This is a genomic window from Rhizobium sophorae, assembly GCF_013087515.1.
GTDB classification, from domain to species: Bacteria; Pseudomonadota; Alphaproteobacteria; order Rhizobiales; family Rhizobiaceae; genus Rhizobium; species Rhizobium sophorae.
The window spans coordinates 1-50,469 of the sequence record NZ_JABFCN010000020.1; the positions used below are offsets into that span (position 1 = coordinate 1).

A 50,469-nucleotide genomic window follows, 5' to 3' on the forward strand; every position below is an offset into this window, starting at 1 on the left:
CCGCGGAGGCGGAATCGGATCTACGTTCGGTAATCCGCTATACACGTGCGCAATGGGGTGCTGCCCAGGTACGCCGCTACGTCTCGGGTTTGGAGCGAGGTATCGCAAACCTTGCCGAGGGCAAAGGTCCTTTCAAGGATATGAGCGCGCTTTATCCGGAGTTACGAATGGCGCGATGCCAACACCACTACGTCTTTTGTCTGCCTCGAGAGGATGCGCCCGCCCTCATCGTGGCGATTCTTCATGAACGAATGGATCTCATGAAGCGTTTGGTTGATCGTCTGAACGAATGATGTTTGGACGGAGGCGAGATTACCTGAGCGCAAGACCGACAAATCGTTGTTATCGCGTGGTCAAAAAGGGGGGTCGCCAGTTCTGATCCCTTCAAGAGCAAACCGAGATGCTTTCTGCGCCGGAAAGTGATGTGGGTCGCGCGAGGTTATGCGGCTTGGCCCTTCAACCGCACAACATCCTTCGATGGTGGGAGCCCGAACTGCCGCGCATATTCCCGGCTGAACTGATTGGGGCTTTCATATCCGACGCCGAAGGCCACGGATGTCGCGTTTCCTTCTCCGGCCATGAGGAGCGTCCGGGCGTGCAGCAGGCGGACCTGCTTCTGAAACTGAATTGGGCTAAGCGCTGTCACCGCCTTGAAATGGCGATGGAAGGCCGAAACGCTCAACGCCGCCATTTCCGCGAGCGCTTCGACCCGGAGTGGTTTTGCGAAGTTTTCTCGTATCCACTGGATCGCCACACCGATCCGCGACAGCGCCGCGTCGGGAGCGGCGATGTCGCGCAGCATCCAGCCCAGCGGCCCCTGCAACACGCGAAACAAAATCTCCCGCTCATAGGCGGGTGCAAGCACCGCGATCTCGTCCGGCCTCGCCATCAGACGTAGCATGCGAACCCAGGCATCGAGAAACTCCTCGTTGACCGGGGCGATCGAGAAGCCGGAGCCGAACAGCTTGCTGCAGACCGGAACGGGCAGGTCGCTGATCAGTGCCGCGACCGTCGGCGGGTCCAGCGTCAGGCTGACGGCGAGATATGGCTCTCCTGCGGGAGAGGGATGCACCGCACCGACCGCCGGCAGATCGACCGACATGACGAAGTAGGTGGCCGGATCGTACGCGAATGTCCGATCGCCGACAGTCATCGTCTTCGCCCCGGTCAGGATCAGGTTGATCATCGGCTCGTAGACGGCAGAAAGCCTGTGTTCCGGGATCTCGCCCTGCACCATGGCGACGCGCGGGATGCCCGTGTCTGTCCGACGGTTTTCCGCCGAAGACGCCAGAGCGCGCAATTCCTGAAGTTGCTTTTTCATGACGGCGACCCTGACAGGCTGGAGAGATCTCCGCAAGCGGGAAGCAGAAATAGGCAAGTTTCTGAGAGGAATGGGTGAGCGCCGCGTGTGATGCCGGCCTAGCGTCAGATCATGCAAGACACGGAAGGAATGGCCCATGAAGATCGTCATCATCACCGGCAGCAGCCGCGGCCTCGGCGCAAGCGCCGCCATCGAATGCGCCCGCAAAGGCATGGGCGTCATCGTCACCTACAACAGCAGTCCCGACAAGGCCGAAGGAGTGGTGAAAGAGATCACCCAGGGCGGTGGGAAGGCCGTGCCGCTGAAGCTTGACGTAGGCGACACCGGTTCGTTCGTTGCATTCCGCGATGCCGTTGCGGCGCAACTACAGTCCGTCTTCGGCCGTCGCGACTTTGACTATCTCGTCAACAACGCCGGATACGGACTGTTCAATACGATCGCCACCGTGACCGAAAACCAGTTCGATGGATTGTTCAACGTCCACCTCAAAGGCCCGTTCTTCCTCACCCAGACCCAGCTGCCGCTGATCGCGGACAATGGCCAGATCATCAACATCACCAGCGCCACCACGCGCGTGGCGACATCAGGGGTCGCTCCTTACGCTGCCTTCAAGGGTGGTCTCGAAGTGCTGACCCGCTACATGGCCAAGGAGTTCGGCGAGCGCGGCATCCGGGCGAACTCGATCGCACCCGGCGCAATCCGCACGGAACTGGGCGGCGGGCTGAGCGACGACTTCGAGGCGATGCTTGCCGGACAAACGGCACTTGGCCGTGTCGGCGAACCGGAGGAGATCGGTGGCGTCGTTGTCAGTCTGCTGTCCAACGAGAACCGCTGGATCAACGCCCAGAACATCGAAGTCGCGGGCGGCTACATCATCTGAACAAGGAGAGCGCCATGCTCGATCACGTCTTCATATCCGTCAGCGACATCGGCCGATCGGTCGCCTTCTACGAAGAGGCGCTTGCCCCGATCGGGATCGTTCACGCGCATGACTACGACGGAAAAGATGGCCCTCCCGGTCATCCTGACCTGAAGGGGTTCGGCGCAAACGGCCGGGTGTTCTTCTGGCTTCGGGAGGGGATTGTCGAAGGTCGCGCGGCTGATGTTGGCTTTGTCGCGAACGACGCCTCCCAGGTCGATGCCGCGTTCGCCGCGGCGATGGCTGTGGGCGCCTCGCAAATCCATCCGCCTGGTCCGCAGCTTCACTACGACCCTCGCTACTACGCCGCGCAGGTGCGCGACCCCGACGGCTACAGCCTCGAATTCGTCTACAAGGAATGGCAGCACTGACATGACCAAACTGATGATCTACGGCGCGACCGGCTACACCGGCCGCATGGCGGCCGAGCACGCAATTGCGGCTGGAACGCCGATTGTCCTTGGCGGACGCAGCGAAGCGACCCTGGCGAAGCTCGCCTCGAAACTCGGAGTGGAGTATCGCGCGTTCGGTCTCGACGACGACGCGGCGATCGGCACGGGCCTCGCCGGCATCTCCGTTCTGCTGAACTGCGCGGGTCCGTTCATGCGCACTGCTGATGCGCTGATGAAGGCGTCGATCCGCAATGGCGTGCACTATCTCGACACTGCCGCAGAACTCGACAGCTACCGCTTGGCCGAAGCGCTCGGTGACGAGGCCAAGGCAGCGGGAGTCATGCTGATGCCGGGCGGAGGTGGCAGCGTCGCCATGCTCGGCAGCCTTGCCGGCCACGGTGTCGAGCGTGTCTCGAAGCCCCGCAAGATCAGAATCGTGCTGCATGTCGCCGGCGGTCTGTCACGCGGATCGGCGATCAGCGCTACGGAGAACCTGACGGTAGAGACCTTGAAGCGGGTGCATGGCGCATTGACCCCGGCGGAGGCTGACGTTCAGGCGTTCGACTTCGGCAGAGGCGCCGTCGATTGCTTCCGGGTGACGCTTCCCGACCTGATCACGATTTGGCGGGCAACCGGCGTTCCCGACATCGAGACTTTCGTGCATGTGACCGGCGACGGGTTCCCGCAAGGCGACCTCTCGTTGCTGCCGGACGGGCCGAGCGAGGAAGAACGGCTGACGAACCGCTACCAGGCGCTGGTCGAGGTCACGGACGCGCAGGGGCAGATCGTCCGATCACTTCTCGATACGGTCAACGGCTACACCTTCACAGCCATGGCCGCGGTCGAGGCCGGGCGCCGTATTCTGGCAGGTGAAGCGTGCCCCGGCTTCCAGACCCCGGCTGGCCTGTTCGGAAACGGTTTTGCGAAAACCATCGCCGACACCACGATCATCGATCTCTGAGGACGTCGCCATGCAGAAGATCGTTGAAACCTTCATCCGCGCCGCTAATGCCTTCGACGTCGATGGTGCGCTGTCCCTGTTCTCTTCGGATGCCGTCATCGATGACGTTTCGGTGGGCGACGCCTTCGTCGGCCGGGATGGTGTTCGCGATTACCTCGAACGGTTCTTCGTTGGCTACCACACGAAGAGCGAGCTGTTGTCGCTTGATAGACTCGACGACTTCAACGCCGCCATCCGCCTCGATTTCAAGGGCGATTTCGGCCACGAGATCGGCGTCCTCAAGATCACCGTCAACGCACAAGGCTTGATCGAACGCATCGACGCCGACCTCGAATAGCATCCTTACCACCAACCCATCGATCACGCCCATCGGCGCCCCCGGCGCAGATGCCGGGAAGGCTTGCACTTCGTGAGCCTCCAGCATGACAAGGAGAACCTTCATGACCACAACACCATCGTTCGCACAGGCCGCCGCAGACCGTCTCGCCGTCGTCGAAGCCCTCTATCGCTTCACCGCCGGGATCGATCTTCGCGATAGCAACTTGCTCGCATCGTCGCTGGCGGAAAACGCGGTCTCCGACTTCCGGCCGGCCGCGGCGAAGGCAGGATTCGATTATCCGGTCATTGAGGGCAGGGATGTCATCGTGTCCGCCCTGACGGCATCGCTCGCTACGTTGGACACGACGCATTCCGTTAGCAATCCGCGAGTGGCTATCGATGGCGACACCGCTCGCATGGACGTCCTCGTTGAAGCCCAGCACGTGCCGCGCAGCGATCCATCGCGTCACTATCTGATGAAGAACCGCTACGACGTCAAACTGGTAAGAAACGGCGACGCCTGGGTCATCACGCACAACACCGTCGACAATGTATGGCGCTCAGGCGATCCCGCCGTCCTCTCCGTCGTATAAACGACGTAGGCAAAAGCCTTGGATGGCGGCGGGACAACCTTCCCGCCGCCTTTGCTGTTCTGACCTGTGCCTGACCGCCGTCGGCGAAGATTTCGGCTCCGTTGGCAAAGCTTGAATCGTCAGGAGCGAGGAACAGCCCCCTTGGCGATTTCCTACCGGGTCGCTGGTTCGATTCCTTTCAAGGCGTAGGCACAGACTTCGGCGTCGCCGAACGACGTGTGCGGTGTCCTAATTTCCAGTTTGATGCTCACTGAACGGCCGGAGGTCATCCTGCCGCCCAAGGGCTATCTCGAAAAGCTCCGGGCAACAGCCACCAAACATGGCATCCTTTTGATTTTGACGAAGTCATCGCCGGCTTTGGCCGTCTTGGCATGCCGTTCGGGACGGATTATTTCGGCGTCGTGCCGGATCCCGCCACCACTGCCAAGGGCAGGGCTTCAGAACGCGATCGAGTTTTTTCACGGCAATACCTATTCCGGCCATCCCGTCGCCGGTGCCGCCGGTCTCTCGACCGCAGCGACGACACCTCGAAGTGAAAAGCACAAATCTCGTTGTACGATCGAGATCAACCCAGCGCTCTGTCAGCCAGGACAAATGGGATGCCTCTTGAGCAGGTCTCAACCCGTGATGAGACCCCGTATGCTTGCGCGATGACGTCCGGCGTAATCACGTTGGCTGCCGGACCGCTGGCGATGATCTCGCCGCGATCGAGGACCGCAAGCTGATCGCATGTCCGGATCGCCAGATTGATGTCGTGAATCGCAATCACTCCCACGGCGCCGGTCTGCTCGAGCATGCGTCGTACCGCCGAAATAACCGAAAGTTGCCAGCGAAGGTCGAGGGCACTCGTTGGTTCATCGAGCAGAAGCAGTTTTGGCCTGCGGACGAGCACCTGTGCCAGGCCGACCATCTGGCGCTGCCCGCCGGACAAATGGCTCATGCGCTCTAGAGCGAGATGCCCTATTCCGAGATCGTCGAACGTGCTTTCGATTGCGTCCTCGACAGCGTCCGTCTGGAAATTGGGCTGGACAGCTCTGCATGCCGCCATGACTGCCTCGTAAGCAACAAGGGAGGTCGTTCCCGGCAAGGATTGCGGCAGATAGCCGACGAGGGTCGCACGTTTCGCGTGAGACAAGAGATTTAGATCTTCATCATCCAATCTGATTCGGCCCGAGCTCCGGCCCTGTCCAGCGATTGCCCGTAACAGAGTTGATTTGCCGGAGGCATTTGGACCGAGCAACCCCAGTAACGTGCCCGGCGGGACAGCGGGAAGAGACAGATCGCGGATGACTTGCCGCTTGGAATATCCCGCCGAGAGATGGCGGACGATAAGACCACTCATATGCGCCGGTCCCTGGTCATCAGCAGCGAGAGAAACAGTGGGACGCCGACGATCGACGTTACAATACCAACAGGGATGATCAAGCCAGGTATGATCGTCTTTGAAGCGACTGACGCCAAGGAAAGAATGAGAGCGCCCGCCAACGCCGCGCCCGGAAGGAAAAAGCGATGATCCTCGCCGAGAAGCAGCCGGGCGATGTGCGGCCCGACCAATCCGACGAAGCCAATTGTGCCGACAAACGAGACCGCAACAGCCGCAAGAAGGCTGGCGCGCAACATGACGTTTCGTCTGAGCCGGTTGGTATCGATACCCAGGCTTTCAGCCTGTGCATCACCGGCCCGAAGCGCAGTCAGCTTCCACACATTGCGCAGCGAGATCGGAAAGGCGATGACGAGTACGGCCGCAACAATTGCAATCTTTGGCCAGGTCGAGCGGGAGAAGCTGCCCATGCCCCAGAAAACGATCTGCTGCAGCGTGTCCGCATCGGCCACGAACTGCAACAGGGCGACGATGGAGTTGATAGCAAACACCAGCGCTATCCCGAACAGCACGACGCTATCGGCGCCGTTGGTACGGGTCTGCGCCAGAACATGAATGAGCATCGCTGCCATTGCCGCGCAGGCAAACGCGCTTGCCGGCATGATGACTTCCTGTGGAAGACCCGTTGACGGGAGACCGAATACCAGGACAAGCGAAGCGCCAAGCGTCGCTGCAGCTGAAACGCCCAGAGTGAAGGGGCTGGCAAGGGCGTTGTTCAGCACGGTTTGCATTTCTGCGCCTGCCAGTCCCAGGGACGCTCCGACCAGCACGGCCATGACGGCATAGGGCAGACGCACGTTGAGTAGAATATAACGGACTGGACCCGGCAGGCTGTCCGGGTCCAACAGACCATTGAGAATGGCAATCGGGGATAAGGCGGCGGGGCCGGTAAAAACGTCGAACGTGAAAGCGACAACAAGAAATAGCGAAAGCAGGCCGAGGATTGCTACACGGACACGCAAGAAAGCCGCGTAACGACGTGCCAAAGTGCCTTCAGATCGAACTGCGGGTTCGGAGTAGTTCGCGCTGGGGCTTTCCATGTCATCTAGTTCCACGGGATTGTCGCAGCGAGTTCCATGGCGCGAGCACTGTGGCGAGAGACAATGCCGAACGGCGTGGTATCGGGATGAAGCTCTCCGGCCTCCCGGATCAGGTCGTTTGGCGGAGCGTTTGGCGATACGGGATATTCATAACTTTTGTCAGCATAAATCCGCTGCCCTTTTTCGCCGGCCAGAAATTCAAGGAATGCAACGGCGAGCTCCGGATGGCGAGCGTGACGAGCGACCGCGGATCCAGTGATATTGACGGGGGTGCGGCCGTTGGCAAATGTCGGGATGAAAGCTCTAAGGCTTTTCATCCACTCTTGCTGCTCTGGTCCGCCCAGTCCGGAGCGCATCTCTCCGTAGTAGTATGAATTTGCGATCCCAATCTCGGCGCTCTTGTCTGCGATCGCGCATGCAACGTTCCGGTCGCCACCCATTCTGAGGGGGCGATTGGCAGCAATTCCCTTCATCCAGTCCTCGGTTGCGCCATCGCCGTGTTCCGCTAGATAGGCTGCGATCAGCGCCGTGTTGAACATGTGATCGGCCGAACGGATGATCAGGCGGTCCTTCCATTCGCCTGCTGCAAGATCGCCGTAAGTATAGGTGCTCTTGTCCAAGGCTTTCGCTGCGAAGATCAATCGAGCGCGCATTGACTGGGCGAACCAGAGCCCCTGCGGATCGCGTAAGTGCTCTGGTACCAGCCGTTCAAGACAGTCCGATCTGACAGGTTGTACGAGGCTGAGCCGCGCCAACGTCATCAGCCGACGGAAATCCAGGGTGACAACGACATCGGCAAGGCAGTCCGTGCCTTCCGCCAGCATGCGCGGATGCGCATCCGACTTGATGTCTGTGATGTCCACCGCGACGCCGGTTTCCTCCGCGAAACCATCCGCAATAAGCTGCGTAAACTCCCGGTGCCGGGTGGAATAAATGTGCAGTCTGGAAGCTGATGTCACGGTAATGCTTTCACAAAATTACGTCTCGGGGGTAAGCGCGACGCTGTATACTCCATCCTGCGGCAATAACGGATACCGCTTGCGGAAGCCGCTCAGTGTTCGCTCTGCATCGAATTCGCCCTTCAGGCCGGGATTGAGCCAGCCCGCCAAAGCTTCCAGCGCGACGAGGTGCAACGGCGTCTCGTTGAGGCCATGCCACAGGGCGTACACGCGTTTGTTGCGGACCGCCGACATCTGGGCAAGCCCTTGGTCCGACACGATCCGTGCCAAGCTCTCCCGGGCGCGGCTTTCGTCGACATTCGCGCCTATAACGATGCCGCCGGCACCCTCGCCACGAAGCCCGCCCGTCGCTATATAGACGTCGGGTTGACGGGTCAAAATATATTCGAGGCTGAGCGGCCCGACCGCCTTTTTCAACACATCCCCAGCGATGCTGTGACCGCCGACCATCTCCGCCAGATCCGCGAAACTGCCTTTTCCAATGCTGGCGCAGCACGGCATCACGCCGGCGTGGCTGTGGAAGAGAACATTCACCGGGTTCACCGGTTTGCCAGCAAAAGGTGACACGATGCGCTTCAAGGTGTCCTGATAGAATGAGATCGTCTCATCTCCCCTCGACTGCTGGCCAAGGAGTTGGCTCAAGATCCGCAGGCTGGGCACGGTGTCGTTCAGCGGGTCCTGCGCGAAATCAATCACGGCTACAGTCAGCCCCGAACCTGTCAAGGTATCGATAAAAGCGGTACTCCCATCGGTGTTGACAGGCCCGGCTGCAAACCGGCTGATCAGCACCAGATCAGGCTGAAGCATCAGAAGGTTTTCGATTGCATAATCGCTGCCTACTCGGGCACCGATGACGGGGAGAGACTTTAACGCCGGGAAACGATCAATCCACGCTTTGGCCTCGTTTGGAAAGGTGCTGTTCAGATCATCAGCCCAGCCCACCAGCAAGCTTAGCGGGTCCGGATGCACCATGCTGATCATGCTCAGAAAACGCCCTTGACCAAGCACGACCCTGCGTGCCGGCCGCGCCAAGTAAACCTCACGGCCGAGCAGGTCACGAACAACGACCGGCGTCTGCGCCCTTACAAGGCTAGGCATAGTGAGCGCAAGACCGGTCCCCAGCAGCAGTAAGGCGTGGCGGGTGTTGAGCGACGATCTATCCAGGCCGGCGACAGCGAAGCCCTTGCCGGCATCACCGGCACGCGCTGCCTCAACGCCAGCGCTCAGGCGTTGCACAGGAAGTCCGCGAACCGGCGCAGCGGTCGGCCAATGCTGCACGTGAGATCAAAGCGCTGATCACCGCGTCCAAGCAGCAGGCCGGAGAGGGTGTTCAGCTGGTTGGAGAGACCGGTAAAGCGCTTGAGACGATCGTTACGGAAGTGCAGGAGATCAACTTGCACGTTGCCGCAGTCGTCGATGCCGCGCAGGAGCAATCGGCTGGGCTGCAGCAGATCAACACAGCCGTCAGCCAGATGGGCCAGGGTACGCAGAAGAATGCTGCCATGGTCGAAGAGACGACGGCGGCAAGTAACACGCTGGCCAGCGAAGTGACATTGCTCAATCAATTACTATCGCAGTTCAAGCTCGACCAGGCCAAACGTCCACGTCCCGCATCAATACGTCCAGCCCAATGGACGGACACTCCGGCGGCCTCTCCCGTTCGTGCTCTAGGACGGCGGATTGCCTCGGCGTTTCCAGGGAGCGCCGCTCGCGACACGTCCAAGGATGATTGGCAGGGGTTTGAGGACAACGTGACATTGCCGATGCACCCGATGAGATTGGTGGGGCAGGGAGGCGGGAGAGCATCCGCGGCGCTGGTGACTTTGCTTGTCTTCTGAGCCAACCAGCATCACACCCGTTACCTTTGAGGGCGCACCGAAGGAAAACCTAAGGACAATCTTCCTCTGACAAGTTCGAGTTGACGGACGGACTGCGCTCCAGACTTGATAAGATCGGCATGCCCTGCCTACAGCTTCCTTACTGGCACCATAGGACCACGGCACCGGAGCCGCTTAGTGAGATGATTTGGATTTTAGTTTCCCATGCCAAAGCTGATGCGCCGCATCGGCTTTACGACTTTGAAACCCTGCCGCTCTCATCTATGAGGTATCGACATCGACTTTTTGCTCATTACATTTGATAGCGCCGCGATCGCAGGCTGAGCTGGGAGGAGACACGAATTACGTCGGTTTTTTCGCGATGAAAAGAATGCACGCCTGATGGGCGGAGCCTTTTCTTCTCCTATGGCGCCGACGAGCGTAGATCAACCCTGCGATCATAAAACCGATAATAGTGTCACCACGAACAAACGCGATATCATCCAATGAACCAACAACGGCCTAGAGCGACGCTAAGCACGCTCGCGTACATCTCGGTATTTCCGTCACTACGGTCAGCCGGGCATTGCAGAGCAGCCATGATGGGCTGGGGCGGTCGATCCGCGTATAACAAGCTCGCCGGACAGGCGCTTGACGATAGGTGGCTTACCCGGCGCACAGGAGCCCTCTTCGACCATCTGGACAACGACCCGGACCATTTCATCGACCGGTTGGCGGAAGGTGGTGAGGTCATAGTGAGGCCAGCCGGCAATGGCGATATCGTCAAAGCCTGCAACGGCAATATCTTCGGGAACACGACGCCCGGCCTGTTCTTTCAGCGCGTCGATGCCGCCGATGGCAAGAATGTCGTTCGCGAAGAAGATCGCATCGGTCTTCGGCGCGTTCTCGACCACCTTCATCGCCGCTCGGCGACCAGCATGATAACTATATTCGCTGCCTTCGATCTGTGTCGAAAGAACCATGCCGAGTTCGGCAACACGGGTGATGAAGGCGTTCCGGCGTTCGCTGTTGGTGCTCGTATGGCTGAGACCGGCGACATAGGCGACGTGACGGCGTCCGAGCGCATGGAAATGATCGGCAACAGCCCGTGCGCCCTGGGCATTGTCGCAGGCCACGCAGCTCAGATCGACATCTTCGATGATCCTGTTGATCAGGATCGCCGCCCGGCCTTCCGTCGCCCAGAGGAGTGTCTGGGCGGAGAGGATCGTCGCCGAGATGACGATGACAGCGTCTACGTTGTAGCGGCGCAACGCCGAAAGCTGATCCTCGAGATTGGAGCCTCTGGCGATGTTGAAGAGTAGGCTCTGTTGCCCGATCTCCTGCAGTGCGCGTGAAAGCTTTTCGATGAGCGCCGGATAAAAGGGGTTCTGCATATCGGAGACGACGATGCCGATGATATTCGTCCTGCTCTTTGAAAGCATGCTGGCGATGGCATTCGGGTGGTAATCCATTTCGGCCGCGTGCTGCAGAATTTTTTCCCGCAGATCCGCGGCGATGCTGGCGCCTGGCGTGAAGGCGCGCGAAACGGCGGACTGACTGACGCCGATCATGCGAGCAAGCTCGCGCGCCGTGATAGGCTTGCGTTTCATACCGTCATCCGGCGATCCAGCCTGCGCAGTGTCATCTCTCCTGACCGCTTTCCTTCCGAGACCGTAAGTTGTCCGTTCTGATATTTCAACGGACCACGTCTCACCCATGATGTTGCATGCGCATTCATCTTTTTCAATGATTCAATCTAATGGTGAGGATGTGTAAAAAGCGGGGAAATGACGGACAAAAGTGCAAGAAAGTCTGTGAGATAGCGTGAATTTGAAGGCACCTTCCGCGCAGCCGTCAGTTTGATGTTAGTGATTCGCTTCACAAAGAGATATTTAAATTTTCTGTTGCATACGGATGCAAAATGCGTAATCTCCTCTCGAACGGCCCCGAGGAACGTATCTGTCCGCGGCTGTTGGGAGGATATCGCGAGGATAGATGTTGCGCGGAGGCGTGGCTCCGATCCCTTTCGCATGTCCTTCGCAAGGCGCGGCGTTAAAGCCGCCGGTAGTTGGCGCTCAGCCCGCTGCTGCATGCAAGAAGACAAGGAGTGAATGTGTCCAAGCCGACCGTCATAAAATCCGTGGAAGCTTTTCAAGTCAGCTGGGAAGCAAACGATGCGCCGGGACGGCGCACGGCGTTCATTCGTGTGGTGACCGAAGACGGCATCGTCGGCCACGGCGAGGCTTCACCAATGATGGGCGGCGAGCACTCCCTGGGTGTGATCAGAGATTTCGCCCCATCGCTAATCGGCTCCGATGCGCTCGATCATTCAATCCTCTACGACCGGCTTCTGCACAAATACGTCAAGCTCGGTCCGGAAGGTGCTGTAACCGGCGCACTCGCCGCGCTCGACATTGCTCTTTGGGACATCAAGGGTAAGTATTTCAACCTGCCGATCTACAAGCTGCTTGGCGGCGCGTGGCGAACCGAAATTCCTTTTTACGCCTCGATCGGAAACAATTTTGGCCGAACCGTCGAGGAGACTGTGCGGGTTGTCGAGGCGCGGCTAAAGGCCGAGACGCCGGCGGCCATCAAAATCCGCTGGGATGGGGATCGCACCCGTCAAGACTATGATATCCCCGGCGATATCGCCAAAGCACGGGCCGTGCGCGAGCTCGTCGGCGACGATTTCCCGCTCGCGTTCGACGCCAACAACCAATATTCGGTTGGCGGCGCGATCCGTGTCGGACGAGCGCTGGAAGACTTGGGCTATATCTGGTTCGAAGAGCCGGTACAGCATTACAATGTCCGGGCCATGGGTGAGGTGGCGCAACGACTGGATATCACCGTTTCGGCCGCCGAACAGTGCTACACAACCCAGGCTGTTGTCGACATGATCAATGCCGGCGTGCGCATGGTGCAGCCTGATATCATCAAGATGGGCGGCATCACCGGCCTCATGCAATGCGCCGCGATCTGCTCCGCGCACGGTGTCGAGCTGGTGCCGCACCAGACGCAGCCGACCATCGGCCATGCCGCCAACCTGCATGTGCTTGCGACCATCATGCATATGACGAAGCCGGCTGAATTTGCCGATCCGTCAACGCGTATGCATGTCGCCTTCGCCAATCCGCCGAAACCGTCAAACGGCAAGTTCACGGTGCCGTCCGGCCCCGGTCTCGGCCTTTCCGTCATCGATGCTGAACTTGACAGACGGCGCGTGTAACGCCGACCCCCGGGAGGAAAAGGAAATGAACCTGAAGAGACGCCAGTTTCTTGAAGTTGCGGTGGCTTCCACTGCGCTAACGATGATCGGCATTAAGGGCGCGCGCGCTGCCAGCGATCCCAGTGTAATCCGCATCGGCATCGCCGCCGGCGGACCGCGCACCAGCGACCCGAACCTGACGACCCAGGGCGGCGACAACTGGGCGACGGAGCAGATGTACGAGCAGCTCGTTCGTCCCGCTGACGGCACTTTCGCGACGGCTCCCGACCAGTACCTGCCGACGCTCGCCACCGAATGGAAGATGTCTCCGGACGCCAAGAGCTGGACTTTCAAGCTGCGCGAAGGCGTGCAGTTTCACAAGGGTTACGGCGAGATGACCGCCGATGATGTGGTCTTCTCGTACAAGCGGGCGATCGCCGGCGGCACCAACATGGCGATCCTTAGCAATATCGCCGACGTCGTCGCTGACGGCCCCTATAGTGTGACGGTCTCGCTGAAGACGGCCGATGTGAACTTGCTCGGCACGACCATCTTCTCCAACAACACCTCGATCGTTTCCAAGAAGGCCGTCGATGCGATTGGCGCTGAAAAATTCCAGACCGATGCCGTCGGCACCGGACCCTACGAGATGACACGTTTCGATCCCCAATGGGGGACCGCGATGAAGCGCCACGAAGCCTATTGGGGAGACAAGGCAAAGACGCCAAATGTCGAATGCGTCTATATGGCGGACACGACGTCGCGCACGCTTGCGCTTCTGTCCGGTGACGTCGACATGATCGAGGCTGTACGCGCGCCGGGGTGGGTGGATTCCATGTTGCAGCGTGATCCGACCCTGATCATCGACATGACATCGCCGGGCTCCTTCAACACGCTGCATGTCAACCTGAACCGCAAGCCTTTCGATAATCTGAAGGTGCGCCAGGCGCTGATGTATGCGATCGACCGGCATGCGATCGCCGACGCGCTGAAGCCGATGGGCGGTTTTACAGCCGGACTGCAGCCCGATTTCTTCCCGGCCGGGTTCAAGACCGAAGACCTGCCACCGGAACTGCAATACAAGCCGGATCCGGAGAAGGCGAAGGCGCTTTTGGCGGAGGCGGGATTCCCGGATGGTTTCGACTTCGACAGCAATTGCAGCCAGCGCGAGGATTATTCCTCGATCATGCTGATCGTGCAGGAGCAACTGCGCGCCGTGGGCATGCGGATGAACCTGAAGATCGGCGACCATACGGCCTATCACGCAGACAACAAGATGGACAAGAATACGCTTGCCCTGCATTCGTCGAGCTATCCCCCGATCCCGACGCAGCTCTATTTCCAGCAGCTTTCGGTGAAGTCCGAAGTGAAATCTGATAGTTCCGGTGGCCTGAACTACAGCCATTACGGTGTAGCGATACCCGGCATCGACGACATCCTGGACAAGGCGCTGCAGTCGACCGACTTCAACACCTATGTGGACAATTGCAAGAAGATCGAGCTTCAGGTCCTGCGCGACCTGCCGCTGATCGGCTTGGCGAGCCTGTCCTTCACGGTGGCGCGCAACGCTCGTCTCGACCTCGGCTACAAGGTGCAGAGCGGCTATGCACGCTGGCGGTTCCATCGTGCCGCGAAGACGGCGTAACGGCGATGAAATCGTTGTGGCAGCACGGAAAACGGCTGGCGGTTGGCTTTATCCGCCCTTTGAGTTTGCGGGCTGCCGCATCAATTTTTGCACAAGTGAAGTTCCAGTTTCACAAGAATAACTGCCTTGCCAAAACTTGACCAAGGGTAGGTGGTAGCGCTACCATATTTGGGCAATGTCCAGCCGTTCCGGATATTGGGAGCACGCTGGAATAGGCAAGGCGGCTCGATAAGGGAGGATCGAAGCATGGCGATTAGCAGACGCAGATTCATTGGAAATTCCGCCGCCGCGATGGTCGGCGCAGGCCTGATGACGACGCTGGGCACAAAGGCCTTCGCGCAAAGCCAGGATACGCTAAGGCTCGCTTTTGCCGCCCGCGGCGTGAGGACGATCGACCCGGCGAAATCGATCCAGGGCGCCGACGAATGGGCAATCATCCATATTCACGACCTGCTGGTGGAGCTGCCGCTCGGCCATTTCCCTGAAAACATCAGCGAGGTTCAGCCGAGCCTTGCCGAAAGCTGGACCATGTCCCCCGATGCAAAGGTTTGGACCTTCCAGCTTCGCAAGGGCGTCCAGTTCCACAAGGGCTATGGTGAGATGACCGCCGACGACGTGAAGTTCACGTTTGACCGGCTACGCGATAGCAAGGAGATCAGCGCCAACCGCGTCCTTTTCGACAACATCGCCGATGTGAAGACAGACGGGCCGTATAAGGTAACCTTCACGCTATCGCAGCCGGATCCGCTATTCCCGATCGGGCCGCTCAGCCACTATTCGGCCAGCGTCATTTCGGCCAAGGCTTACAAGGAAAAGGGCAAGGAAGCGATCGAGAAGGATCCGATCGGCACGGGGCCTTACCAGCTCGAAAGCGTCGAGAGCGACCCGTCTCAGGGCGTCAAGCTCAAGGCCAATGCGGATTATTTTGGCGGCGCGCCGAACATCCCGAACATGCAGGTCATGTATATCGCCGATACGACGGCGCGCACACTGGCCTTGCTTTCGGATGACGTCCACATGATCGAGGGCGTGCGCTCTCCGGGCTGGGTTCCCTCCATGCAGCAGCGCAATTCCGCGCTTCTCTTCGACGTCGCATCGCCTGGAAGCTTCTTCACCATCCAGATGAACCTGCAGGTAAAGCCCTTCGACGATATCCGTGTCCGCCATGCCGTCGCCTATCTCATCAACCGCGACGAAATCGCCGCTGCGATGTCGCCGGTCAGCCAGCGGACTTACGGCATCAATCCGCCCTCCTATCTGGGCGGCTTTACGAAGGACAGCATCCCCGAAGAAGTTCGCTACGACTACAATCCGGAGAAGGCCAAGCAGCTTCTCGGCGAAGCGGGCTTCCCGAACGGCTTCAGCTTCACGGCCGACACCTCTCAGCGCGAGGACTATTCCTCGGTGATGCTGATCATTCAGCAGCAGCTTCGCGCCGGCGGCATCGACATGAAGCTGAACATCAAGGACCACACGGCCTTTCATGCCGACCAGGGCAAGGGCACCAATACCATTTACCAGCGTTCGGCGGCCTATCCGCCGGTTCCGACTCAGGCGATCATCGAACAGCTGTCGGCCAATGCCGAGGTCAAGTCGGATGGATCAGGGGGCCCGAACTTCAGTCATTACGGCGTCGCGATCCCTGGCATTGACGATCTTCTCGGCAAAGCCATGGACGAGCCCGATCTCGGTAAGCGCATCAAGCTGGTGCAGGAGATCGAGGTGAAGTTCCTCAGCGACATGCCGCTGCTGCCGATCTCGGACAACGGCTATCTGGTCGTTCGTTCGCCTTCGGTCGATCTCGGCTACGAGCTGAAGTCGGGTTATGCGCATTGGCGCCTTACCAAGGCAAAGTTCGTTTGAGACGCGACTAGCGGTCATCCGCGCCTTTCATCCGCCGCTCTGAAAGATCCCCGGGGCTGTTTGTTCCGGGGGAGGGTGGTCGTGTCACTCCCGCTCGCGGCGGGGGCGAGGCTTTGCCCGAGGGTCAAGCCGGCTCGAATTGAACGGAGGCGCCAGGCCTCCATCAGGTCTAATCGCAAAGGATTTGCAGGCAATGACTTATGCATCGGTCACCATCGCCCTCCCGACAGGAGCATCAGATTCTGTCCGCTGGGCCGCCTCGGAATTGAGGGCGGTCCTGAAACGCCGCGGCGTTTCTTCGACCGAAGGCCGCGCGACCAACGGGGGCACGCTGGTCGAGGTGGTTAGGGGAAATGGTAGGCCGTCGCTGAAGTCGCCGGTCGAATTGCCGGAGAAGGAAGAGTCCTTTTCGCTCTATCGCGAGGGCGCGCATGTTGTCGCCTGGGGCCGCGATGATCGTGGTCTCGTCTTCGCTCTGACGGAGCTCGCCGACCGGGCCCGCTATGCGCAAGGCGAGGACGTTTTCGAGGGAACCTTTCCACTGGTTGAAAAGCCCTCGGCGGGCATCCGCAGCATGGCACGTCTCTTTTGCAGCGAGGAGGAGGACAAGGCCTGGTTCTACGACAAGCAGCAATGGCGCGACTATCTCACCATGCTCGCTTCGAACCGCTTCAACCGCTTCTCGCTGACGCTCGGCATGGGATACAACTACCCCTATCACAATCCGTGGATCACAGACGTCTACTTCTACTTCCCCTATCCCTTCCTCATGAAGGTGCCGGGCTTCGAGGTCGAGATCGTCGAGCTTTCCGAAGAGGAGCGCGACACCAATCTGGAGATGCTGAAGTTCATCGCCCGCGAGGCGGCGAAGCGCGGACTGGAATTCCAGCTCGCGCTATGGACCCAGCGGTATGACTTCGACGATGTGCCACGCGCCAACTACACCGTGGCGGGCGTGACCGACGCCAATCTGGCACCGTATTGCCGGGCGGCGCTGACGCAGCTGCTGACTGAGGTTCCGGAGATCACCGGTCTGACTTTCCGCGTCCATGTGGAAGGCGGCATTGCAGAAGGCGACTATGGCTTCTGGAAGGAAGCTTTTGCGGGTGTTGCCGCCGCCGGGCGGCCGATCGAGATCGACATGCACGGCAAGGGCCTCGACCACACGATGCTGCAGATTGCCCGCGAAACGGGCATGCCTTTCGCCGCTTCGCCCAAATATCTGGCCGAGCATATGGGGCTGCCCTATCACCAGTCCGCTATCCGCGACCGCGAATATCCGCCGGAAGTGGCGCGTAGCGAGCGCGAGAAGCTGAGCGAAGGTTCCCGCAAGTTCCTGCGCTACAGCTACGGCGACCTCCTGACCAAGGACAAGGACTACAAGGTCATCTACCGCATCTGGGCCGGCACGCAGCGCGTGCTCCTCTGGGGCGATCCCGATCTTGCCGCGGGTTACGGTCGCAGCTCGATGTTCGCCGGCTCCGATGGCGTGGAGTGGTGCGAGCCGCAAAGTTTCAAAGGCCGTATGGGCACCGGTATCCCCGGCGGCCGTTTCAATTACCAGAAACAAGGCATGGCGACGCGCTATGACTGGCAGAAATACGACTACCAGTACCGCGTCTGGGGCCGCCTGCTTTATTATCCGGAAGCCCCGCGCGATAGCTGGATGCGCTACCTCGCGCATGAATGCGGCGATGCGGCCGAATATTGCGAAAAGGGCCTGTCTTTTGCCGGCAAGGTGCTGCCGCTCGTCAGCCTCACCCACGGCCCCTCGGTCTCGAACAATCACTACTGGCCGGAGGTCTATACCAACCTGCCGCTGATCGAGGGTACGGGGCAGCGCGCTTATGGCTTCGACATGGACGGACCGGTTCGTTTCGGCAATGCGCCGACCTTCGATTCCGCCCTCTTCGTGACGGCGCGCGAATATGCGGAATTGCTCCTGGCCGGCAAGGCGTCGCACCGCTATACGCCGCTCGACATCGCCGACTGGCTGGAAGAGCTTGCAGAAGGCTGCGACCAGGCCGTGCTCGACGCCAAGAAGACGGCCAGCTTCGCGACCCCGGCCGTGCAGCGCATCGTTGTCGATGTCGAAATCTGCGGCGGCCTTGCGCGCTTCTTTGCCGAAAAGTTCCGGGCTGCCTGCTGGGCGGAACTCTTCGTCGCCACCAAGGTCTCATCGCTGGTGGAGCCGCTTCTCGATCACGCGCGCCGCTCCGTCATGGCCTGGGAACGGGTCGCCGACATCTCGCGCGATTTGTACCAGGACGATTTGACCTATGGGCCCCAATCCTGGCTACGCGGCTCGTGGCACATGCGTCTGCCGCAGATCCAGGCCGAGCTTCTCGATCTTGAATCGCTGCGCGGCGGCGGAAAGTATGAATCCGTCAAAGCCGACGAGACGGTTCAAGCGGCGATCGATGCCATCAAGGCACGTCGAGCCGTCGTCGCGGGCAGTCTGGAAGTCGAGGCGGCCGCATCCTTCAATGCCGGCGCCGGGTTCGATGTCCGCGTCAGCGGCGAAATGGACGATGAGCCGGTCCTGCACTATCGCCACGTCAACCAGGCCGAACGGTGGCAATCGACGAAGATGTCGCGAACCGGCGAAGGTTACGCGGCCTCAATTTCCGGCGACTACACCCAGTCCGTGTTCCACCTGCAATATTTTGTCAGCTCGAAGAAGAACGGACAGGCCGTGCTGACGCCTGGTCTCGATGGCAAGCTGGCCAACGAGCCATACTACACGGTCCTGCAAAGCTGAGGTTCGCGGCCAGGTGGCCGCGCCTTCACCTCTCCACGTCTACAGCCTGAAGCAGCAGACGTGGAGAAAACGAAATGACGCCGCCGATCGCGGCGGAAACGGAGGAGAGCTCTACATGGCCCGATACCTGTTGCTCAGGCTGGCTGATGCCATCCCGACGATACTGTTGGTGCTGACCCTGGTCTTCATTGCCATGCGCATCCTGCCGGGCGACCCGGCGATTGCGGCGCTCGGCGACATGGCGACGGCCGACCAGCTGGCTCTGTTCCGCGAAAAGATGGGCCTCAACGTGCCCCTCTGGCACCAATATATCAACTTCGTCATCGGGGTCTTCACGCTCGATCTTGGCAAGTCGCTGATGACGGGCCAGAGCGTCCTCGGCCTGATCGCCTACAATCTGCCCTATACGATCGAGCTTACAATCGTCGCCATGGTGATGGGTCTTGCCGTCGGCGTTCCCTTCGGCGTCTATGCCGCGACGAACCGCAACAAGACGCCGGACTCGGCCATGCGTGCCTTCTCGCTGGTCGGCTATGCCATACCGGACTTCTATCTCGGCGCGCTGCTTTTGATCGTCTTCTCGCTCAATCTCGGCTGGTTCCCGATCAACGGCGGCGGCACGGGTTTCGTCGATCGGATGCACCATGTCTTCCTGCCGGCACTCACGCTCGCCTTTGTCAAAGCCGCCTTCATGGGCCGCCTGACACGAACATCGCTGCTCGAGGTGCTCGGTCGCGACTACGTGCGTACCGCCCGTGCCAAGGGTGCACGCGAGACGCGCGTGATCTATCGCCACGGTTTGCGCAATGCCTTGCTGCCGCTGACGACAGGCATGGGACTGAGCATGCTGGCGACGCTCTCCGGCTCGGTTGCCATCGAATTGGTCTTCAACCGCCCAGGCATCGGCAAGCTTCTCATCAGCGCCATCGCCGAGCGCGACTATGCCGTGATCCAAGGCGGCGTGGTGGTCTTCGCCATGCTCGTGGTGCTGGTCAACCTGCTGATGGACCTCCTCTACATCGTTGTCGATCCGCGAATTCGGGTGAAGTGATGACTACGACATTTGAACCAACTCCCCCTGTCATTGCAGATGATCATCGTCTGGCGGATGCTATAAAATGGATTCTCTACGGCCGAATCTCCACAAGCTTTGCTCTTGTCATCGTTGTCTGCTTTATCTTCGTGGCGGTCTTTGCGCCGTGGCTGGCGCCCTACGACCCGCTGGCCCAAAGCATCCTCGCGATCAACAAGACGCCGTCCATGCAGCATTGGCTCGGCACCGACCAGTTCGGCCGCGACGTACTCTCTCGCATGATCTACGGTTCGCGAAATTCGCTGATCTTCGGCATCACCTCGCCGATCCTGGCGGCGATTTTTGGCACGATTCTCGGCGTCGTCGCGGGCTATTTCGGCGGTATTACAGACCGCATCATCTCGCGCGTCATCGACCTGCTTCTTGCCTTTCCGGAATTGCTGCTCGCAATCATCATCGCGGCCGTGCTCGGCGGCGGCTTCTGGAACATCATCACCGTTATCACCGTCGCCTTCATTCCGGGTTTTGCGCGCGTGGCACGCGCATCGACGCTCGCTGTCAAGCAGGAGCCCTATGTCGAGGCCGCGATCGCCGTCGGCGTGCGTACGCCGGTCATCATCTTCCGTCACATCATCCCAAATATTGCCGCGCCGATCGTCGTGCTGATGACGCTCTGGGTTGCCTCTGCCATCCGCCTCGAAGCCTCGCTTAGCTTTCTCGGCATCGGCACACAGCCCCCGAACCCGAGCTGGGGCAATATCATCCGTGATGGCCTCAACAACCTGTTCGGCTCCTCCTGGCCGGTCATCGGTGCGGGCATCGCCATCACCTGCGTCGTGCTAGCCTTCAACCTGCTGGGCGATGCCGTGCGGGACGTACTGGACCCGGAGACCGCCCAATGACTGCACCCTTGCTGAAAATCCAAAACCTGACGGTCGATTTCGGTCCCCCGGCCAACCCCATTCGCGTTGTCAACGGCGTCAGCCTGGAGGTCGAGGCTGGTGGCGCGGTCGGCATCGTCGGCGAATCCGGGTCGGGCAAGTCGGTCACCTCGCTTGCCATCATGCGCCTGCTGCCGGAGATCTGCCGGATTTCCGCCGGCAGCGTGGAGTTCAACGGCACCAATCTCCTGACGCTGCCTGCGCGCAGCATGCCGCAGATCCGCGGCCGCGACATCGCCATGATCTTCCAGGAGCCGATGAGCTCGCTCAATCCGGTCATGACGATCGGCGACCAGATTGGCGAAGCGATCAAGCTCCACGAAAACATGAGCCGGGAGCAGCGCCGCGCCCGCGTGATCGAGCTCCTGAAACTCGTCGGCATACCCGATGCGGAAGGTCGCCTCGGTGCCTATCCGCACCAGTTTTCAGGCGGCATGCGCCAACGGGTGATGATCGCCATGGCAATCGCGTGCAATCCGAAGCTGCTGATCGCCGATGAGCCGACCACCGCTCTCGACGTCACGATCCAGGCGCAGGTGCTCGACCTGATGCAGAAGATCCGCCGCACGCTGAACACCGCCGTGCTGCTGATCTCGCACGACCTAGGGGTCATTGCCGAGGTCTGCGACCGGGTAATCGTCATGTATGCCGGTCATGTCGTCGAAAACGGCGACGTCCGTTCGATCTTCGCCAATCCCAGCCATCCCTACACCCGGGGATTGCTGCGATCGATACCGCGCCTTAGCGACGAGGACGGCGGCCAACTCTACCAGATTCCTGGCTCGGTCCCGGCCGCCGGCTCGGTGAAAGTGGGGTGTCCCTTCTATACGCGCTGCCCACTTCGCGTCGAGAAATGCTCGCGCGAGATGCCGCCGATGTATTCCTTCGGCGCCTCGCACAAGGCCGCCTGCTGGGTCACCGGAGAAGCAGTGGCGCCCTTGCAAGCCATCGGGGAGAAAATGTGATGACGGCTATCCTACGCGCCGACAATATCCAGAAGGTCTTCTCGAGTGGCGGAGGTCTCTCATTCGGGCAGCTGAAGCAAGAGGTGAGGGCCGTTGACGACATCAGCCTGGAAGTGATGAAGGGCGAGACGTTGGCGCTCGTCGGCGAATCCGGCTGCGGAAAATCCACCTTCGGCCGCCTGCTGTTGCGGCTGATCGAGCCGAGCGCCGGACGTATCGTTTTCGACGGGATCGACCTGACCACGCTCTCGCATGAGAAGATGCGGGCGATGCGGCAGAAGCTGCAGATGATCTTTCAGGACCCCTATGGCTCGCTCAGCCCCCGCCGCAGCGTTGCCGATATCATCGGCGAGCCTCTCGATGCTTTCGGTCTTACCCGCTCCAAGCGGGAGAAGCGGGAGCGTGTCGCCGACCTCCTGAACCAGGTCGGTCTGTCACCGAGCGCCATGGACCGCTATCCGCGCCAGTTTTCCGGCGGCCAGCGCCAACGGATCGGCATTGCCCGGGCAATCTCGCTTGAACCAAGCTTCATCGTCGCCGATGAGCCGGTCTCCGCGCTCGACGTTTCCGTGCAGGCGCAGATCATCAACCTGATGCAGGATCTGCAGAAGAAGAAGGGCTTTTCCTTTCTCTTCATCGCCCATGATCTTGCCGTGGTGCGTCATATCGCCGATCGTGTCGCCGTCATGTATCTCGGCCGTATCGTCGAGATCGGCCCGAAGCGCTCCGTGTACAACGCTCCCCAGCATCCCTATACGCAGGCGTTGCTTTCGGCAGCTCCCGAGCCCGACCCGGATCGCAAGGCCAGCCGCATCGTGCTCCAAGGGGATGTGCCAAGCCCGACGCGCATCCCCGCGGGCTGCAGTTTCCACACCCGCTGTCCGATTGCACAGGATATCTGCAAGGTCGAGCGCCCACCGCTTCGCGAGGTCGCTGCCGCCCAGTTTGCCTCTTGCCATTTCGCCAAGCCCAAACCGATTCCGGTGCCGGCGTGAGACGGCGGATGCGCCGCTTGCCGTCGTTATTAGTAACGACATCAAAATCCTTGAGCTCGGTCTGACACAGGAGATTGAAACCCGTGGAAGAGAAGGATTTTCATGGCCGCGTCCAGTCCGTCGATCGCGCGATGATGTTGCTCGAAGTGTTGGGCGAAGATGAGGAGGGCAACCGCCTCAGCGACCTCGCCAGCCGCACCGGACTGGCACCTTCGACGGTTCACCGCCTGCTGACGACGCTCGAGCAACGCCAGTTCATCCGGTTCGATCCCGCCGGCCGTCTCTGGCATATCGGTCGACAGGCCTTCGCTGTCGGTTCCGCCTTCGCGCGCCAGCGCAATATTGCCGCCACGGCTCTGCCGTTTCTGCGCCGTCTGCGAGATCAGAGCCGCGAGACCGTCAATCTCGGCATTGCCGATGAAGGCGAGATGCTGGTGGTGAGCCAGATTGAAAGCCGCGAGATCGCCCGTGCCGTCACCCATGTCGGGGGCAGCGTGCCGATGGCAGCCTCTGCCATGGGCAAAGCCATTCTCGCAACCTATGCAGATGAAGACGTCACGGCGATCCTCGCGTGCCACGGCTTGCGGCGCCTGACAGCAAATACGCTCACGCGCCGTGCCGGCCTCGTTGCAGAGCTTGAGACGGTCCGCCGGAACGGTCACGCCGTGGACGATGAAGAGTGCCAACCAGGATTGCGTTGCGTCGGCGCCACCGTCTACGATCACCAGGGAGAAGCGCTATGCGCCATTTCGGTCTCGGGTCTTGCCACGCGGATCACCGGGGATCGCATTGCAGTGCTCGGGTCGCTGGTCGCCGAGGCCGCCGGCCGCTTGACGCTCGGTCTCGGTGGAATTCTGCCTGGTCACATTGCGGCCGAGTGAGTGACGCCGTCTTCGGTGCCGTTACCCTTTCGGATGGTGGACGGCCCGCATCGCCCGCCCCGGTGGCGAAACGGGCCGATCCTTTCGCGTCGGCGATCAACCTACGACGATGACCTCATGATCGAGCACCTGGCTGATCTCGATCACCAATTCCTCGCCTTCGATCTTGACCTTCGGCTGAAGACCACTGACCCGCAGGGCGACGTCAGGCGCGGCGCGCGAGGCTGCCTTTCGCCGCAGCCGCAACGTTACCGGGCCGATGAGCAGCAGGTCCGCCTGCCGGCCGGGGATACGCGAGGTGAGGATGCGGTTGTTGAGATGGACAATCTGTCGTTCACCCTGTCGATAGGCCGTGGCTGTGATGAATCCATGGCCACCCTCCAGCGTGAGAAACGCGCGATCGGCCAGGATCCACTTGACTGCATTGGCAATCAGCTGGCCATGCTCGAACTGCTCGTCGCGTGCGAAGCACCGATCGAGATCGGCGACGAAACAGACGAAACTGCTTCCATTCGCACCCTCTCGGACGGTAATCGCCGGCAGGTCGGTATGCGGCTTGCGCATCCAGGATGTTTCCGGCGGATAGATCGGGAAATCCGGGATATAGGTCGCAAGTACCTTTACATCGCTTTCGGCAGCGACGACCGGCAGGAAGCCTCCGAAGGGCAGGGTATCGGTCTCCTCGAAACCGGCGAGAACCGGATGCCGCTCGCCTGAGGCCTTCGGCGCCGTTTCGTCTTTCGGTCCGTGCACGCCGGCGCGAAGCTCAGGTGAAAGCCGCAGATAGGTATGACGGGCGCTGGTCTCGATATCGGCATTGGCCAGTTCCTGTCCGCCAAGGCTGGAGCCCTTGCTATGCAGGCCGAACAGATCGGCAAGCGCAAAATCAGGGCGCTTGTCGCCATACTGGCTGTAGAGGCTGGTTTCCGACGAAGCGATCACCGACCCGCCCTGCGCGGCAAAGGCCCTGATGGCATCGGCCTGTTCGTCTGAGATGGCGGCGAGATTGGGCAGGATCAAGACGCGGAAGCGACCGGCCGCCTTGGTAATATCGTCGGCATGCACCGGAAGATGAGGGATGCCGGCTCGGTCGAGTGCCCTCAACGCGCCGCGATAGGGGTTCATCGTCCGGTCGTTGGCATGGTCGCGTCCGTGGAAGTCGTGGTTCGTCTGTGACCAGACGACGCCGACATCAGCTTCCGGCCGGCGGTTGAAGAGAACGTCTTCGTTCGCTTCGTGCCAGGTGAAGATCGGTTCGGCGGTCGTGTATTGCCGGCGATCTTCATGCGAAGAGCCGATATGGTGCCACCATGGCTGGATACCACCTGCAAAAGCTGCCGATGACCAGAGCCTGACTTCGGCAACCGGCATGCTGGCAAGCCGGAAAGCAGGCGAACCAAGTTGATATTGCGGCGTGCTTTCCGGGATGAGTTTGTCCCAACCGCCGACCTCGTGGAGCCGTTTGCCAGCTTCTGTGTTGTCTTCGAAGCCATCGACGCCGTTCCGGCGCTGATGGTCGAGCATCACGATCGGACTGCGGCTGAGGATAGCCGGCAGGTCGATGAAGCGATTGCAATTGTTGAGCACGTCGCCGCTGATCATGCCCATCCAATGGCAGTCCCTGCCGCCGGCCTTGGTCGTGACCCGGTTGTTCAGCTCCCAGAGATCTGTGCGTCGCTGGAAGTTCCAGCGGATCCAAAGCCGGTAATTCTCGTCGCCCCAGTCGTGGCGGCGCGGCAGATCGACACCCGACCAGGTGAAGAACTTCTCCTCGCAATACCGGCAATAGCAGATGTTCTTGCGCGGAATCCCTGCCCAGCTGTTGTCGGCGAAACCATCTGGCCGGCTTCGCTCGATGATCTCTTCCATGATCAACGGAAGATATTCGCTGTAGTATGGCGAGTTTATGCAGGTGACGTATTTGTCGGCCTGTCGATATGGCTTACCCTCGATGTCGAGGCAGATCCAGTCCGGATGGGCGCGGTAGAAATCCTCGGCCACGCGATTGGAATCCATGCGGGCGATGACATTCAGGTCCTCCTCGCGGGCCGCTGCGACGATCTCGCCATAGAGGTCGCGTTCGCCGAGCGCCTCGGCACGGTGATGCAGCGGGAATTTCGTCGGATAATAGCTGACAATACCGCCGGCATTGACGATCACGCCGTTGATACGCGTGCGGCGCCAGTGTTCCCGCCACCAGTCGCCATCGTAGCGTGCCGGGTCGATCTCCACCAAGTTGGTCTGGCCCCAACGTCTGGCCGTGCGGTACCAAGGTTCCGATCCCATACGATAAATGCTTTCTCTTCGATTGATCTGCCGACAGGTTAGAGAATTTTCGGCTCACGTCTCGGCTCTTCGGCGAGAATTCCGCGATGCGGAAAAGTGCGTGGACTGCTCCTGCCCTTCCGGTTGACTCCGCCAGGCTTTCTTGGGAAGGAGCGATCAGGCCGTCGACTTCACGTCACGGGGGGAGATATCTTGCGCAGCCGCCGGACCGACGGACGTCCCACGATCGCCGATGTCGCACGCCTCGCCGGCGTCGGCGCGATCACGGTCTCGCGTGCGCTGCGCGATCCGTCGCTGGTATCGGCATCCTTGCGGGAAAGCATCGACAATGCGGTCCGCCAGTTGAACTACATTCCCAACCTCAGCGCCCGCGCGCTTGCCTCGATCCGAACGGACGTGATCGGCGTGCTCGTTCCCTCGCTGACGCAAAACATCTTCTCGGATGTGTTGCGCGGCATCTATGATGGCGTCGAAGGCACCGACCTTCATGTGCAGATCGGCAACACCCGATACTATCCGGAGGAAGAGGAGCGGCTGATCGCCCAGATGCTGCGTCAGAAGCCGGCCGGCATGATCATCTCCGGTACCGACCAGAACGAGGCCTCGCGACTTATGCTGAAAGAGGCAGGCTGCCCGGTCATCCAGATCATGGATCTGAGCGAGGATCCGATCGACACGATCATCGGCTTCTCCCATTATCAGGCCGGCCGTGCGATCACTGAGCATCTTCTAGAATCCGGCTATCGCAATATCGGCTTCGTCGCCGGCTGGATGAATGGCCGATCGCTGTCGCGCCTTGCCGGCCTTCGCGACGTGCTGACGGAAGCGGGCCTCTTCAATCCCCGTCTCATCACACCAATCGACACGACCCATCAGCCACGTGGCGGTGCAAGTTCCGAAGCGCGCCGCTTCGTCACGCCGCTCGCCGCGCGCCGACTGCTGGCGGACATGATCGAAGCGGAACCGGAAATCGATGCGGTGTTCTGCAACAACGATGTCATGGCGCTCGGTTCGCTGTTCGAGTGCATGCAGCAGGGCCGGCGCGTACCTCAGGACATGGGCATTGCCGGGTTCAACGATTTCGAGGTCATGGAGGCCGCCTATCCGGCGATCACCAGCGTGCATACCCCGCGCTGGGAATCCGGCTACGAGGCGGTCACGAGGCTCCGCCGCCGGCTGGATGACGACAATAGCGGCGAGAAGATTGTCGATCTCGGTTTTGAGGTCGTAATGCGCGAAAGCACTGATCGAAACAATCGGCTGCCGCGATCCGGGTTCAGGACGTAGTCCTGAAAGCACTTAGCAATATTGCACAAGACTGACGATGGCGTGAGGCCGCAACGGCGCAAAACCCGAAGGATGCGGCTTCGATCACGGGAACTCTCCGTCATTATGCGGCATCCATCGGCGGATGGACATGCCTTTCACCAACGTAGCATTCCTCCCAGCGACGCATCCTGTTATTTGCGGTGGACGAACAAACGTCACCATTGAAAGTCATGGCCGCTGAACGCCTACGGCGCCGACATAGACGGAATTGAGTGACTTCGTGGCTGCGATGAAAAGGCGGTTGCGGCGCGGGCCGCCGAATGTCGAATGATGCTTGCGGCCCGCTCGACAGCGGGTAATCCAAGCCTGGGCGCCGGTCTTGACCTGGACGTGATCGCCGCCGTCATCATCGGCGGGACGAGCCTTTTTGGGGGCTACGGATCGATTGTCGGCTCGGTAGTGGGTGCGATCTTTATCGGTATTCTCGGCTTCGGGTTGCTCGTCATGGGGCTATCGACGAGCATTCAAGAGGTGATCAAAGGGGCGATCATCATCCTGGCGGTTTCGGTCAATCGTCGTTAAAGCGGCCACCTCGGGCGAAGACTGTGTATTTTCAACGCTGGGAAACCCGTCTTTCCCCGGCGGCCTTTTGCTGACTGGCACTGCAAACCCCACGTCTTCAGATCGGCTTGGATCTCGCCGATCCGAGGCTCGTTTCCGACGTGCAAAGATGTGAAAATACCGAGCGGCGGGCCATCCAAATCAACATTTAGCCCGATCAAGTGGAGCAGACTCCGAGAAAAATGTGAGTATGATTGACATTTGTCGAAACCTAATTGACACTTGTCGAGTTCGCGTCACCGGAGGTGGCGTGGGTGTAGGATCAAGCCATGATAAAGTGGCCGATCGCGGGAGGAGTTGATGTGGAATATCTTCTCAATGTCGAAGGGCTCAAGAAATCGTTCGGAGGCGTTGCGGCGCTGCGCGACGGACGCTTTCAGCTGAAAGCAGGCTCGGTGCATGCCCTTTGCGGCGGAAACGGCGCCGGCAAGTCCACGTTCCTGAAAATCCTCATGGGCATTCACGACCGCGATGCCGGCTCGATCCGCCGGCGCGGCGAAGAGGTGGAGTTTTCCAGCCCCGCCGCCGCGCTCGCTTCGGGCATTGCCATTATCGAGCAGGAACTCAGCCCGATCCCGCACATGACGGTCGCCGAGAACATCTATCTCGGGCGGGAGCCGTCAGGCCGTTTCGGCGGCATCGACTTCAAGACGATGAACCAGAATGCACAGCGGCTCCTGGAGCAGCTTGAGTTCAACATTCGCCCGACGCAGTTCATGATGAATCTCTCGGTTGCGCAGATGCAACTGGTCGAGATTGCCAAGGCGCTCAGCCATGACGCCGAAGTCATCTTCATGGACGAACCGACCTCCGCGATCGGCGAGAAGGAAGCCCAGCAACTCTTCAAGACGATCAAGCGACTCAAGGTTGCGGGCAAGGGCGTGGTCTACGTCTCGCACCGCCTGTCGGAGATCTTCCAGATCGCCGATGCCTACACCGTGTTTCGCGATGGCTCCTATATCGACAGCGGCAATCTTGCCGATATCGATCGCCCGAGCCTCATTCGCATGATCGTCGGGCGCGAGCTGGCGGAAGAGTATATCAAGACGAATGTACCGACCGAGGTCACAGGCTTCGAAGTTTCTGGCCTGACAGCAGCAGGCAAGGTCGAGGACATCTCCTTTTCCGTCAACAAGGGCGAGATCTTCGGCATCTACGGCCTGATGGGCTCCGGACGTTCCGAGATCTTCAACTGCCTCTTCGGGCTTGACCGGATGGATGAGGGCGAGATCAGGCTCGACGGCCAGGCGATTTCCGTGACCAAGCCGGCGGAAGCGATGGCGCACGGGCTTGCCTTCGTCACGGAAGACCGCAAGCTGACCGGACTCAATCTCAGCGACAGCGTCAGGGGCAATATTGCGATGGCGAGCTTGCCGGAATTCAGCCCGGGCTTCGTCATGCAGCGGCGCAACGAGCAGTCCGCAAGCCAGCAGATGATCCAGCATTTCGGCATCAAGGCTGCCCGTGACACGATGTCGGTGTCTGGCCTGTCCGGCGGCAACCAGCAGAAGGTCGTGCTCGGCAAGTGGTTCCTGCGCAATCCGAAGGTGTTGCTGCTCGACGAGCCGACACGCGGCGTCGATGTCGGCGCCAAGCGCGAGATCTATCGGATCATCTGTGAATTCGCGGCCCAGGGCGGCACCGTGGTGATGATTTCATCGGAGATCGACGAGGTGCTCGGTATGTCCGATCGCATCCTCGTCATGCGCAATGGCCGGTCCGCCGGCGTCTATCCGCGGTCAGACACCGACGCCCAGGCGCTCGTGCATCTGTCGACGTGATCGGCAGGCGGCAAATTTCTTAAATACGGATCGGCATGGGAAGAGGTTAGAAACAGTGTCCCTCACAGATAACAAACCGACGACGGGCTGGTTCAGTTCGGATCGCCGCAGACTGCTCATCCAGGAATACGGCATCTTTCTCGCCTTCCTGCTGCTGTCGGTGATCCTCTCCGTCTCAAACGAATATTTCCTAACGGCCGGCAATATTTCCAACGTGCTGTTGCAGACCTCGATCAACGGCGTGCTGGCGATCGGCATGACCTTCGTCATCCTGACCCGCGGCATCGACCTTTCGGTTGGCTCGGTCGTTGCCTTCGCTGGCATCGTCAGCGCAAGTCTCGCAACAACATCGGCGACGGCAGGCGTGCCCGGCGCGCCTTATCCGGCTCTGATTGCCCTTGCGGCCGGCTTTGCCGTCGGTCTCGCCTGCGGTGTCGTCGTCGGCTTCATCGTCTCGCGTTTCGCGGTACCAGCCTTCGTCGCAACACTGGGCATGCTCTCAGCCGCGCGCGGCCTGACGCTGATCTATGGCGGCGGAAAGCCGGTTCCTGCGCTGACGCCCGAATTCCGCTGGATCGGCACCGGCAATATCCTCGGCGTGCCGATGCCAGTTGTCATCCTGGCCGTGGTCTTCATCGTATCCTGGTGGATTCTCAACCGTACGCGCTTCGGCCGCTATATCTATGCTGTGGGCGGTAATCCACATGCGGCAAAGACTTCGGGCATCAATGTCACCCGCATCCGCTTCGTCGTTTACTGCATTTCGGGCGCGCTGGCGGGCCTGGCTGGCATGATGCTCTCGGCGCGCACCGGCTCCGCCCTGCCACAGGCCGGCATCGCCTACGAACTGGACGCGATCGCAGCCGTCGTCATCGGCGGAACGAGCCTTTCTGGTGGTGTCGGCCGCGTGACCGGCACGCTGATCGGCGCCCTGATCATCGGCGTCATGAACAATGGCCTCGATCTGCTCGGCATCCAATCCTACTACCAGCAGGTGCTCAAAGGCGCGCTCATCGTCGGCGCCGTCATGCTGGATCAGAAGCGAAATCAGGGTCTTTGACCAAACTATTCGGATCACAGGAGGTGATCCGTGCAGCCACCGCGCGTCAAAACGACGACCGGACAATCTCTATGGAGGAGAAACACATGAAGAAACTCGTGCTCGCACTCATCGCCAGCGTGGCGATCCTGTTGGTGCCAGCCATGGCGCAGGACAAGAAGCTGAAAATCGGTGCGACGACCTACGGTCTCAACGCCGAGTTCATGCAGATCTGGTCGGCTGCCCTGAAGCAGCACCCGGCTGTCAAGAGCGGCGAAGTTGACCTGACTGTTTTCGACGGCCGTTATGATGCGCTGGTCCAGCAGGAACAGTTCAATACGATGATCACGCAGAAGTTCGACGCCATCATATTCGTGCCGATGGATGTCGAGGCAGGAGCTGCCGCTGTTCAGGCTGCACACGACGCCGGCATCCCGGTTGTTGGCTCCAACGCCCGTGTTAACTCCGATCTGCTGACCTCGTATGTCGGGTCAAACGACGTCGAAGCCGGCGAGCTCGAAGCCAAGGCCGTTCTCGACAAGATGGGTTGCAAGGGCAATCTCGTCATTCTCGAAGGCCCGATCGGCCAGTCCGGCCAGATCCAGCGCCTCGAAGGCAACGAAAAGGCCCTGAAGGCATGCCCCGACGTCAAGGTTCTGGAAAAGCAGACCGCCAATTGGTCGCGCGCCGAAGCCCAGACGCTGATGGAAAACTGGCTGACATCTCATCCGGGTCAGATCAACGGCGTCATCGGTCAGAACGATGAAATGGCGCTCGGCGCGATCGAAGCCATCAAGGCTGCGAACATGAAGCTCAGCGATTTCGCCATTGCCGGCGTCGATGGCGTGACCGACGCGATCAACTCCGTCAAGCGCGGTGAGATGGCCTCGATCCTCCAGGACGCCAATGCGCAGGCTCAGGGTGCGCTCGACGTCGCCATCAAGGCTGCGAAGAAGGACTACAAGCCGGAATCGCCGATCTGGACGCAGTATCCTGACATGAAGTGGGCCGACGGTGCCGAGAAGGACTATCTGGTTCCCTGGACTCCGGTCACTGCCGAAAATGCCGATAAGTTGCTGGAATCGCGCAAGTAACATCGACGAGGCCAGGGCGGCTTTGCGCCGCCCTCGCCACACCAACCAGAAGGCATGAAAAGATGACTGATATTGCCCCTCAGATCGATTTGAATTTTCCCCTGACCGGCAGGATCGCCGTCGTGACGGGCGCTGCATCCGGCATCGGTTCGGCGATCTGCGATGCCCTGACCGCCAAGGGCGCGACAGTTGCCGTGCTCGATATCAATGCCGAGATCGCCAGCGCCAAGGCTGCGTCACTGGGCGGCGGCGCCAAGGCATTCGTCTGCGACGTCTCGCAGCCTGACTCCGTCAACCGTGCCATCGACGATGTGATCGCCGCTTTCGGCAGTATCGATATCGCGGTCAACAGCGCCGGTGTCGTCTTCCTTGCGCCGGCCGAAGACCTGCCGCTCGATTATTGGCACAAGACGATCAACATTAATCTCACGGGCACCTTCCTCGTCACGCAGGCCGTCGGCCGCGCGATGATCGCCGTCGGCAGAGGCGGCAAGATTCTCAATCTGGCATCTCAGGCGGGCACTGTCGCCATCGAGGAGCATGTCGCCTATTGCGCCTCGAAATTCGGTGTCATCGGCATGTCGAAGACCTTTGCAGCCGAATGGGGCAAGCATGGCATCACGGTCAACACGGTCTCGCCGACGGTCGTCCTCACCGAGCTCGGCAAGAAGGCCTGGGCCGGCGAAAAGGGCGAGGCCGCCAAAAAGCGCATCCCGACCGGCCGTTTTGCCTATCCCGAAGAAATCGCAGCCGCTGCCGTCTTCCTCGTGTCAGATGGCGCGAACATGATCAACGGAGCCGATCTCCTGATCGACGGCGGTTACACCATTCTCTGAGCTAAAACGCCCGGATACTAAAAGGAAATTCCATGCAGAGGTTCGTCAATAATCCTGACCTCGTCGTCGAGGATACACTCAAGGGCTTCGTCAAGGCTCATTCCGATATCCTCCGGATTGCCGAAAATCCGCGCGTCGTCGTCGCCAAGAACGCGCCGGTCAAAGGCAAGGTCGGCATCGTCACCGGCGGCGGCTCGGGCCATGAGCCCGGTTTCATGGGCTATACCGGCAAGAACATGCTGGATGCGGTCGCGGTCGGGGAGCTGTTTTCATCGCCGACGGCCAAGAGCTTCCATGACGCCATCCGGGCGGCCGATGGCGGCGCCGGCGTCGTCTGCCTCTACGGCAATTATGCCGGCGACAACATGAACGTGAAGATGGCGACAAAGCTCGCCGCCAAGGACGGCATCGACGTCGCGACCGTGGTCGCAAACGATGACGTGTGCTCGGCACCATTTTCCGAGCGCGAAAAGCGCCGTGGTGTGGCCGGCGAGATATTCATGTGGAAGATCGGCAGCGCCAGGGCGACGCAGGGCGGAACGCTTCAGGAAGTCCAGGCGGCTGCGCAGAAGGCGATCGATAATTGCCGCTCGATCGGCGTGGGTCTCGGCCCCTGCACACTCCCGGCCGTCGGCCATCCGAACTTCCAGATCGAGCCCGGCACGATGGAAGTCGGCATCGGCCACCACGGCGAGCCCGGCGTACGCGTCGAGCCGCTGAAGAGGGCCGAGGAGGTCGCAAAGGACATGTGCAAGATCGTGCTCGACGACCATGATCTTCCAGAAGGCACCGAGGTTGCCGTTCTGGTTTCGGGCCTCGGCGCCACGCCGTTGAACGAGCTCTATATTCTCAACGACACGATCGAGAGCGAAATCACCAAGCGCGGCCTTGTCGTCTACAAGACCTACGTCGGCAACTATTTCACTTCGCTCGAGATGGTTGGCGCGACCTTGACTGTATTTGCGCTCGATACAGAGACCAAGCCGCTTCTCGACCTCGACGTTGCCTGCACCATTTTGCTGTGAGGAGTGCCGCCATGCAGACTTTCAAGAACAGTTCGTCGGGCGTGATCGTGCTGTCCATCGCCGACCGCATCGTCGAGAACCGCGCCTATCTGAGCGAGATCGACGGCAAGATCGGCGATGGCGATCACGGGGTGAACATGGCCAAGGGTTTCGGCATGGCAGCGGAGCGGCTGAAGGGCCAGGATGCCTCGCTCGCCGCGGCGTTCGAGCTTCTCGGCACATTGCTGATGACCGAAATCGGCGGGTCGATGGGGCCGCTCTACGGCGTCATGTTCACCGAATTCGGTGAGACCATCGAGGGCAAGGATGTCGTCGACGCTGCCCTGTTCAGCCGGATGCTGCATGCGGGACTCGAGGGCATCCAGTCGATCGGCTCGGCAAAGGTCGGCGACAAGACGCTGATCGACGCCTTCGTACCTGCCGTCGAGGCTTTCGACGGTGCGACGGCCGAGGGGAAGTCTTTTGCGGAAGCGCTGTCCACTCTCTCGGAGGCCGCGGAAAAAGGCCGCGATTCGACCATCAATCTGGTCGCCAAGATTGGCAGAGCGAGCCGTCTAGGCGATCGCTCTCTCGGCGTGCTGGATGCGGGCGCGACCTCCTGCGCCATCATTCTGACAGCGCTTTCGATCGGCATTGCCGACAGATTGCAGGCAGCCTGACCGGCCTCACGCCGCAAACCTTGTCTCCCAAGACAATGCGGTCCGCCCCATGGCGGCGGGCCGCATGCCGCGCCTTCGGCCGCCCCGTTGCAAATGCGCGGCATTGGCGGCATCGTCTGGACAACAGTCAGCGGGAGTTCGTTTCAGAGTGACGGCGGTCAAGACCCAACAGGCGCGCAAGGCGGGCGCAAACAAGAATGACATCGCGCTTACGCCCGATGCGATGCCGCTGCGATATGGCGACGATCCCTATGTCTGGGCCTGCTGGCTCTACTACGAAGATGGCATGACCCAAGGCGATATCGCCGACGTCATGGGCATCTCGCGCGCCACCGTGAACAGCTACCTGGCCGAAGCCCGCGAGCGCGGCATCGTCAACATTGCCATCGAACCGGCCCGTCTTGCTTCGCTCACCGTGGCGCAGGCGCTGAAGCGCCATTTCGGTCTGGCTGACTGTCTTGTCGTGCCGAGCGAGGATACAGCGAGGCCGCTGATCGACCGAATCGGCGTTGCCGGAGCCCAGGCGCTGCATCGTCTCGTCAAATCAGGTGACACGATCGCCGTGTCCTGGGGACGAACGGTGATGGCGATCGCCGAGCGTGCCGAGATTGGCGGCTTGCAGGATGTGACGGTCGTCCAGGCGACCGGCGGCACACGTGCAAGTTTTGCCTATACGCCAGAGCTCTGCGCCGCCGCCCTCGCCAATGGCGTTCATGGCAAACTGATCAACCTGTCGGCACCGGCAATCGTCTCAAGCAATATCGTCCGCGAGGCATTCCTGCACGAGCCGCTGATCGAAAGCCAGTTTCAGGCGCTTGCGGGCGCCAACAAGATGCTGTTCGGTGTCTCGTCGCTTCGGCCGAATTCCACGATCCACACCAGCGGCTTTTTCGAATCCGTCTCGCTGCAGGACTATCTTGCCAAAGGCGCGGTCGGTGTCGTCTCCGGCCGGTTCATCGATGGCTACGGCCGGCCAATCTCGGGACCTCTTGATGAATGCACCATCGGCATTTCGCTGGAGATGCTGAAGAATGTCGATCTGCGCATCGCCGCCGCCGGCGGTTTTGACAAGGTGCCGGCCATTCTTGCGGCCCTGCGTGGCGGCTATGTCAATGTGCTGATCACGGACGCAGCGACAGGCCGTGGCATTCTGAATGCCGACGGCGTGACTGAGATCGATCAACGGCCGCCGCCGCGCCTGAGGCCGGACAGCCAGACACCGCTGCCGTCGGCGGCTCGTACACGCGTGAAGAAATTCCTCAACGATCCGGACAAAGTGGTCGAGGAGATGTTGGATGGCGTGGTCCGCGCGCATCGCAAGTATCTCTCGCCGGTCGACAAGTCGAATCGTGCGCTGGTTGCGCGAGATGGCCCGAGACCGGGCAAGGTCGGCCTGGTCATCGGCGGTGGATCCGGACACGAACCGGGATTTTTAGGCTATGTCGGCAAGGGTCTGGCCGATGCCGTTGCAATCGGCAACATTTTTTCCTCTCCGCCTCCCATCCCCATCCTGCACTGCGCGAAGGCTGCCTCCGGCGGCTCAGGCGTTCTCTTCGTGTATGGCAATTATGCCGGAGACGTGATGAATTTCGAGATGGCGGCTGAGCTGGCCGAGACGGCGGGAATTCCCGTTCGAACGGTCCTGACCACCGACGACATCACCTCGTCGCCGATCGAGGACCGTGACGGGCGGCGCGGCGTGGCCGGCAATTTCTTCACGTTCAAGATTGCTGGCGCCGCCTGTGATCGCGGTCTTTCGCTCGATGTCTGCGAAGCCGTGACCCGTAAGGCCAACCTGCGGACCTACACGGTCGGCGTGGCGCTCGAGCCTTGCTCCATGCCGCAGACTCAGCGCCCGAATTTCGAGATCGGCGCGGAGGATATCGAGTTCGGCATGGGCATCCATGGCGAGCCGGGCGTCATGCGCGAGAAGATGATCAGCGCCGATGAGATCGTCGACAGGGTGATGGACCGGATATTCGTCGAGATGAAGGCCGGCAAAGGCAGCCGCGTCGCCGTCCTCGTCAACTCGTTCGGAGCGACGCCGATGATGGAGCTTTACATTCTGTTCCGACGCGCCGAGCAGCGCTTAAGCGCAAAGGGCATAGTCATCGAAGCCAATTGGGTTGGGCACTATTGTACATCGCTCGACATGGTCGGGGCTTCGATTTCGATCATGGAACTCGATCAGGAGCTGACGGAACTCCTCCATCATCCCTGCGACACTGCGGTCTTGAAGGTAACGTAGAAAACGAGTGCGTTCGGTGGCCTGGGCGCGTTTTGAATGAGCAGGAGAAACAGTGGCAGAAACCGATGCGCGCAAGCTCAACCGAATGTTCAACCGGCTGTCCAGCCTGATCGCGGCGGAGAAGGATTACCTGACCGAGCTTGACGGCGCGATTGGCGACGCCGACCACGGCATCACCATGCTGCTTGGCTTTGGTGCCGTCGCCAGCGAACTGGCACGCTCCGATCTCGACGACATGACGCCTTCGGCTGTGATGACGATTGCCGCTTCGGTGTTCCTCAATGCCGTCGGGGCGTCGACCGGCCCTCTTTATGCGACAGCGTTTTTGCGCGCAGCAAAGGCGCTGGAATGCCGCCCGTCTTTGGATGCTGCAGGCCAAGTCGCCATGTTGCAGGCGATAACGCTTGGCATACAGGAACGCGGGAAAGGCCAGCGTGGCGACAAGACGATGCTCGACACCTGGATTCCGGCCGCCGAGGCAGGCAGCATTGCACTTGCCCGAGAGGTCAGGCCTCCGGAATTTTGGCATGAGGTTGTCGCGGCAGGTGAGGCCGGCGCGGCGGCAACGCGCTCGATGGTCGCGGTGCGCGGCCGCGCGGCTCGGTTGGGCGAGCGCTCACTTGGCCATGTCGACCCAGGCGCGGCCTCTGCGGTTCTGGTTCTAAAAGCGATGAGGGAAGTCTTCGGGGATTTGTCGTAAAGCGGAAGACAGCAATTTGGCACTCGCACAAAAATGCACCTTGTCGCGTTTGTTTGGAAGATATTGAGATTTCAGCTAGCTCAACTGGTCATGATATGCGCCTGGCTCCAGAATGGAAGCCATCCAGCATCGCGGTCGCATAGACGTAACGTTCGTCGACTAGAGGCGGTGAAGCCCGAAGCCCTCGACCGGCATGAAGCCAAGCGGTGACCTGCAAAGAAGCTCTCGTGACAACTCTCCTTGGACTGGCCGTGCTCCACCAGGCGTGCCAGCGTTCGTTCTTACTCCCGAACGCATCGAAAAACACGCTGAACGAGCGGCAGGCCGATGCCGGCTGAAAGCTCATATTACGTCACCAATCCCGTCAAGTCTTTGGAAAGGGCAATCATGCAGGGCTTTCCTCCGCCTGTGCAGAATACCTCCCACCCGAGGGAGGAGATCTGAGGCCTCGAGACATGTACCGCTGCTTCGGCTTCGCCACCCTTTTATCTTTTTATCTCGCGGCGCTTTCCGGCGGCAGAGCATACGTTCGGGAAGCGTGGCTGAGTGCGAACACTAGTGTAAAAAGTGGCCTTGTAGCGACGCGCGACTTGGGCGGATTGATTGAGCGAGTTCCATAAATAGCCGTTACGCCGCACCAATGAGATCACGGGTTTGCGGCGCGCATCTCTTCAAGACCAATTCTCTTGCTAAAGGCTCCGTCGATAACCGCTAGGTCGCAATGAGTCGCGGTTCAGCTGGCAAATCGTCCCAGACAAGTGCTCGCGCAGCAGAATTCAGCGGCCTACTCCTTAGCAAGTCGGCCCAGGGCGTCCAAAGGATCAAAGTTTAGTATTCTCGCCAGCTCGAGGAACTCGATCACGTCGACGCGACGTTGGCCGCTCTCCAATCGGGCGACAAACGACTGGTATTCGCCAAGTTTGTCAGCAAGCTCCGTCTGCGTGAGACCTGATGCCTCCCGCTTCTCGACCAGCAGCGCTATCAGCGCTCTATGCCTTTCCGTGCCGAGCGTCTTCGCCACGTTCACCCACCTTGCCTAAGATGGGGTCTTCGATTATATCTGATTTCCAGTTATCTTAAATTCAGATAATGTGCTTAATCCTCACGTCGATCGAGGAACCCCATGGAACTACGTCAGCTCTCCTACTTCGTCGCGGTGGCCGAGGAACTGCACTTCGGCCGGGCGGCCGCCAAGGTGCGCATCGCCCAACCGGCGCTCAGCAATCATGTGCAGGCACTGGAGCGGGAACTCGGCTGTGCGCTGTTCATCCGCTCGACCAGGCGGGTGGAACTGACCAGGGCAGGGGAGATCTTCCACGAGCGCTGCGTCGGGATCCTGAGCGAGGTCGATCTGTCGGCCGAGATCACCAGGGCGGTAGCCGGCAAGACGATCCGGCAGATCAGGATCGGCACCGTCTATCCGGCCACCACCGGCGTGCTGCCGGCGTTTCTTTCAAAGATCGCCCGCAAATACCCGGATATCCGCATCCATATATCGAGCGGCAACACCGGCGACATCATCCGCGGCCTGGAAAACGGCCAGATCAATCTCGGCTTCATCAGACCGGTGGAAAACATCGGTTCGTTGCGCTTCTCCTCGATCGCCCATGAGCGCTACCTGCTGGCGGTCGCCAGGACCAACCGCCTGGCGGATCAGGCGGAGATTTCCATTGACGATCTGCGTCCGGAAAGGATCATCGCCTTCAATCGCCAGAACCTCTCCTATACCGAGCGGTACTTCAACGAGAAGTTCGAGGAATACGATCTGACCCGCAATATCGCCTATAGCTGCGACGACACCTATTCGCTGGTGTCGCTGGTCTCGGCCGGCCTTGGCATCGGCTTTGCGCCGGAATGGACCGAGGGCTTGCCGAACCGGGCCTTCGAGCTGAAGGCGGTGAGAGGCATCGACTTCCGGATCGGGCTTGGTGTCGCCTGGAACAAGGAGGACCCGACCGCCTCGCGCGACGACATCGTCGATATCGCGAGGTCGTTGGCGCGGCCGGGTCGGTGAGGCGAGGGAGCCCACGGGTGCGCCCAAGCGGAACGGCTTGCCGGGGGCAGTTGGTCCCGGGTTCCGCTCGTTGCGAGCGGCGCTTTGCTAACCCTCCTGCGGCTACCCTTTTAACCGGTCAAGCCGTGCGCGAACTGGCGCCGGCGCGGACGCGCCTTCGCCTGGTATGCTCATTGTTTGGAGGGGTGGTCTCGCCGTGGCGGGCACGACGGCATCGCAAGAGGGCCGGCAGCCAGCCGTCCGTCAATCCGGCGACTGACCTTACAGAATCTAGCGGGCGGGCTTGTCCGGACCGCGGCGTAAAAACATGCGCAGCGAAGACCCGCAACGAAGACACGGTAGCCACGACCGGCTTCTAGGATCCGCTCACGCGTGCCTTAACCGTACGCTCCAAGCCACCGCTCCTGACAGTTAGCTCGATTTGCGAGCCAACGGGCGTCAGCCCGATGCGATTGCGCAGATCAGCAGCCCCATGAACCGGCCGACCATCGACAGCCGCCACCACGTCGCCCGGTTTCAAACCAGCACCAGCGGCCGGAGATCCCTGCTCTACCGCCGCAATAAGTGCGCCGCCCGCGTCATCCAGTCCGAGCGAAGCTGCCATATCGGAATCAATATCCTGGATCGCAACGCCCAGCTTGCCGCGAACGACCTCGCCATGTTGGATCAGCTGGGTCATCACCAATCTTGCGATCTTACTCGGCACGGCAAAGCCGATCCCGATGTTACCGCCAGCCGGGCTGAGGATCGCGGAGTTGATACCGGCAAGCCGCCCGTCAAACGTAACAAGCGCTCCACCCGAGTTGCCTGGATTGATTGAAGCGTCCGTCTGGATAAAATCCTCATAACCTTCGCGGCTGAGACCGCTTCGGCCAAGTGCGCTGACGATGCCCGATGTAACAGTCTGCCCGAGGCCGAACGGATTGCCGATCGCCACTACATAATCGCCGACGCGCAATGCGTCTGAATCCCCAAAAGGCAACGCTGTCAGATTGCGAGCCGGTATCTGGAGCACTGCGATATCGGTACCCTTGTCGGAGCCGACAAGCTTTGCATCCAGCCGCCTTCCATCCTTGAGCGTCACGAGGATCTTACGGGCATTGGCGACGACATGGTGGTTCGTCAACACGTAGCCCCGCGTCGCATCGACAATAACCCCCGATCCGGCGCTCAGACGAGGTTCCGCCTGAGGCTTATCCGGAAGGTTGAAGTACCGTCGAAAATAGGGGTCACTGTACAGCGGGTTATCCTCTTCGGGCGCCTGTGAGACAACCGAGATGTTGACGACTGCCGGCGTTACCTTCTCCAGCATCGGAGCAAGCGTCGGCACGCTGCCGCCGATCCCGGGAACGAACTGCGCCTGCGCGGGAAAGCCGCCAATGAGCAGGGAGACGGTAAAGACGATGATCAATGGCCTGATGAGCCTTACGAACGCAGACATGGTTCTTCCTTCGTTTCTAACAGACTGACGCAGAAAAAAGCCGGAGGGCTTCCTCCGGCTTTTTCCTTAATGTTTGATCGCGATGCGCTTGACCTGTGATTGCGCCTTCTCGTCCTTGGGCAAGGTTACGGTCAGTACGCCGTTTCGGAAGCGTGCATCGACCTCGTCTTCCCTGACTTCGACACCGAGCGGGATACGGCGCTCGAAGCGACCGTAGTAGCGCTCAGTAAACTGGCGATCCTTGTCTTCGGTCTCCGAGCGCTTCTCGCCTTTCAGCGTCAGCACGCCGTCATCGAGCAAAATCTCGATGTCCTTCTCCTCCAGACCGGGTACTTCCGCCGTAATCCTGATCTCCTTGTCAGTGTCGGAGATCTCGACGCTCGGCCAGCCGGAACTGAGGCCAGAGGGGCCCGCAAACGACGGCAACCCGGAGCCGAAGCCGCGGAAGACATCGTCGAACAGGCGGTTTACCTCGCGATGCAGCGACAGGAAGGGATCACGGTCGTCATCGCGCGGAAGACCCGGAACCTGATTGCCATTGCTCCGGCCCCAGGGAATCAAATCACGAACACTCATGTTTCTTCTCCTTATCTTGTGGTTCAGGCGGCAAAGCCTCGCTGCTGGCGCCGAGCATCCCCGGCGCCCTTTGCGGGCATTCGCACTGACGGAAGGCTTAAGCCGCTTCCTTGCTGGCTTCGATCTGCTTGGTCTCAGTCGTAGGCAGCGCCTCGCCGGTGCTGATCGCGATCTGTCGCGGTTTCATCTCTTCGGGGATTTCGCGCTTGAGATCGATGGTCAGCAGACCGTTGACGAGGCCAGCACCGACGACCTTGACCTGGTCGGCAATTTCGAACCGGCGCTGGAACGAGCGGCCAGCGATGCCGCGATGCATATACTGAACATCGTCAGCATTTGCCTTCTGGCCCGACACGAAGAGCATGTTCTGCTCCTGCGTGATCGTCAGTTCGTCCTGCGTGAAGCCCGCCACAGCCATGGCAATGCGATACGCGTCCTCACCCGGACTTGACGATGTCGTAGGGCGGCCAGTTGTCGACCGTGTCGGCGCGGCTTGCAGCCTCGAGCACGTTCAGCATTCGGTCGAAGCCGATGCTCGACCGGAACAGGGGAGAAAAATCGAGGTTTGTCCTCATAACCATATCCTCCTTGTAAGCAACATGGATACAAGGAGGCGCCAAGAGCACATGGCGCCTCCTGGACCTGTCGATCCCCATTGGGCGATCGAACAATATTAATATAATTCAATCGCTTGCAGTTTCAAGAACTTTGGATTTGACCAGTGGAAAAATTGATTTTTTTGTTTGGGCCACCAGATTCCTGCGATGAAACAAAAGGAGCAATGGGTATGACAATGACCTCCGAAGACGTCATCGACATCCTCGGACCTGTCGACGAAACTTTGATAGCTGAAGTGGTGGCGACTGGTGCCAGTCAGGCTGAACTGGCGGAAGCTTTCGCATGGGTCAACAATGACGAAGCGTTGATGAATGAACGACGGCCGCCACCCACGGGCAGAATCGCCTTGTTGGTTGATCTTCTGGTCTCAGACGACGAGGAACTGGACTAGGCAAGACGCCTGTCTGGAAGCGGCTTGCCTAAGCGGTGGTCAGTACGCGAACCTCGCCCCGTCGACCGAGGGTGTCTACCACGACGCTGCGTCCCGAGCGGCGTAAGGCAATGTCGGCCGAGCCGTTTCCGACCTGCAGGTGTCGCAGGATCACCTCATCCATGAAGGAGGGCAGTTGCGGCTCCGTGAAGCTGATGAGCAGGGCGTTCGGTTCGAAGTCGAGGCCGAGGCAGGATTGCAGAAGAAGCAGCGGTGCTGCGGCCGCCCACGCCTGCGGAGAGCAAGCAACAGGATAGAAGGTCGGTCCCTGAGCCCGCTGGCGTGGCAAGCCGCAGAAGAGTTCCGGAAGGCGGCGCAGGTCGATATATGTCGACGAGGCAAAGAGCCCTTCAAAAATGCGCGCCGCTTCAGCCCGGTAGCCATATCGGGCGAGACCGCTGGCGATCATTGCATTGTCATGCGGCCAAACCGAGCCATTGTGGTAGCTCATCGGATTGTAGCGTGCCTCGGTGGAGGCGATGGTTCGGATGCCCCAACCGCAGAAGGACGAGGCGCTCATCAGTGTCCTGGCAACCTGGACGGCTCGCTCGGGATAGGCGATACCGGTAAACAGGGCATGACCGGCATTGGAAGAGCGGACCCTGCAAGGCCGCTTATTCCCATCGAGCGCGAGCACAAAGGTGCCGAGTTCCTCATCGAAGAAACTCGTATCGAAAGCCCGACGAAGGCCTTCCGCCCTTGCCAGAAATTTCGCTGCACGCTCTGGCCTACCCAGCCAGCGGAATATCTCGGCTGCGGACTGCCAGGCGCCGTAGACGTAGGCCTGAACCTCGGCGATAGCGATCGGGCCTTTGGCGAGCGAACCATCGACGTGGAATACCGAGTCGTGACTGTCCTTCCAGGCCTGATTGATTAAGCCTTCTTGCGTCAGCCGCCCGTATTCGACGAAACCATCACCGTCGCGATCGCCGTGCTCGTCGATCCAGGTGAGGGCTGCCTCGATATTCGGTAGAAGGCGATTGATTGTGGCAAGGTCGCCTGTACGCTTCAGGTACTCGCCTGCAAGCAGTATAAACAATGGCGTGGAGTCGATGCTGCCGTAATAACGGCGGAAGGGAACCTCGCCCAATTTGGCCATTTCGCCATAGCGCACTTCGTGCAGGATCTTGCCAGGCTCGGCATCTGCAGCCGGATCGACTTCCGTCGCCTGGTTTGCCGCCAGATGGCCAAGGACACCGCGTGCGATCTGTGGGTCGAGCCACAAGGTTTCGAGCGCGGTGATCAGCGCGTCGCGGCCAAAAACGGTGCTAAACCAGGGGATGCCAGCGTACGGGTACGGGCCTTCGGGCTTGTCGGTCATCAGCATGTAGAGGTCAGAGACGCTGCGCCGCGCCGCTTCGTTGAATATTTCGTTGGAGGTGACGATCGATGCTGCGCGCGAGGAAGAGGAGCGCAATGCACGGCGCGCATCCCGCAGGCCCAGAAAAAAAGACTGGTAGCCGAGAGGCCGGTCGTTGGCCTGGTCGCAGCAGATCTGGATGAACAGCGACCGCGTTTCATGTGGAGCCAGATCAAGATCATAAATGACATGACCACTCCCAAGTTCGTCTGGGCGGGGATCGAAGGACAACTGCGTGACGCGCTTCTGATCGTCGAGGCCGATATAGGAGAGAAGAACACGATCCTGTTCCATCACGGACGGAAGATGGCGGCCCCTCCTCGCCCTGACGGTTCCGCGAACCTCGAAGAGATCGGCGAAGTCCGCCCCGAACGAAATTTCGATACGCACTTGTTGTCGTCGCTCGTCGTAGTTCCTTACGGCCAAGCGCTCGTAACAACCGGCATTCCACAGAAAGCGTGTCCTGCGCATATGAATGAGATCATGCTCAAGTGTGAGCTTCCCCGTCTCATCAAAGAGGTCGGGATTGGTGAGATCGCAGGTCAGCGTCGCATTGTCGTCGCGCAGCGTCGACGAGAGAAGCATCGGGCGCTTGCCATTGATCGTCAGATGGAGATGGGAGAGGTACCGCGTGCCCCGATGGAAAATGCCTTCCGGGCTGCCAGGCCCGGAAAGCGCGTCACCATTGTGGTCGAAGACGGCGAATGTGTCGCCGTGCTTCAGGGTGCGCGGCCGTCGCTCCTGCAGCGATGCTGTGGCCGGAATAAAAAACTGCGCGATCGGCGCCTGGCCGCCTGCAGGCGCGGAAGCGTCGTGTACAGAAGCGATCGACATGCTGATGGCCTCCTGGTTATGCCACGACCTGAAGATCAAGGTCCTGACCGTTGGCACGGCGGAGCGGGGCTGCCTTGGTACGCACGCCGGGAAGATTCCGGTAGATGTCCAGATAGTCCCGTGCCATCCGCTCGGCGCTGAAACGCGCCTCGAATGTCGCGCGAACTTTCTTTCGATCCATCTTGAGCGCCCATTCGACGTTCTCGGCCGCGTCTGCCACGCTGTCGACGAGGATTCCAGAGACACCGTTGTCGATGACCTCCGGCACGGAGCCGCATCCGAACGCGATGACGGGCGTGCCACAGGCCATCGCTTCGATCATCACCAGTCCGAACGGCTCGGGCCAGTCGATCGGGAAGAGCAAGGCGCCGGCGTTGCCGAGGAAATCGGCCTTCTGATGCTCGTTGATCTCACCGATGAATTCGACATTCGGATGGCGCCTCACCATCGGCTCGATCACCGTCTCCCAGTAGGCCCTGTCGGCATTGTCGACCTTGGCGGCCATCTTCAGCGGCATTCCGACCTTGGTTGCGATTTCGATCGCACGATCCGGCCGCTTTTCCGGTGATATCCGTCCAAGGAAAGCAAGATAGTTGCCCTTGGGCTTTTCCGTGAATGGCAGCAGGTCGAGAGGGAGGCCATGATAGACCGTCCCTGACCAGTTGACCGGCGGCATTGGGCGGCGCTGATCATTGGAGATCGACACCAGCGGGATATCGGGAAAAGCGGAGTAGAAGGGCTTGAGGTCCGGCAGGTCAAGACGGCCGTGCAGCGTCGTGACCGTCCGGTCGGCAAACTCCCGGATCAGCGGGAAATGCAATAGATCGATGTGGAAGTGCAGCACATCGAATTCGTGCGCCCGCCGGCGAATTTCCTCCAGCATCACAACCTGATGCGGCAGGTGATCTTTGACGGCAGGATTAAGACGGAGCGCCACATCTGAGCACGACACGAGCTTCGCCGCGGTGATCGAATCTCCGCTGGCAAAAAGTGTGACGTCGTGACCTTGGGCGACGAGTGCGTCAGTGAGATAGGAAACAATGCGCTCGGTTCCACCATAAAGCTTGGGCGGAACGCTTTCGGCGAGCGGTGCGATCTGAGCGATCTTCATCGGCAAAACCTCCTCAGTTGAGCAAAGAGTCGACGGTAAAAATCATGTTCGCGTCCTCCAGAGGCACGCGGCAGGTGCAAAGTCGTCTATATCTCGAATGGTTGTTGGCGACGGGCTCCTTTCCGATAGCTGCACAGACCAAGGCCGCCAAACCGATGCGATTGAACTCGGCGACGACGGCACCTGTGATTGTCTTGGTTACTGGATGCGTCCTGCTTTCCGGGTAGCCTATCAGACCGATCCAACGTCTTCAGCGCTTCGATGATCTCGTCATAGGAGACGGCCTTGTCCGTACCGGGATAAAGGCGAAGGGCCGGAATGGATTCGATGGCGAAGATGTCGGATGCCCACGACGCAAGAATGGCGCGTTTCTCGTCCCCGCCGATTTCGTCGGCCGCAAGAACGTCGCGCGGATGACCAAAATGTTTGCCCGGATGCAGCAGATGAGCGGCGCTGATTGCTGCTACGGCCCCGTTCTGGCTGTTACTGCTGTTGATGTCCCCTCTCATTTTCTGGCTCCATGGATAAATCGATGGCACCTGGGTTGATGTTCCGCAGCTCACCGGAAAGCACGTCCCGCTCTCCACGGGATGCCGGTATGTCGGCGATCGTCATTGCCTCTGACAGAAGGACGTCGCGGTCTCGCAGTCCCCTGTTGAACAATCTGGCGACTGTTGTCGTCAGCGCTCCGACGGAGGCCGGGTCACCCGTTATCCTTTTGGCTCGGGCAATCTCTTTGACGACGCCGGCGCAAAGGCGTGCGTCTTCTTTCGATGGCAAGCTCATACACACTCCACAATTGGCTCGCCCCATGGCGGTTGGGGCGAGCCTTGCCGATTGCTTTTTTAGAAATCCATGCCGCCACCAGCCGGCAGGGCGGGAGCGGCATCTTTCTTGGGCTTTTCGGCGATCATCGCCTCGGTCGTCACCAGCAGACCGGCGACCGAGGCCGCATCCTGGAGTGCGGTCCGCACGACCTTGGCCGGATCGATGACGCCCTGAGCATAGAGATCACCATAGTCGCCGGTCTGGGCGTTCCAGCCATAGGAGAAATCGGCCTTCTCACGCAGCTTGCCGACGATGACGGAGCCTTCGGCACCGGCGTTTTCGGCGATCTGGCGCACGGGGGCTTCGATAGCGCGCCGGACGATCTCGATGCCGACGCGCTGGTCCTGGTTGGCCACGCTGAGATTGTCGAGTGCCTTGACGGCGCGCAATAGCGCAACGCCACCGCCGGGCAGGATACCCTCTTCGACGGCCGCGCGGGTTGCATGAAGGGCGTCATCAACGCGATCTTTCTTTTCCTTGACCTCGACTTCCGTCGAGCCGCCGACGCGGATAACGGCGACACCGCCGGCGAGCTTGGCAAGCCGCTCCTGCAGCTTTTCGCGGTCGTAGTCGGAGGTGGTCTCCTCGATCTGCGCCCGGATCTGGGCAACACGGCCGTCGATCTCGGCCTTGGAACCAACGCCATCGATGATCGTCGTGTTTTCCTTCTCGATCGCCACCTTCTTGGCGCGGCCAAGCATGTTGAGCGTGACATTCTCCAGTTTGATGCCGACGTCCTCGGAGATGACAGTGCCGCCGGTCAGGATGGCAATGTCTTCGAGCATCGCCTTGCGGCGGTCGCCGAAACCCGGCGCCTTGACGGCAGCGATCTTCAGACCACCGCGCAGCTTGTTGACGACCAGCGTCGCCAGCGCCTCGCCTTCGACATCTTCAGCGATAATGAGGAGCGGCTTGCTCGACTGAACAACCGCTTCGAGGACCGGCAGCAGGGACTGCAGGTTCGACAGCTTCTTTTCGTGAATGAGGATATAGGGGTCCTCGAACTCGACCCGCATCTTGTCCTGGTTGGTCACGAAGTAGGGCGAGAGATAGCCGCGGTCGAATTGCATGCCCTCGACGACTTCGAGCTCGGTCTCGGCGGTCTTGGCTTCCTCGACGGTGATGACGCCTTCGTTGCCGACCTTTTCCATCGCTTCAGCGAGATACTTGCCGATCTCCTCGTCGCCGTTGGCCGAGACAGTGCCGACCTGGGCGATTTCGGAATTGCTGGTGATCTTGCGCGCGTTGGTCTTCAATTCTTTGACGACAGCGTCGACGGCAATATCGATGCCGCGCTTGAGGTCCATCGGGTTCATGCCCGATGCAACGGCCTTGGCGCCCTCCTTTACGATTGCCTGGGCGAGAACAGTTGCGGTGGTGGTACCGTCGCCGGCAAGATCGTTGGTCTTCGATGCCACTTCGCGCAGCATCTGTGCCCCCATGTTCTCGAACTTGTCTTCCAGTTCGATTTCCTTGGCGACCGAAACACCGTCCTTGGTAATGCGCGGCGCGCCGTAGGACTTGTCGATGACAACGTTGCGGCCCTTTGGGCCGAGCGTGACCTTCACGGCGTTGGCAAGGACATCGACCCCACGCAGCATGCGTTCACGGGCATCGGTGTTGAATTTGACTTCTTTCGCAGCCATTTGTTCACTCCTTCAATAGGCAGCTTTTTGACTGATGCGCGGTAATGCGTGATTACGCGGCCCGCTTCTGCTCGGCCTGAGCTTCGATAATGCCCAAGATGTCGCTTTCCTTCATGATCAGCAGGTCTTCGCCGTTGATCTTGATTTCGGTGCCGGACCATTTGCCGAACAGAATGCGGTCGCCAGCCTTGACGTCGAGCGCCTGGATCTGGCCGGCCTCGTTGCGGGCGCCGGGGCCGACGGCGACGACTTCGCCTTCCTGCGGCTTTTCCTTGACAGTGTCAGGGATGATGATCCCGCCCTTGGTCTTTTCTTCGGATTCGACCCGGCGGACAAGAATACGATCATGAAGCGGTCGGAACGACATGTTTTCCTCCATTGGACAAAAAAGATGACGCAAAATCCCCTACCGGACCGGGCGACCAATTCGGACGGGTGCGAAACCTCACTCGAGCGTTCGCGGGGAAAATTTATTTTCGGGATTTTTTGATTTCAAGAGAGGCGGGAGAAAAAATTAGCACTCGATGCCGTTGGCTGCTAACATGCTGGAAAGGAACAATAAACGGCATCGAATGGTTTAGAAAATCGTTGCTGCCTGCATGATTTTGCGCCACCTTTGGCAGTGTCATGAAACGGAGATGAAGCATGCAATTCTCATCGAATCTGGAGTGTCAGCTCAACGGCTACGGTCTCACCACAGCGCATATCCTCTACCGGATTCCCGATTTCGAATCCGTCCTGCAAACATACGTTTGGCAGGACTACGATCTCGCTCCTGATTTTCCCGAAATGCGCAAGTTCCTGGACTTCTGGCGCGACAGCCTCGACGGACCGCTGCACTCCGTCCGCTATACACACCAGCGTCTGATCGGACCGAACGAATTGCGACGTGTTGAGGGCGAGTTCAAGCTTCACTGAACTCTTGAATTTGATTTTTCCGCTTCCTAGCTCATCGACCGCCCGAGACGTTAAACTCGGTGTGTGCGCCGTTTGTGTATGGAGTGACACCTGCATGGAAGAGAATATCGACATCATCAAGAGCGTTGGCATCGATGAACGCGAAGAGATCATCGTCGACTTTGCCCGGTGGCTCGAGACCGCCTCAAAAGAAGCGCTGGTCTACGGAGAAGGAAAGTTCGCAATGATGTCCGCCCGCATGGCAGAAGCAATGCGGGTCAATGCCGACGAGCTTGCTCGCGATAATCCTGAAAAGACCGAACGTGTGCTGCAGCAGGCCAGCGCGATGATGGCGCAGTTCAAGGCTGCATATCCTCACCGGGTTATCAGTCGATCTGTCCACTGACGGGGCGATGAGGCAGACTTGTCGGCGCGTAGATAGGCTGGGGCGTTTCACCTGCAAAAATGCGAGCGGATGAAGCCGAAAATCGTCCGATCTTACTGGGGACGAAATTTTTCGCGCCACGGATCTTGAATCCAAAATTTTCAAAAACCAAATCGTTTTTCGCCAGTTGCTGAAGATAGAGCTGGCCTTGCTGGAAGCGCCGTATTTCGGCGCTTCGGTATCCATGTTGCTTCACGGAGGATATGGCTATGGCAACATCTTACGACTATGCACCGCTGTTCCGCTCGAGCGTCGGCTTCGATCGGGTCTTTAATCTTCTCGAAAACGCGCAGCGCGCCCGCTCGATCAGCGACTGGCCGCCCTATGACATCGTCAAGATAGGCGATGACAGCTATAGAATTTCCATTGCTGTGGCGGGCTTCACCCAGGACGACCTCGACATCACCTTCCAGTCCAACCTGCTGACTGTCACCGGCAAGAAGCAGGAGGCCTCTGTCGATGCCTACCTGCATCGCGGCATCGCCGGGCGCCCGTTCGAGCACCGGTTCGAGCTTGCCGACCATGTGCGGGTGAACGGCGCGGATCTGAGCAATGGTCTTCTGTCGATCGATCTACTCCGGGAGATCCCGGAGGCCCTGAAACCGAGGAAGATTTCGATCCAGAGCACTCCTGCCTTAACATCGGTCGCTCCGGCTCAGATCGAAGCGCAGAAGGCGGCTTGATCGTTAAGTTCATCCAGTGAGTCAGGGGCGCCATTGCG

45 protein-coding genes and 5 pseudogenes are annotated in these 50,469 nt (G+C 60.1%); 32 read left to right on the plus strand and 18 right to left on the minus strand.

The window, feature by feature from the left end; translation table 11 throughout:
- A partial coding sequence (locus tag G9X64_RS12060; protein WP_171376612.1) for a type II toxin-antitoxin system RelE/ParE family toxin occupies positions 1–293 on the plus strand: 293 nt, incomplete at its 5' end.
- Positions 294–439: 146 nt separating this feature from the next.
- On the opposite strand, the gene G9X64_RS12065 is transcribed toward G9X64_RS12060, so the two are convergent.
- On the minus strand, positions 440–1,321 hold the full coding sequence (locus tag G9X64_RS12065; protein WP_171376613.1) for an AraC family transcriptional regulator: 882 nt from the start codon (positions 1,319–1,321) through the stop codon (positions 440–442).
- A gap of 136 nt (positions 1,322–1,457) precedes the next feature.
- Between G9X64_RS12065 and G9X64_RS12070 the strand changes: the two genes are divergently transcribed.
- The 6 genes and pseudogenes from G9X64_RS12070 to G9X64_RS12095 form a co-directional block, all read left to right on the plus strand.
- Positions 1,458–2,201: an SDR family NAD(P)-dependent oxidoreductase gene (locus G9X64_RS12070; RefSeq protein ID WP_171376614.1), complete on the plus strand. Its 744-nt coding sequence runs from the start codon at positions 1,458–1,460 to the stop codon at positions 2,199–2,201.
- 14 nt (positions 2,202–2,215) lie between these two features.
- Positions 2,216–2,611, plus strand: a complete 396-nt coding sequence (locus tag G9X64_RS12075; protein WP_171376615.1) for a VOC family protein — start codon at positions 2,216–2,218, stop codon at positions 2,609–2,611.
- A gap of 1 nt (position 2,612) precedes the next feature.
- The gene (locus G9X64_RS12080; protein ID WP_171376616.1) at positions 2,613–3,593 is read left to right on the plus strand and encodes a saccharopine dehydrogenase family protein; all 981 of its coding nucleotides are present in this window, start codon (positions 2,613–2,615) and stop codon (positions 3,591–3,593) included.
- Positions 3,594–3,603: 10 nt separating this feature from the next.
- Complete coding sequence (locus tag G9X64_RS12085) at positions 3,604–3,930, plus strand: nuclear transport factor 2 family protein (protein WP_171376617.1); 327 nt, start codon at positions 3,604–3,606, stop codon at positions 3,928–3,930.
- A 103-nt stretch (positions 3,931–4,033) separates the two neighbouring features.
- Positions 4,034–4,504 (plus strand): nuclear transport factor 2 family protein, encoded by a 471-nt coding sequence (locus G9X64_RS12090; RefSeq protein WP_171376618.1) that lies wholly within the window; start codon positions 4,034–4,036, stop codon positions 4,502–4,504.
- A gap of 264 nt (positions 4,505–4,768) precedes the next feature.
- Positions 4,769–5,017, plus strand: a pseudogene (locus G9X64_RS12095) (aminotransferase class III-fold pyridoxal phosphate-dependent enzyme); the annotation flags it as partial.
- Between the two features lie 52 nt (positions 5,018–5,069).
- On the opposite strand, the gene G9X64_RS12100 reads toward G9X64_RS12095, so the two are convergent.
- The 4 genes from G9X64_RS12100 to G9X64_RS12115 are packed head-to-tail and all read right to left on the minus strand — an operon-like array spanning position 5,070 to position 9,111.
- Positions 5,070–5,846 carry an ABC transporter ATP-binding protein gene (locus tag G9X64_RS12100; RefSeq protein WP_171376619.1) on the minus strand — a complete coding sequence of 259 codons (777 nt, stop codon included), beginning with the start codon at positions 5,844–5,846 and terminating at the stop codon, positions 5,070–5,072.
- The gene (locus G9X64_RS12105; protein WP_171376620.1) at positions 5,843–6,925 is read right to left on the minus strand and encodes a FecCD family ABC transporter permease; all 1,083 of its coding nucleotides are present in this window, start codon (positions 6,923–6,925) and stop codon (positions 5,843–5,845) included. Before G9X64_RS12105 ends, G9X64_RS12100 begins: the two co-directional genes overlap by 4 nt.
- Before the next feature lie 5 nt (positions 6,926–6,930).
- Positions 6,931–7,884 carry an extracellular solute-binding protein gene (locus tag G9X64_RS12110; protein ID WP_171376621.1) on the minus strand — a complete coding sequence of 318 codons (954 nt, stop codon included), beginning with the start codon at positions 7,882–7,884 and terminating at the stop codon, positions 6,931–6,933.
- 18 nt (positions 7,885–7,902) lie between these two features.
- A complete protein-coding gene (locus G9X64_RS12115) occupies positions 7,903–9,111 on the minus strand; it encodes an ABC transporter substrate-binding protein (RefSeq protein WP_281360202.1) in 1,209 nt (402 codons plus the stop codon).
- A gap of 2 nt (positions 9,112–9,113) precedes the next feature.
- Between G9X64_RS12115 and G9X64_RS36540 the strand changes: the two are divergent.
- Positions 9,114–9,626: pseudogene (locus G9X64_RS36540) on the plus strand (methyl-accepting chemotaxis protein); the annotation flags it as partial.
- A 650-nt stretch (positions 9,627–10,276) separates the two neighbouring features.
- Here G9X64_RS36540 and G9X64_RS12125 read toward each other — a convergent pair.
- Positions 10,277–11,311, minus strand: a complete 1,035-nt coding sequence (locus tag G9X64_RS12125; RefSeq protein WP_171376623.1) for a LacI family DNA-binding transcriptional regulator — start codon at positions 11,309–11,311, stop codon at positions 10,277–10,279.
- A 503-nt stretch (positions 11,312–11,814) separates the two neighbouring features.
- Between G9X64_RS12125 and G9X64_RS12130 the strand changes: the two genes are divergently transcribed.
- The 9 genes from G9X64_RS12130 (at position 11,815) to G9X64_RS12170 (ending at position 23,990) form a co-directional block, all read left to right on the plus strand.
- Positions 11,815–12,927: a mandelate racemase/muconate lactonizing enzyme family protein gene (locus G9X64_RS12130; protein WP_171376624.1), complete on the plus strand. Its 1,113-nt coding sequence runs from the start codon at positions 11,815–11,817 to the stop codon at positions 12,925–12,927.
- A gap of 25 nt (positions 12,928–12,952) precedes the next feature.
- The gene (locus tag G9X64_RS12135) at positions 12,953–14,551 is read left to right on the plus strand and encodes an ABC transporter substrate-binding protein (RefSeq protein WP_171376625.1); all 1,599 of its coding nucleotides are present in this window, start codon (positions 12,953–12,955) and stop codon (positions 14,549–14,551) included.
- A gap of 246 nt (positions 14,552–14,797) precedes the next feature.
- A complete protein-coding gene (locus G9X64_RS12140) occupies positions 14,798–16,414 on the plus strand; it encodes an ABC transporter substrate-binding protein (protein ID WP_171376626.1) in 1,617 nt (538 codons plus the stop codon).
- A 193-nt stretch (positions 16,415–16,607) separates the two neighbouring features.
- The gene (locus G9X64_RS12145; protein WP_171376627.1) at positions 16,608–19,175 is read left to right on the plus strand and encodes a hypothetical protein; all 2,568 of its coding nucleotides are present in this window, start codon (positions 16,608–16,610) and stop codon (positions 19,173–19,175) included.
- 115 nt (positions 19,176–19,290) lie between these two features.
- Positions 19,291–20,226 (plus strand): ABC transporter permease, encoded by a 936-nt coding sequence (locus G9X64_RS12150; RefSeq protein ID WP_094087945.1) that lies wholly within the window; start codon positions 19,291–19,293, stop codon positions 20,224–20,226.
- Positions 20,226–21,110: an ABC transporter permease gene (locus G9X64_RS12155; RefSeq protein WP_171376628.1), complete on the plus strand. Its 885-nt coding sequence runs from the start codon at positions 20,226–20,228 to the stop codon at positions 21,108–21,110. The genes G9X64_RS12150 and G9X64_RS12155 overlap by 1 nt, the downstream gene beginning before the upstream one ends.
- Entirely contained in the window at positions 21,107–22,114 is a 1,008-nt protein-coding gene (locus G9X64_RS12160; protein WP_171376629.1) for an ABC transporter ATP-binding protein, read from the plus strand. The genes G9X64_RS12155 and G9X64_RS12160 overlap by 4 nt, the downstream gene beginning before the upstream one ends.
- Complete coding sequence (locus G9X64_RS12165; RefSeq protein WP_130794883.1) at positions 22,114–23,109, plus strand: ABC transporter ATP-binding protein; 996 nt, start codon at positions 22,114–22,116, stop codon at positions 23,107–23,109. Before G9X64_RS12160 ends, G9X64_RS12165 begins: the two co-directional genes overlap by 1 nt.
- Positions 23,110–23,192: 83 nt before the next feature.
- Complete coding sequence (locus G9X64_RS12170) at positions 23,193–23,990, plus strand: IclR family transcriptional regulator (RefSeq protein ID WP_312864038.1); 798 nt, start codon at positions 23,193–23,195, stop codon at positions 23,988–23,990.
- Between the two features lie 96 nt (positions 23,991–24,086).
- On the opposite strand, the gene G9X64_RS12175 is transcribed toward G9X64_RS12170, so the two are convergent.
- A complete protein-coding gene (locus tag G9X64_RS12175) occupies positions 24,087–26,276 on the minus strand; it encodes an alpha-amylase family protein (protein WP_171376630.1) in 2,190 nt (729 codons plus the stop codon).
- 192 nt (positions 26,277–26,468) lie between these two features.
- Between G9X64_RS12175 and G9X64_RS12180 the strand changes: the two genes are divergently transcribed.
- A complete protein-coding gene (locus G9X64_RS12180) occupies positions 26,469–27,563 on the plus strand; it encodes a LacI family DNA-binding transcriptional regulator (protein WP_210259655.1) in 1,095 nt (364 codons plus the stop codon).
- A 210-nt stretch (positions 27,564–27,773) separates the two neighbouring features.
- Here the strand turns inward: G9X64_RS12180 and G9X64_RS36545 are convergent.
- A pseudogene (locus tag G9X64_RS36545) lies at positions 27,774–27,869 on the minus strand (SMP-30/gluconolactonase/LRE family protein); the annotation flags it as partial.
- 3 nt (positions 27,870–27,872) lie between these two features.
- On the opposite strand from G9X64_RS36545, the gene G9X64_RS12185 reads away from it, so the two are divergent.
- From G9X64_RS12185 to dhaL (G9X64_RS12225), 9 genes are all read left to right on the plus strand, one after another.
- Positions 27,873–28,127, plus strand: coding sequence for an ABC transporter permease subunit (locus tag G9X64_RS12185; RefSeq protein ID WP_171376631.1), 255 nt, complete (start codon positions 27,873–27,875; stop codon positions 28,125–28,127).
- Positions 28,128–28,468: 341 nt separating this feature from the next.
- Entirely contained in the window at positions 28,469–29,947 is a 1,479-nt protein-coding gene (locus tag G9X64_RS12190; RefSeq protein WP_171376632.1) for a sugar ABC transporter ATP-binding protein, read from the plus strand.
- A 55-nt stretch (positions 29,948–30,002) separates the two neighbouring features.
- Complete coding sequence (locus tag G9X64_RS12195; protein ID WP_171376633.1) at positions 30,003–31,007, plus strand: ABC transporter permease; 1,005 nt, start codon at positions 30,003–30,005, stop codon at positions 31,005–31,007.
- Between the two features lie 86 nt (positions 31,008–31,093).
- A complete protein-coding gene (locus tag G9X64_RS12200; RefSeq protein ID WP_171376634.1) occupies positions 31,094–32,080 on the plus strand; it encodes a substrate-binding domain-containing protein in 987 nt (328 codons plus the stop codon).
- A gap of 62 nt (positions 32,081–32,142) precedes the next feature.
- Complete coding sequence (locus tag G9X64_RS12205; RefSeq protein WP_171376635.1) at positions 32,143–32,916, plus strand: SDR family oxidoreductase; 774 nt, start codon at positions 32,143–32,145, stop codon at positions 32,914–32,916.
- Positions 32,917–32,948: 32 nt separating this feature from the next.
- Positions 32,949–33,941 carry a dihydroxyacetone kinase subunit DhaK gene (locus G9X64_RS12210; RefSeq protein WP_171376636.1) on the plus strand — a complete coding sequence of 331 codons (993 nt, stop codon included), beginning with the start codon at positions 32,949–32,951 and terminating at the stop codon, positions 33,939–33,941.
- An 11-nt stretch (positions 33,942–33,952) separates the two neighbouring features.
- Positions 33,953–34,600 (plus strand): dihydroxyacetone kinase subunit DhaL, encoded by a 648-nt coding sequence (dhaL, locus tag G9X64_RS12215; protein WP_171376637.1) that lies wholly within the window; start codon positions 33,953–33,955, stop codon positions 34,598–34,600.
- A 223-nt stretch (positions 34,601–34,823) separates the two neighbouring features.
- Positions 34,824–36,848 carry a bifunctional sugar-binding transcriptional regulator/dihydroxyacetone kinase subunit DhaK gene (locus G9X64_RS12220; protein WP_246270945.1) on the plus strand — a complete coding sequence of 675 codons (2,025 nt, stop codon included), beginning with the start codon at positions 34,824–34,826 and terminating at the stop codon, positions 36,846–36,848.
- A gap of 52 nt (positions 36,849–36,900) precedes the next feature.
- On the plus strand, positions 36,901–37,548 hold the full coding sequence (gene dhaL / locus G9X64_RS12225; protein WP_168317573.1) for a dihydroxyacetone kinase subunit DhaL: 648 nt from the start codon (positions 36,901–36,903) through the stop codon (positions 37,546–37,548).
- 784 nt (positions 37,549–38,332) lie between these two features.
- Here dhaL (G9X64_RS12225) and G9X64_RS12230 read toward each other — a convergent pair.
- Positions 38,333–38,575, minus strand: a complete 243-nt coding sequence (locus tag G9X64_RS12230; protein WP_051320218.1) for a helix-turn-helix domain-containing protein — start codon at positions 38,573–38,575, stop codon at positions 38,333–38,335.
- A gap of 96 nt (positions 38,576–38,671) precedes the next feature.
- Here G9X64_RS12230 and G9X64_RS12235 point away from each other — a divergent pair, with 96 nt between their 5' ends.
- A complete protein-coding gene (locus tag G9X64_RS12235) occupies positions 38,672–39,562 on the plus strand; it encodes a LysR family transcriptional regulator (RefSeq protein WP_171376639.1) in 891 nt (296 codons plus the stop codon).
- A gap of 364 nt (positions 39,563–39,926) precedes the next feature.
- Here G9X64_RS12235 and G9X64_RS12240 read toward each other — a convergent pair.
- The 3 genes and pseudogenes from G9X64_RS12240 to G9X64_RS12250 form a co-directional block, all read right to left on the minus strand.
- Positions 39,927–41,003: pseudogene (locus G9X64_RS12240) on the minus strand (Do family serine endopeptidase); the annotation flags it as partial.
- 66 nt (positions 41,004–41,069) lie between these two features.
- A complete protein-coding gene (locus G9X64_RS12245; protein ID WP_113335427.1) occupies positions 41,070–41,579 on the minus strand; it encodes an Hsp20/alpha crystallin family protein in 510 nt (169 codons plus the stop codon).
- A 97-nt stretch (positions 41,580–41,676) separates the two neighbouring features.
- A pseudogene (locus tag G9X64_RS12250) lies at positions 41,677–42,154 on the minus strand (Hsp20 family protein).
- A gap of 212 nt (positions 42,155–42,366) precedes the next feature.
- On the opposite strand from G9X64_RS12250, the gene G9X64_RS12255 reads away from it, so the two are divergent.
- On the plus strand, positions 42,367–42,588 hold the full coding sequence (locus tag G9X64_RS12255; protein WP_171376651.1) for a hypothetical protein: 222 nt from the start codon (positions 42,367–42,369) through the stop codon (positions 42,586–42,588).
- A gap of 28 nt (positions 42,589–42,616) precedes the next feature.
- On the opposite strand, the gene G9X64_RS12260 is transcribed toward G9X64_RS12255, so the two are convergent.
- From G9X64_RS12260 to groES, 6 genes are all read right to left on the minus strand, one after another.
- Positions 42,617–44,821 carry an amylo-alpha-1,6-glucosidase gene (locus G9X64_RS12260; RefSeq protein ID WP_171376641.1) on the minus strand — a complete coding sequence of 735 codons (2,205 nt, stop codon included), beginning with the start codon at positions 44,819–44,821 and terminating at the stop codon, positions 42,617–42,619.
- A 16-nt stretch (positions 44,822–44,837) separates the two neighbouring features.
- Positions 44,838–45,932: a glycosyltransferase family 4 protein gene (locus G9X64_RS12265; protein ID WP_171376642.1), complete on the minus strand. Its 1,095-nt coding sequence runs from the start codon at positions 45,930–45,932 to the stop codon at positions 44,838–44,840.
- Between the two features lie 86 nt (positions 45,933–46,018).
- Positions 46,019–46,441 carry a hypothetical protein gene (locus tag G9X64_RS12270; RefSeq protein ID WP_171376643.1) on the minus strand — a complete coding sequence of 141 codons (423 nt, stop codon included), beginning with the start codon at positions 46,439–46,441 and terminating at the stop codon, positions 46,019–46,021.
- Positions 46,416–46,718 carry a hypothetical protein gene (locus G9X64_RS12275; RefSeq protein ID WP_171376644.1) on the minus strand — a complete coding sequence of 101 codons (303 nt, stop codon included), beginning with the start codon at positions 46,716–46,718 and terminating at the stop codon, positions 46,416–46,418. The genes G9X64_RS12270 and G9X64_RS12275 overlap by 26 nt, the downstream gene beginning before the upstream one ends.
- 59 nt (positions 46,719–46,777) lie before the next feature.
- On the minus strand, positions 46,778–48,406 hold the full coding sequence (groL, locus tag G9X64_RS12280) for a chaperonin GroEL (RefSeq protein WP_171376645.1): 1,629 nt from the start codon (positions 48,404–48,406) through the stop codon (positions 46,778–46,780).
- A 52-nt stretch (positions 48,407–48,458) separates the two neighbouring features.
- Positions 48,459–48,773: a co-chaperone GroES gene (gene groES / locus G9X64_RS12285; protein ID WP_171376646.1), complete on the minus strand. Its 315-nt coding sequence runs from the start codon at positions 48,771–48,773 to the stop codon at positions 48,459–48,461.
- 278 nt (positions 48,774–49,051) lie between these two features.
- Between groES and G9X64_RS12290 the strand changes: the two genes are divergently transcribed.
- The 3 genes from G9X64_RS12290 (at position 49,052) to G9X64_RS12300 (ending at position 50,431) form a co-directional block, all read left to right on the plus strand.
- Entirely contained in the window at positions 49,052–49,324 is a 273-nt protein-coding gene (locus tag G9X64_RS12290; RefSeq protein ID WP_171376647.1) for an usg protein, read from the plus strand.
- 94 nt (positions 49,325–49,418) lie between these two features.
- Positions 49,419–49,709, plus strand: coding sequence for a hypothetical protein (locus G9X64_RS12295; protein WP_168317546.1), 291 nt, complete (start codon positions 49,419–49,421; stop codon positions 49,707–49,709).
- A 248-nt stretch (positions 49,710–49,957) separates the two neighbouring features.
- A complete protein-coding gene (locus G9X64_RS12300; protein WP_168317544.1) occupies positions 49,958–50,431 on the plus strand; it encodes an Hsp20 family protein in 474 nt (157 codons plus the stop codon).
- Positions 50,432–50,469 lie beyond the last annotated feature (38 nt).

What these genes read in the sequence shown, in the direction of transcription:
- G9X64_RS12300 (WP_168317544.1), top strand. Translation starts at nt 49,958, where the DNA reads ATGGCAACATCTTACGACTATGCACCGCTGTTCCGCTCGAGCGTCGGC.
- G9X64_RS12270 (WP_171376643.1), bottom strand. Translation starts at nt 46,441, where the DNA reads ATGAGAGGGGACATCAACAGCAGTAACAGCCAGAACGGGGCCGTAGCA.
- G9X64_RS12260 (WP_171376641.1), bottom strand. Translation starts at nt 44,821, where the DNA reads ATGTCGATCGCTTCTGTACACGACGCTTCCGCGCCTGCAGGCGGCCAG.
- G9X64_RS12295 (WP_168317546.1), top strand. Translation starts at nt 49,419, where the DNA reads ATGGAAGAGAATATCGACATCATCAAGAGCGTTGGCATCGATGAACGC.
- G9X64_RS12090 (WP_171376618.1), top strand. Translation starts at nt 4,034, where the DNA reads ATGACCACAACACCATCGTTCGCACAGGCCGCCGCAGACCGTCTCGCC.
- G9X64_RS12105 (WP_171376620.1), bottom strand. Translation starts at nt 6,925, where the DNA reads ATGGAAAGCCCCAGCGCGAACTACTCCGAACCCGCAGTTCGATCTGAA.
- G9X64_RS12245 (WP_113335427.1), bottom strand. Translation starts at nt 41,579, where the DNA reads ATGAGTGTTCGTGATTTGATTCCCTGGGGCCGGAGCAATGGCAATCAG.
- G9X64_RS12065 (WP_171376613.1), bottom strand. Translation starts at nt 1,321, where the DNA reads ATGAAAAAGCAACTTCAGGAATTGCGCGCTCTGGCGTCTTCGGCGGAA.
- G9X64_RS12175 (WP_171376630.1), bottom strand. Translation starts at nt 26,276, where the DNA reads ATGGGATCGGAACCTTGGTACCGCACGGCCAGACGTTGGGGCCAGACC.
- G9X64_RS12255 (WP_171376651.1), top strand. Translation starts at nt 42,367, where the DNA reads ATGACAATGACCTCCGAAGACGTCATCGACATCCTCGGACCTGTCGAC.
- G9X64_RS12220 (WP_246270945.1), top strand. Translation starts at nt 34,824, where the DNA reads ATGCCGCTGCGATATGGCGACGATCCCTATGTCTGGGCCTGCTGGCTC.
- G9X64_RS12135 (WP_171376625.1), top strand. Translation starts at nt 12,953, where the DNA reads ATGAACCTGAAGAGACGCCAGTTTCTTGAAGTTGCGGTGGCTTCCACT.
- G9X64_RS12265 (WP_171376642.1), bottom strand. Translation starts at nt 45,932, where the DNA reads ATGAAGATCGCTCAGATCGCACCGCTCGCCGAAAGCGTTCCGCCCAAG.
- G9X64_RS12075 (WP_171376615.1), top strand. Translation starts at nt 2,216, where the DNA reads ATGCTCGATCACGTCTTCATATCCGTCAGCGACATCGGCCGATCGGTC.
- G9X64_RS12145 (WP_171376627.1), top strand. Translation starts at nt 16,608, where the DNA reads ATGACTTATGCATCGGTCACCATCGCCCTCCCGACAGGAGCATCAGAT.
- G9X64_RS12125 (WP_171376623.1), bottom strand. Translation starts at nt 11,311, where the DNA reads ATGAAACGCAAGCCTATCACGGCGCGCGAGCTTGCTCGCATGATCGGC.
- G9X64_RS12080 (WP_171376616.1), top strand. Translation starts at nt 2,613, where the DNA reads ATGACCAAACTGATGATCTACGGCGCGACCGGCTACACCGGCCGCATG.
- G9X64_RS12085 (WP_171376617.1), top strand. Translation starts at nt 3,604, where the DNA reads ATGCAGAAGATCGTTGAAACCTTCATCCGCGCCGCTAATGCCTTCGAC.
- G9X64_RS12205 (WP_171376635.1), top strand. Translation starts at nt 32,143, where the DNA reads ATGACTGATATTGCCCCTCAGATCGATTTGAATTTTCCCCTGACCGGC.
- groES (WP_171376646.1), bottom strand. Translation starts at nt 48,773, where the DNA reads ATGTCGTTCCGACCGCTTCATGATCGTATTCTTGTCCGCCGGGTCGAA.
- G9X64_RS12290 (WP_171376647.1), top strand. Translation starts at nt 49,052, where the DNA reads ATGCAATTCTCATCGAATCTGGAGTGTCAGCTCAACGGCTACGGTCTC.
- G9X64_RS12275 (WP_171376644.1), bottom strand. Translation starts at nt 46,718, where the DNA reads ATGAGCTTGCCATCGAAAGAAGACGCACGCCTTTGCGCCGGCGTCGTC.
- G9X64_RS12155 (WP_171376628.1), top strand. Translation starts at nt 20,226, where the DNA reads ATGACTACGACATTTGAACCAACTCCCCCTGTCATTGCAGATGATCAT.
- G9X64_RS12185 (WP_171376631.1), top strand. Translation starts at nt 27,873, where the DNA reads ATGATGCTTGCGGCCCGCTCGACAGCGGGTAATCCAAGCCTGGGCGCC.
- G9X64_RS12140 (WP_171376626.1), top strand. Translation starts at nt 14,798, where the DNA reads ATGGCGATTAGCAGACGCAGATTCATTGGAAATTCCGCCGCCGCGATG.
- G9X64_RS12160 (WP_171376629.1), top strand. Translation starts at nt 21,107, where the DNA reads ATGACTGCACCCTTGCTGAAAATCCAAAACCTGACGGTCGATTTCGGT.
- G9X64_RS12165 (WP_130794883.1), top strand. Translation starts at nt 22,114, where the DNA reads ATGACGGCTATCCTACGCGCCGACAATATCCAGAAGGTCTTCTCGAGT.
- G9X64_RS12150 (WP_094087945.1), top strand. Translation starts at nt 19,291, where the DNA reads ATGGCCCGATACCTGTTGCTCAGGCTGGCTGATGCCATCCCGACGATA.
- G9X64_RS12070 (WP_171376614.1), top strand. Translation starts at nt 1,458, where the DNA reads ATGAAGATCGTCATCATCACCGGCAGCAGCCGCGGCCTCGGCGCAAGC.
- G9X64_RS12200 (WP_171376634.1), top strand. Translation starts at nt 31,094, where the DNA reads ATGAAGAAACTCGTGCTCGCACTCATCGCCAGCGTGGCGATCCTGTTG.
- groL (WP_171376645.1), bottom strand. Translation starts at nt 48,406, where the DNA reads ATGGCTGCGAAAGAAGTCAAATTCAACACCGATGCCCGTGAACGCATG.
- G9X64_RS12210 (WP_171376636.1), top strand. Translation starts at nt 32,949, where the DNA reads ATGCAGAGGTTCGTCAATAATCCTGACCTCGTCGTCGAGGATACACTC.
- G9X64_RS12100 (WP_171376619.1), bottom strand. Translation starts at nt 5,846, where the DNA reads ATGAGTGGTCTTATCGTCCGCCATCTCTCGGCGGGATATTCCAAGCGG.
- G9X64_RS12235 (WP_171376639.1), top strand. Translation starts at nt 38,672, where the DNA reads ATGGAACTACGTCAGCTCTCCTACTTCGTCGCGGTGGCCGAGGAACTG.
- dhaL (WP_171376637.1), top strand. Translation starts at nt 33,953, where the DNA reads ATGCAGACTTTCAAGAACAGTTCGTCGGGCGTGATCGTGCTGTCCATC.